This window comes from Arthrobacter sp. BPSS-3 (assembly GCF_044628475.1).
In the GTDB taxonomy this organism is placed as follows: domain Bacteria; phylum Actinomycetota; class Actinomycetes; order Actinomycetales; family Micrococcaceae; genus Arthrobacter.
In genome coordinates this window covers 1-57,671 of sequence record NZ_JBIMMV010000010.1, presented here as the reverse complement: position 1 = coordinate 57,671, position 57,671 = coordinate 1, and the positions used below count along the sequence as shown (strand labels likewise).

General features: G+C 65.4%; 44 protein-coding genes (1 of these 44 running past the window's edge). 30 read left to right on the top strand and 14 right to left on the bottom strand.

Annotated features, from left to right (window positions below):
- The 8 genes from ACFVY3_RS15160 to ACFVY3_RS15125 all read left to right on the top strand — a co-directional run.
- A protein-coding gene (locus ACFVY3_RS15160; RefSeq protein WP_400160336.1) for a cysteine desulfurase family protein crosses the window boundary here: on the top strand, nucleotides 1-563 show its end. 664 nt of this gene lie to the left of the window's left edge; 563 of the gene's 1,227 nt are visible here — the last part of the coding sequence; its start codon lies off the left edge, out of view; its stop codon occupies nucleotides 561-563.
- A 143-nt stretch (nucleotides 564-706) separates the two neighbouring features.
- Nucleotides 707-1,831 (top strand): tRNA 2-thiouridine(34) synthase MnmA, encoded by a 1,125-nt coding sequence (gene mnmA, locus ACFVY3_RS15155; protein ID WP_400160335.1) that lies wholly within the window; start codon nucleotides 707-709, stop codon nucleotides 1,829-1,831.
- Between the two features lie 215 nt (nucleotides 1,832-2,046).
- Nucleotides 2,047-3,681: an ABC transporter substrate-binding protein gene (locus tag ACFVY3_RS15150; RefSeq protein WP_290255697.1), complete on the top strand. Its 1,635-nt coding sequence runs from the start codon at nucleotides 2,047-2,049 to the stop codon at nucleotides 3,679-3,681.
- 131 nt (nucleotides 3,682-3,812) lie between these two features.
- Nucleotides 3,813-4,904: an ABC transporter permease gene (locus tag ACFVY3_RS15145; protein WP_290255696.1), complete on the top strand. Its 1,092-nt coding sequence runs from the start codon at nucleotides 3,813-3,815 to the stop codon at nucleotides 4,902-4,904.
- Between the two features lies 1 nt (nucleotide 4,905).
- Nucleotides 4,906-5,946: an ABC transporter permease gene (locus ACFVY3_RS15140; protein WP_364132888.1), complete on the top strand. Its 1,041-nt coding sequence runs from the start codon at nucleotides 4,906-4,908 to the stop codon at nucleotides 5,944-5,946.
- Nucleotides 5,943-7,655, top strand: a complete 1,713-nt coding sequence (locus tag ACFVY3_RS15135) for an ABC transporter ATP-binding protein (RefSeq protein WP_400160334.1) — start codon at nucleotides 5,943-5,945, stop codon at nucleotides 7,653-7,655. Before ACFVY3_RS15140 ends, ACFVY3_RS15135 begins: the two co-directional genes overlap by 4 nt.
- Nucleotides 7,656-7,765: 110 nt before the next feature.
- Nucleotides 7,766-8,188, top strand: a complete 423-nt coding sequence (locus tag ACFVY3_RS15130; protein ID WP_377972111.1) for a chorismate mutase — start codon at nucleotides 7,766-7,768, stop codon at nucleotides 8,186-8,188.
- Nucleotides 8,185-9,225 (top strand): hypothetical protein, encoded by a 1,041-nt coding sequence (locus tag ACFVY3_RS15125; protein ID WP_400160333.1) that lies wholly within the window; start codon nucleotides 8,185-8,187, stop codon nucleotides 9,223-9,225. Before ACFVY3_RS15130 ends, ACFVY3_RS15125 begins: the two co-directional genes overlap by 4 nt.
- A gap of 18 nt (nucleotides 9,226-9,243) precedes the next feature.
- On the opposite strand, the gene ACFVY3_RS15120 is transcribed toward ACFVY3_RS15125, so the two are convergent.
- Complete coding sequence (locus ACFVY3_RS15120) at nucleotides 9,244-9,954, bottom strand: DUF4166 domain-containing protein (RefSeq protein WP_400160332.1); 711 nt, start codon at nucleotides 9,952-9,954, stop codon at nucleotides 9,244-9,246.
- 130 nt (nucleotides 9,955-10,084) lie between these two features.
- Between ACFVY3_RS15120 and mtrA the strand changes: the two genes are divergently transcribed.
- The 7 genes from mtrA to secA all read left to right on the top strand — a co-directional run bounded on the left by mtrA (nucleotide 10,085) and on the right by secA (nucleotide 20,635).
- On the top strand, nucleotides 10,085-10,759 hold the full coding sequence (gene mtrA / locus ACFVY3_RS15115; RefSeq protein ID WP_290255690.1) for an MtrAB system response regulator MtrA: 675 nt from the start codon (nucleotides 10,085-10,087) through the stop codon (nucleotides 10,757-10,759).
- A gap of 157 nt (nucleotides 10,760-10,916) precedes the next feature.
- On the top strand, nucleotides 10,917-12,785 hold the full coding sequence (mtrB, locus tag ACFVY3_RS15110; RefSeq protein WP_400160370.1) for an MtrAB system histidine kinase MtrB: 1,869 nt from the start codon (nucleotides 10,917-10,919) through the stop codon (nucleotides 12,783-12,785).
- Complete coding sequence (locus ACFVY3_RS15105) at nucleotides 12,782-14,524, top strand: LpqB family beta-propeller domain-containing protein (RefSeq protein WP_400160331.1); 1,743 nt, start codon at nucleotides 12,782-12,784, stop codon at nucleotides 14,522-14,524. The genes mtrB and ACFVY3_RS15105 overlap by 4 nt, the downstream gene beginning before the upstream one ends.
- Nucleotides 14,525-14,607: 83 nt before the next feature.
- Nucleotides 14,608-15,621, top strand: a complete 1,014-nt coding sequence (locus ACFVY3_RS15100) for a ComF family protein (protein WP_400160330.1) — start codon at nucleotides 14,608-14,610, stop codon at nucleotides 15,619-15,621.
- Between the two features lie 124 nt (nucleotides 15,622-15,745).
- The gene (gene hpf / locus ACFVY3_RS15095) at nucleotides 15,746-16,465 is read left to right on the top strand and encodes a ribosome hibernation-promoting factor, HPF/YfiA family (RefSeq protein WP_290255687.1); all 720 of its coding nucleotides are present in this window, start codon (nucleotides 15,746-15,748) and stop codon (nucleotides 16,463-16,465) included.
- A 27-nt stretch (nucleotides 16,466-16,492) separates the two neighbouring features.
- Nucleotides 16,493-17,812 (top strand): winged helix-turn-helix domain-containing protein, encoded by a 1,320-nt coding sequence (locus ACFVY3_RS15090; protein WP_400160329.1) that lies wholly within the window; start codon nucleotides 16,493-16,495, stop codon nucleotides 17,810-17,812.
- An 84-nt stretch (nucleotides 17,813-17,896) separates the two neighbouring features.
- Nucleotides 17,897-20,635, top strand: coding sequence for a preprotein translocase subunit SecA (gene secA / locus ACFVY3_RS15085; RefSeq protein WP_377972124.1), 2,739 nt, complete (start codon nucleotides 17,897-17,899; stop codon nucleotides 20,633-20,635).
- Nucleotides 20,636-20,724: 89 nt separating this feature from the next.
- Here the strand turns inward: secA and ACFVY3_RS15080 are convergent, their stop codons facing one another.
- Together ACFVY3_RS15080 and ACFVY3_RS15075 are read right to left on the bottom strand one after the other, a co-directional pair.
- Nucleotides 20,725-21,144: an Rv3235 family protein gene (locus ACFVY3_RS15080; RefSeq protein WP_400160328.1), complete on the bottom strand. Its 420-nt coding sequence runs from the start codon at nucleotides 21,142-21,144 to the stop codon at nucleotides 20,725-20,727.
- Complete coding sequence (locus ACFVY3_RS15075) at nucleotides 21,141-21,953, bottom strand: LysM peptidoglycan-binding domain-containing protein (protein ID WP_400160327.1); 813 nt, start codon at nucleotides 21,951-21,953, stop codon at nucleotides 21,141-21,143. Before ACFVY3_RS15075 ends, ACFVY3_RS15080 begins: the two co-directional genes overlap by 4 nt.
- A 212-nt stretch (nucleotides 21,954-22,165) precedes the next feature.
- Between ACFVY3_RS15075 and ACFVY3_RS15070 the strand changes: the two genes are divergently transcribed.
- A complete protein-coding gene (locus ACFVY3_RS15070; protein ID WP_400160326.1) occupies nucleotides 22,166-22,729 on the top strand; it encodes a hypothetical protein in 564 nt (187 codons plus the stop codon).
- A gap of 10 nt (nucleotides 22,730-22,739) precedes the next feature.
- On the opposite strand, the gene ACFVY3_RS15065 is transcribed toward ACFVY3_RS15070, so the two are convergent.
- The gene (locus ACFVY3_RS15065) at nucleotides 22,740-22,955 is read right to left on the bottom strand and encodes a helix-turn-helix domain-containing protein (protein ID WP_290255681.1); all 216 of its coding nucleotides are present in this window, start codon (nucleotides 22,953-22,955) and stop codon (nucleotides 22,740-22,742) included.
- Between the two features lie 148 nt (nucleotides 22,956-23,103).
- Between ACFVY3_RS15065 and ACFVY3_RS15060 the strand changes: the two genes are divergently transcribed.
- Genes ACFVY3_RS15060 through ACFVY3_RS15045 form a run of 4 tightly spaced genes read left to right on the top strand, consistent with a single transcriptional unit; the run spans nucleotide 23,104 to nucleotide 31,489 of the window.
- Nucleotides 23,104-23,745 (top strand): hypothetical protein, encoded by a 642-nt coding sequence (locus ACFVY3_RS15060; protein WP_400160325.1) that lies wholly within the window; start codon nucleotides 23,104-23,106, stop codon nucleotides 23,743-23,745.
- Nucleotides 23,742-25,058, top strand: a complete 1,317-nt coding sequence (locus tag ACFVY3_RS15055) for a CpaE family protein (protein WP_400160324.1) — start codon at nucleotides 23,742-23,744, stop codon at nucleotides 25,056-25,058. Before ACFVY3_RS15060 ends, ACFVY3_RS15055 begins: the two co-directional genes overlap by 4 nt.
- Before the next feature lie 59 nt (nucleotides 25,059-25,117).
- Entirely contained in the window at nucleotides 25,118-29,983 is a 4,866-nt protein-coding gene (locus ACFVY3_RS15050; RefSeq protein WP_400160323.1) for an NAD-glutamate dehydrogenase, read from the top strand.
- Nucleotides 29,984-30,019: 36 nt separating this feature from the next.
- Nucleotides 30,020-31,489, top strand: coding sequence for a sensor histidine kinase (locus ACFVY3_RS15045; protein WP_290255677.1), 1,470 nt, complete (start codon nucleotides 30,020-30,022; stop codon nucleotides 31,487-31,489).
- An 88-nt stretch (nucleotides 31,490-31,577) separates the two neighbouring features.
- Here ACFVY3_RS15045 and ACFVY3_RS15040 read toward each other — a convergent pair whose 3' ends face one another.
- On the bottom strand, nucleotides 31,578-31,826 hold the full coding sequence (locus ACFVY3_RS15040; protein ID WP_003804966.1) for a WhiB family transcriptional regulator: 249 nt from the start codon (nucleotides 31,824-31,826) through the stop codon (nucleotides 31,578-31,580).
- A gap of 341 nt (nucleotides 31,827-32,167) precedes the next feature.
- Between ACFVY3_RS15040 and ACFVY3_RS15035 the strand changes: the two genes are divergently transcribed.
- Nucleotides 32,168-32,548 carry a hypothetical protein gene (locus tag ACFVY3_RS15035; protein ID WP_400160369.1) on the top strand — a complete coding sequence of 127 codons (381 nt, stop codon included), beginning with the start codon at nucleotides 32,168-32,170 and terminating at the stop codon, nucleotides 32,546-32,548.
- Nucleotides 32,549-32,603: 55 nt separating this feature from the next.
- On the opposite strand, the gene ACFVY3_RS15030 is transcribed toward ACFVY3_RS15035, so the two are convergent.
- Nucleotides 32,604-36,875, bottom strand: coding sequence for an FtsK/SpoIIIE domain-containing protein (locus ACFVY3_RS15030; RefSeq protein WP_400160322.1), 4,272 nt, complete (start codon nucleotides 36,873-36,875; stop codon nucleotides 32,604-32,606).
- Between the two features lie 211 nt (nucleotides 36,876-37,086).
- Here ACFVY3_RS15030 and glf point away from each other — a divergent pair, with 211 nt between their 5' ends.
- The 7 genes from glf to wecB all read left to right on the top strand — a co-directional run bounded on the left by glf (nucleotide 37,087) and on the right by wecB (nucleotide 46,406).
- A complete protein-coding gene (gene glf / locus ACFVY3_RS15025) occupies nucleotides 37,087-38,274 on the top strand; it encodes a UDP-galactopyranose mutase (RefSeq protein WP_400160321.1) in 1,188 nt (395 codons plus the stop codon).
- On the top strand, nucleotides 38,271-40,292 hold the full coding sequence (locus ACFVY3_RS15020; RefSeq protein ID WP_400160320.1) for a glycosyltransferase: 2,022 nt from the start codon (nucleotides 38,271-38,273) through the stop codon (nucleotides 40,290-40,292). The genes glf and ACFVY3_RS15020 overlap by 4 nt, the downstream gene beginning before the upstream one ends.
- Entirely contained in the window at nucleotides 40,289-41,170 is an 882-nt protein-coding gene (locus ACFVY3_RS15015) for an ABC transporter permease (protein ID WP_290255670.1), read from the top strand. The genes ACFVY3_RS15020 and ACFVY3_RS15015 overlap by 4 nt, the downstream gene beginning before the upstream one ends.
- A complete protein-coding gene (locus ACFVY3_RS15010) occupies nucleotides 41,171-41,896 on the top strand; it encodes an ABC transporter ATP-binding protein (protein WP_400160319.1) in 726 nt (241 codons plus the stop codon).
- A 255-nt stretch (nucleotides 41,897-42,151) separates the two neighbouring features.
- The gene (locus ACFVY3_RS15005; protein WP_400160318.1) at nucleotides 42,152-44,134 is read left to right on the top strand and encodes a DUF6541 family protein; all 1,983 of its coding nucleotides are present in this window, start codon (nucleotides 42,152-42,154) and stop codon (nucleotides 44,132-44,134) included.
- A 26-nt stretch (nucleotides 44,135-44,160) separates the two neighbouring features.
- Entirely contained in the window at nucleotides 44,161-45,252 is a 1,092-nt protein-coding gene (locus ACFVY3_RS15000; protein WP_400160317.1) for an NAD-dependent epimerase/dehydratase family protein, read from the top strand.
- A complete protein-coding gene (gene wecB / locus ACFVY3_RS14995; protein ID WP_400160316.1) occupies nucleotides 45,249-46,406 on the top strand; it encodes a non-hydrolyzing UDP-N-acetylglucosamine 2-epimerase in 1,158 nt (385 codons plus the stop codon). Before ACFVY3_RS15000 ends, wecB begins: the two co-directional genes overlap by 4 nt.
- 177 nt (nucleotides 46,407-46,583) lie before the next feature.
- On the opposite strand, the gene ACFVY3_RS14990 is transcribed toward wecB, so the two are convergent.
- The 3 genes from ACFVY3_RS14990 to ACFVY3_RS14980 form a co-directional block, all read right to left on the bottom strand.
- Entirely contained in the window at nucleotides 46,584-48,602 is a 2,019-nt protein-coding gene (locus tag ACFVY3_RS14990) for a hypothetical protein (RefSeq protein ID WP_400160315.1), read from the bottom strand.
- A 150-nt stretch (nucleotides 48,603-48,752) separates the two neighbouring features.
- Nucleotides 48,753-49,172 carry a DUF2304 domain-containing protein gene (locus ACFVY3_RS14985; protein WP_290255665.1) on the bottom strand — a complete coding sequence of 140 codons (420 nt, stop codon included), beginning with the start codon at nucleotides 49,170-49,172 and terminating at the stop codon, nucleotides 48,753-48,755.
- A complete protein-coding gene (locus ACFVY3_RS14980; protein WP_290255664.1) occupies nucleotides 49,172-49,912 on the bottom strand; it encodes a glycosyltransferase family 2 protein in 741 nt (246 codons plus the stop codon). The genes ACFVY3_RS14985 and ACFVY3_RS14980 overlap by 1 nt, the downstream gene beginning before the upstream one ends.
- A 153-nt stretch (nucleotides 49,913-50,065) precedes the next feature.
- Here ACFVY3_RS14980 and ACFVY3_RS14975 point away from each other — a divergent pair, with 153 nt between their 5' ends.
- On the top strand, nucleotides 50,066-51,091 hold the full coding sequence (locus ACFVY3_RS14975; RefSeq protein WP_290255663.1) for a polysaccharide biosynthesis protein: 1,026 nt from the start codon (nucleotides 50,066-50,068) through the stop codon (nucleotides 51,089-51,091).
- A 2-nt stretch (nucleotides 51,092-51,093) separates the two neighbouring features.
- A complete protein-coding gene (locus ACFVY3_RS14970) occupies nucleotides 51,094-52,329 on the top strand; it encodes a glycosyltransferase family 4 protein (RefSeq protein ID WP_364132824.1) in 1,236 nt (411 codons plus the stop codon).
- 196 nt (nucleotides 52,330-52,525) lie between these two features.
- Here ACFVY3_RS14970 and ACFVY3_RS14965 read toward each other — a convergent pair whose 3' ends face one another.
- From ACFVY3_RS14965 to ACFVY3_RS14945, 5 genes are all read right to left on the bottom strand, one after another.
- Nucleotides 52,526-53,827, bottom strand: coding sequence for a hypothetical protein (locus ACFVY3_RS14965; RefSeq protein WP_400160314.1), 1,302 nt, complete (start codon nucleotides 53,825-53,827; stop codon nucleotides 52,526-52,528).
- A gap of 54 nt (nucleotides 53,828-53,881) precedes the next feature.
- Nucleotides 53,882-54,907, bottom strand: a complete 1,026-nt coding sequence (locus tag ACFVY3_RS14960) for a GDP-mannose 4,6-dehydratase (RefSeq protein ID WP_400160313.1) — start codon at nucleotides 54,905-54,907, stop codon at nucleotides 53,882-53,884.
- Nucleotides 54,904-55,887, bottom strand: coding sequence for a GDP-mannose 4,6-dehydratase (locus tag ACFVY3_RS14955; RefSeq protein ID WP_400160312.1), 984 nt, complete (start codon nucleotides 55,885-55,887; stop codon nucleotides 54,904-54,906). Before ACFVY3_RS14955 ends, ACFVY3_RS14960 begins: the two co-directional genes overlap by 4 nt.
- A gap of 71 nt (nucleotides 55,888-55,958) precedes the next feature.
- On the bottom strand, nucleotides 55,959-57,005 hold the full coding sequence (locus ACFVY3_RS14950) for a glycosyltransferase family 1 protein (protein WP_364134607.1): 1,047 nt from the start codon (nucleotides 57,003-57,005) through the stop codon (nucleotides 55,959-55,961).
- A gap of 196 nt (nucleotides 57,006-57,201) precedes the next feature.
- Nucleotides 57,202-57,671: LGFP repeat-containing protein (locus ACFVY3_RS14945; RefSeq protein ID WP_400160311.1), on the bottom strand; the 470-nt coding region annotated here is incomplete at its 5' end.

The window sequence follows — 57,671 nt, the reverse complement described above, 5'->3', positions numbered from 1 at the left end:
CCGTCACCCTCACCCCGGTCCAGCACGGCGGCGGGCAGGAGCGTGACGTGCGCTCCGGCACGCTGGACACGGCCTCGATCGCGGCCTTCGCCGCCGCCGCGGAGGCGGCCACGGCCCGGCTGGGGGAGGAGACCGCCCGGATCACGGCGCTCCGGGACCGGCTGATCGACGGCGTCCGCGCCGCCGTGCCGGAGGCGGTGCTGCGCGGCGCCCCGGGGGAGGGCCGGCTGCCCGGCAACGCCCACTTCACCTTCCCCGGCTGCGAGGGCGACTCGCTGCTGTTCCTCCTCGACCTCGCCGGGGTGGAGTCCTCCACCGGCTCCGCCTGCACCGCCGGGGTCCCGCGTCCCTCCCACGTGCTGCTGGCCATGGGGCTGGACGAGGACACCGCCCGCGGCGCGCAGCGCTTCAGCCTGGGCCACGCCTCCACCGACGCCGACGTCGACGCGCTGCTGGCCGCGCTGCCCGGCGCGTACGCCCGGGCCCGGCAGGCCGGCATGGCCGGCCACGAATCCAGCATCCAGACCGCGGGCACCCTGGCCCGCCGGAACGCCCTGGGCTAGGCTTCCCGACGGCGCCGCCGGCCGGGCCAGCGCCGACGGCGGTCCGGGGCGGTTTTTGGGGCAGCCTCCGGCGCGGCGGTAGAATCGGGGCTGGGCGGTGTGTTATTCCGGCGCCCTTCTCCCACTCCCCAGAGAAAGCCAGTATGCGAGTTCTTGCAGCCATGAGCGGCGGCGTCGATTCGGCCGTCGCAGCAGCCCGCGCCGTAGAAGCCGGGCACGACGTCGTCGGGGTCCACCTGGCGCTCTCCCGCATGCCGGGAACGCTGCGCACCGGCAGCCGCGGCTGCTGCACCATCGAGGACTCCCGGGACGCGTGGCGGGCCTGCGACGTGCTGGGCATCCCGTACTACGTCTGGGACTTCTCCGAGCGGTTCAAGGAGGACGTGGTCCAGGACTTCATCGACGAATACGCCGCCGGCCGCACGCCCAACCCGTGCATGCGCTGCAACGAGCGGATCAAGTTCGCGGCGCTGTTGGAGAAGGCGATCGCTCTGGGCTTCGACGCCGTCTGCACCGGCCACTACGCCAAGGTCATCACCGACGCCGATGGCAACCCCGAGCTGCACCGTGCCGCTGACTGGGCCAAGGACCAGAGCTACGTCCTGGGCGTGCTCACCCACGAACAGCTCAAGCATTCGATGTTCCCGCTCGCGGACACCCCCTCCAAGGCCGAGGTCCGCGCCGAGGCCGAACGCCGCGGCCTGTCCGTGGCGAACAAGCCCGACAGCCACGACATCTGCTTCATCCCCGACGGCGACACCGCCGGCTGGCTCGCCGAGAAGATCGAGATGACCGGCGGCGACATCGTGGACGAGACCGGCGCCAAGGTGGGCGAACATCCCGGTGCGAACGCATTCACGGTCGGCCAGCGGCGGGGCCTCAAGCTCGGCACGCCCGCCGCCGACGGCAAGCCCCGCTTCGTCCTGGAGATCCGCCCGAAGGAGAACAAGGTGGTGGTAGGCCCCGAGGCGCTGCTGGCCATCGACGAGATCCGCGGCATCAAGGTCTCCTGGGCCGGCCTGCCGATCGCCGAGATCGCCACCGGCGACGACTTCGACTGCCACGCCCAGGTCCGCGCCCACGGCGACCCCGTGCCCGCGTCGGCACGGATGGAGCACGACGCCGGTTCCGGCGAGCTGGTGGTCACCCTCGCGGAGCCGCTGCGCGGCGTTGCCCCGGGCCAGACCGTGGTGCTCTACCAGGGCAGCCGGGTCCTCGGGCAGGCGACGATCGACGCCGCCCGCTCCCTGCAGAGGGCGGCCCTCTAGCCGCTGCAGCCTTCCTTCTGGAGGGCCGGTAACCGGCCCGAAACCTGAAGGAAACGATGAGATGCCCCGCGTGGTGTAAATTTTGTGTCTCAACTCACAAGATTTAGCGGTACACCCTGCGGTGTTCTGGTTGAATCAGAAAATCAGGACCGTGCGCCGCCCCGAGTCGAGCTTTTCGGCGGTCCACGAGCACTCATCGAACAGAAAGTTCACAGATGGCAATGAACAAAAAGGCCCTGCAGAGCGCCATCGCGCTGGCCGGGGTTTCCGCCTTTGCATTGACGGCCTGCACCGGCCCCTCCGGCGGCGGAACGTCCTCCGGTGGCTCGGCCTCCGGTGGCGCCATTACGTACGGCACCACCGACAAGGTGGTCACCCTCGACCCGGCCGGCTCCTACGACGCCGGTTCGTTCATGGTGATGAACCAGATCTACCCGTTCCTGCTCAACTCCAAGCCGGGCACGGCCGACTCCAGCCCGGACATTGCCGAGTCTGCCTCCTTCACCACCCCCACCGAGTACACCGTCAAGCTCAAGTCCGGACTCAAGTTCGCCAACGGCCACGCCCTGACCTCCTCGGACGTGAAGTTCTCGATCGACCGCGTCGTCAAGATCAACGATGACAACGGCCCCGCATCGCTGCTGGGCAACCTGGACTCGGTCACCGCCAAGGACGACACCACCGTCGTCTTCAAGCTCAAGGAAGGCAACGACCAGGTCTTCCCGGGCGTGCTCGCCGCCAACGCCGGCCCGATCGTGGACGAAGAAGTCTTCCCGGCCGACAAGCTGATGAGCGACGACGACATCGTCAAGGCCAAGCCCTTCGCCGGCCAGTACACGATCGAGAGCTACAAGAAGAACGAGCTGATCAGCCTCAAGGCCAACCCCGACTACAAGGGCCTCCTGGGCAAGCCGGCGAACGACAGCGCCACCATCAAGTACTACGCCGACTCCAACAACCTCAAGCTCGATGTCCAGCAGGGCAACATCGACGTCGCCGGCCGCAGCCTGACCGCGACCGACGCCGCCGACCTCGAGAAGGACTCCAAGGTCAAGGTCCACAAGGGCCCGGGCGGCGAGCTGCGCTACATCGTCTTCAACTTCGACACCATGCCCTTCGGCGCCAAGACCCCCGAGGCCGACCCGAAGAAGGCCCTGGCTGTCCGCCAGGCCATGGCCGACATCGTCGACCGCGACGCGATCGCCACCCAGGTCTACAAGGGCACCTACCTGCCCGCATACTCCGTCGTTCCGGACGGCTTCGTCGGCGCCATCAAGCCGATGAAGGACATGTACGGCGACGGCAGCGGCAAGCCCAGCCTGGACAAGGCCAAGCAGGCCTTCAGCGACGCCGGCGTCACCGGCCCGGTCACGCTGAAGCTGCAGTACAACCCGGACCACTACGGCAAGTCCTCCGGCGACGAGTACGCCATGATCAAGGAGCAGCTGGAGAAGTCCGGCCTCTTCAAGGTCGACCTGCAGTCCACCGAGTGGGTCACCTACTCCAAGGACCGCACCAAGGACGTCTACCCCGTCTACCAGCTCGGCTGGTTCCCGGACTACTCCGACGCCGACAACTACCTGACCCCGTTCTTCATCCCGGGCAACTTCCTCAAGAACCACTACGAGAACCCGGCCGTGACGGACCTGATCAAGAAGCAGCTCACCACCGTTGACAAGGGTGAGCGCGAAAAGGTCCTCGGTGACGCCCAGACGGCCGTCGCCAAGGACCTGCCCTCCCTGCCGCTGCTCCAGGGCGCCCAGCTCATGGTTGCCGGCAAGGACGTCCAGGGCGTCGACAAGACCCTCGACGCATCCTTCAAGACCCGGCTTGGCGTAATTTCCAAGTAGGTCCCATCCCCATCCGGTCCTGACCAGCCACAGAGGCGGGGCGCCCGCGCGGCGTCCCGCCTCCGTGCTGAGGGCAGGACAACCGATTCCCAAGGCCCACGAAGCCGACGGAAACACACATTTAGGTACCAATGACAACACTTATCGAGGCACCGCCCAGCGATGCCGACGGCCTGATGCCGACCAAGAAGAAGTCGTCCGGCGGGGGACTGGGCCAATACATCCTGATCAGGTTCCTGCTGATCTTTCCGACCATCCTTATCCTCGTGACGCTCGTGTTCTTCCTGATGCGGATCACGGGCGACCCGATCACTGCGGCCCTCGGCGGCCGGCTCCCTCCCGAGCAGCTCGCCGAGCGGATCCACTCCGCCGGCTATGACCGGCCCATCTTCGTCCAGTACTTCGAGTACCTGGGCCAGCTGATCACCGGCAACTTCGGCACCACGCTCTCGGACAACCGCCAGGTCTCCGAGATGCTCACCACCTACGGCGCCGCGACCCTTGAGCTGTCCATCAACGCCCTTCTGGTGGCCCTGGTGGTAGGCATCCCGCTGGGCATGGTGGCCGCGCACCGCCGCGACAAGGCCCCCGACGCCGTGCTGCGCATCTTCGCGATCCTCTGCTACGCCACCCCGGTGTTCTTCGCCGGCATGCTGCTGAAGCTGACCTTCTCCGTGTGGCTGGGCTGGCTGCCGGTCGCCGGACGGGCGAAGACCTCCACGGAACTGGCCCTCACCGCGCTGTCCGCGCCGACCGGGATCTACTGGCTGGACTCGCTTCGCAGCGGCAACATGGCCGCGCTCGGCGACGTCACCGCGCACGCGGTGCTGCCCGCCGTCGCCCTCGGCCTGCTCACCGCCGGCATCTTCCTGCGCCTGGTGCGCACCAACGTCATCGGCACCCTCGGCAAGGACTACGTCGAGGCCGGGCGTTCCCGCGGCGTCAGCGAATACCGCCTGGTGACCAAGCACGCCTACAAGCCCGCGCTGATCCCGATCATCACGGTCATGGGCCTGCAGATCGCCGTCATGCTCGGCGGTGCCGTGCTGACCGAGACCACCTTCGAATGGAAAGGCCTGGGCTTCCAGCTCGCTACCTACCTGACGGCCCGCGACTTTGTGGCCGTCCAGGGCATCGTGGTGCTGCTGGCCGTAATCGTGGCCGTAACCAACTTCATCGTGGACATCGTCGCCGCGCTGATCGACCCCCGCGTGAGGTACTGACATGAGCACTGAATCCACCATCGCCGCGGAAAACCGCAGGGAACCGTGGTTCCGGCGCCTGCCGGTCGTGTCCCACTTCAACAAGAGCGTCGGCCTGCAGCGCGGCATGCTGGTCACGGGCCTCATCCTGACCGCCATCTTCCTCCTTACCGCCGTTTTCGCCCCGCTGATCGCGCCCTACGGCTTCGCCCAGATCTCCGACGCCGACGGCGGGTTCCCCGCCCAGCAGGCGCCGGGCGGCAAGCACCTGCTCGGCACCACCGTGGGCGGCTATGACGTGTTCTCCCGCGTCGTCTGGGGCGCCCAGACCGCCGCCATGGTGATCGTCGTCGCGGTCATCATGTCGATCTTCATCGGCGTGATCCTCGGCCTGGTCAGCGGCTACATCGGCGGCTGGCTGGACCGGATCCTGGTGGTCATCGCCGACGCCGTCTATGCCTTCCCGTCCCTGCTGGTGGCCATCGTCATGGCGATCGTGATCAGCGGCGGCCGGTCCAGCCTCTGGGGCGGCATCCTCGCCGCGGCGATCTCCATCACCGTGGTCTTCATCCCGCAGTACTTCCGGGTCATCCGCGCCGAGACCATCCGGCTCAAGGCCGAACCGTTCGTCGAGTCGGCCAAGGTGGTGGGCGCCTCCAACGTGCGCATCATGACCCGGCACATCTACCGCAACGCCACCCGGACCCTGCCGCTGATCTTCACACTGAACGCCTCGGAGGCCATCCTGACCCTCGCGGGCCTGGGCTTCCTGGGCTTCGGCATCGAACCGACGTCGGCCGCCGAGTGGGGCTTCGACCTGAACAAGGCCCTCTCCGACACCACCTCCGGGATCTGGTGGACCGGCGTCTTCCCCGGCCTGGCCATCGTCCTGACCGTCGTCGGCCTGACCCTGGTGGGCGAGAGCATCAACGACCTCAACGACCCCCGGCTGCGCGGCCGCAAGAAGGCTTCCGGCAAGGCCGGAACCAACATTGCCGGATCCAATGCCGCCGGCCCCGGCCCGGCCACGGCAGCACCAACAGCAGAAGTGAGCACGTCATGACCACCAATATCGGCCACGCAGCCGACCAGCACGGCCGCGGCGCCGGCCCCGTGCTGGACATCGACCACCTCAAGGTCACCTTCGCCACGGACGCCGGGGATGTCTACGCCGTGAAGGACGTCAGCCTGGAGGTCAACCCGGGGGAGGTCGTCGCGATCGTCGGCGAATCCGGCTCCGGCAAGACCGTCACCGCCAAGACCATCCTGGGCCTGCTGCCGGAGACGGCCATCAGCTCCGGGGCGGTGCTGATCAACGGCAACAACGTCATCAGCGTCGGCGCCTCCAAGCTGCGGGAAATCCGCGGCCGCGACGTCGCGATGGTCTTCCAGGAACCCTCCACCGCATTGAACCCGGTGTTCACCGTGGGCTGGCAGATCGCCGAAGGCATCCGCGCGCACGCCGGCCGCAACGGCGGCAAGGTCAGCGCCAAGGACGCCAAGGCCCGCGCCGTCGAAGCCCTCCGCAAGGTGGGCATCCCGGACCCGGAGACGCGGGTCAACTACTACCCGCACCAGTTCTCCGGCGGCCAGAAGCAGCGCGTCGTCATCGCCGCCGCGCTGGCCCTGAACCCGGGACTGATCGTCGCGGACGAGCCGACCACCGCCCTGGACGTGACCGTGCAGGCCGAGATCCTCGAGCTGCTCCGCGACCTCCGGGACCAGTACGGCACCTCGATCGTGCTCATCACCCACAACATGGGCGTCGTCGCCGACCTCGCCGACCGCGTCGTCGTGATGTACCAGGGCGACGTCGTCGAGGAGGCCACCTCCCGGGTGCTGTTCGCGGAGCCGAAGCAGGACTACACGAAGAAGCTCCTCGCCGCCGTCCCCCACCTGGGCCGCAACTCCGCCTCGGCGGGGATGACCGAACGCGCCCACCAGGGCGGGAAGGTGCTGGTCGAGGCCAGGGACCTCACCATCGAATACCCTGGCCGCCTCGGCAGCCCGGCGTTCAAGGCCGTCGACCGGGTGAACTTCACCCTCTCGGAGGGCGAGGTCTTTGGCCTGGTCGGCGAGTCCGGCTCCGGCAAGACCACCATCGGCCGGGCCATCGCGGGGCTGAACAAGACCACCGGCGGCAGCCTCAAGGTTCTCGACTACGAGATGCTCAACCTCAAGGAGCGCAGCTTCAAGCCGCTGCGCAAGCAGATCGGCTTCGTGTTCCAGGACCCGGCGGCGTCGTTCAACCCGCAGCTGACCATCGGGGAGTGCATCGCCGAACCCCTGGTCATCCACGGCAAGCCGACACCGGCGCAGGCCCGGCAGCGGACCCGCGAGCTGCTGGAGTCCGTGCAGCTGCCCGCGGCCTACGCGGACCGGTACCCGCACGAACTCTCCGGCGGCCAGCGGCAGCGCGCCTCCCTGGCACGGGCCCTGATCCTGAACCCGAAGCTGCTGATCGCCGACGAACCGACGTCGGCGCTGGACGTGTCGGTGCAGGCCAAGGTCCTGGAGCTGTTCAAAGACATCCAGGCCGAGTTCGGCTTCGCCTGCCTGTTCATCAGCCACGACCTCGCCGTGGTGGACATCCTCTCGCACTGGGTGGGCGTCCTCTACAAGGGCCGGATGGTCGAGCAGGGGCTGGGCAGCCAGGTCATGGGCAACCCGCAGCACGACTACACGAAGAAGCTCATCGCCTCCCTCCCGGTCCCCGACCCGGAGGAGCAGGCCCGGCGCCGGGAGCAGTTCCGCGCCGTCCTGGGCAGCTGACGCCCAACGCCGGCACCCGCCACCGCAGCGGGGCCCGCCGTCCACACCGGACGGCGGGCAGCGCCGCTTAACACCCGGTTCATCGGGCGCCCAGCCCCTAGACTGGAGCAATGACCGAGCAGAGCCACAGCCTCCACCACGACGCCGATGACGACTACGACCCCGCCGCCAGTTCCCTGGCCGGCCAGGTCGATCCCGCGGTGATGGCGGAGCTGCTCTCCATCCGTTCCAGCATCGACAACATCGACGCGACCCTGGTCTACCTCCTGGCCGAACGGTTCAAGGCCACGCAGAAGGTGGGCCACCTCAAGGCCAAGCACCAGTTGCCGGCGGGGGATCCGGGCCGCGAAACCGCCCAGATCGCCCGGCTCCGCCGGCTCGCCGCCGAGGCGCACCTTGACCCCGCCTTCGCGGAAAAGTTCCTGAACTTCATCATCGGCGAGGTCATCCGCCACCACGAGGCCATCGCCGAGGACCACCAGGCCGCGGGCCGGGCGGACGCCGCCGGGACCGCCGTCTCCGCCCAGGCGTGAGCGGCACCGACACCGGGGCCGCCCAGGTCACCGCCACCGCCCACGGGCCCTGGCCGGGGACGGACCCGCTGGAAGCCGCCCGCATCATCCGCGGTGAACTCGGCGCCCCGCACCTGCCCTTCCTGGCCGAACTGCCCTCCCGCGGCGTCGGCTCCGACGCCCTTGGCCGGACCGCCGCGCTCCTGGAGGGCCTCGCCGTCGACGTGCAGCCGCACGGCTGGCGCCTGGTGGACCGCCCCGGCCGGGACGCCCGCCGCGCCCGGTCCGCACTGGCCACCGACATCAACGTCCTCGCCGACGTCGCCGGCACCGAGACGGTGTCCGCCGACGCCCTAAAGATCCAGCTCCGCGGGCCGCTCAGCCTCGCCGCCGGCCTGCACCTGCACAGCGGGGAACGGGCACTGCTGGACCACGGGGCGCGGCGGGACCTCGCCGAGTCCCTCGCCGCCGGCGTCGGCGCCCACCTGCGCGCCGTGGCCGCCGCCGTGCCGGGCGCCCGGCTGGTGGTCCAGCTGGAGGAACCCGACGCCGCCGCCGTCCTGGCCGGGACGATTCCCACCGCCAGCGGCTACCGGACCCTGCGGGCCGTGGCCGGCTCCGAGGTCACCGAATCCTGGCGCCTGGTGGTGGACGCCCTGCACGCCGCCGGCGCGGAGGAGGTCGTCATCGCGGTCCCCGAGGTGGAAGCACCCATCGAGAGGATCCTCGGCGCCGGCGCCGATGGCATCGCCGTGCCGCTGCGTGCCCTGACCTCCCGCCAGTGGGAACACCTCGCCGGCGCGGTGGAGTCCGGGCGAAAGATCTGGGCCGGGGTGCTGCCGGTGGAGGACCCCGCGGCGGAACCAGCGTCCGCCCGGACCCTGGCCGAGGCGCTGTGGCGGCCCTGGCGCCAGCTCGGGTTGCCGGCCTCCTCGCTCGGCGCGGTCCGGCTCACCCCCGCCGGGGGACTGGCCGGCCACTCGCCGGCGTCGGCCACCAGGGTGCTGGCACGGCTGACGCACGCGGCCGACGCGCTGAACCAGATCGCCCTGGGCTAGCGGCCCGGCGCCCCCGCCTCAGACCCGGGACTCCCAACGGTCCGGCCGGGCATTCGCGGGCAGGTATCCGGGGGCCCCTGTGCCGTCCGGGTACGGTTCCAGCCGGTAGTCGAAGCGGCCGGCGTACACCAGCACCAGGCCGACCTGCGGCTGGATGGCCTTGACCTGGATCCGGTGCTTGCCCTCCGCGGCGTCCCACCACTGTTCGGCGTAGGCCTTGGCGTCCAGCGGGCCCGGCAGCGGCAGCCGCAGCGGACCCAGCAGCAACCGGGAGGCTTCCGAGATGCCGCGGAGCCGGCCTTCCGGGGTGACGCTGAGATTCAGGTCCGTGGCCAGCCGGCGGTACCGGCCCACGTAGTCCACCAGCCGGTGCCGGCCGCCGGTCGTGTCCCAGCTGGTGGTGTCGGAGAAGAACCGGGTGACGCCGGGGAAGAAGATTTCGCGCCGTGCCGTCAGGCTGGGCCGGCCGAAGGGGTCCAGGTGGGCGTGGTTTTCGATCCGGAACCGGATGCCCTCGCCGTACTCGGGGAAGAACGCCTGCTCCCCGGTGACGGCCCGCATGAAGGGGCGCAGCCAGCGCTGCCGGCAGCCCACGACGTCGAACACGCCCTCGCCCACCCCGTAGTGGCCGGAGCCCTGGACGAGGGAGAAGTAGTCCTGGAGTTCGGGCTGCAGCCGGGCGAAGTCCCCGCCCAGGCCCAGCCGGTAGATGGGGTCCACACGGTTCACGGCATCCTCCTCGGACTGCGGGCCGCCCGCCGGCCCTGGGACGAATCTACCTGCCCCGGCCGGCGGTCCGCGCCATGCCGGGAGCCGCACGAATACGACAAAGCCATTTCAATAAGGGAATATATAACGTATGAAGGCACGGATTTTGGTAGTGGACGACGACGAGGCCCTGGCCGAGATGATCGGCATTGTGCTGCGCAACGACGGCTTCGACCCCGTCTTCTGCGCGGACGGCGGGCAGGCCCTCGAGGTCTTCCGCTCCGCCAAGCCGGATCTGGTCCTGCTGGACCTGATGCTGCCGGGGATCGACGGGATCGAGGTCTGCCGCCAGATCCGCGCCGAGTCCGACGTGCCGATCGTGATGCTCACCGCGAAGGCGGACACCTCCGACGTGGTCCGGGGCCTGGAATCCGGCGCCGACGACTACGTCCCCAAACCGTTCAAGCCCGCCGAGCTCGTGGCCCGCGTCCGCGCCCGCCTCCGCCCGGGCGACCAGAAGGCCCCCGAGACCCTGCGCATCGCCGACGTCACGATCGACGTCGCCGGCCACGTGGTCAGCCGCAACAGCGAGCGGATCTCGCTGACGCCGCTGGAGTTCGACCTGCTGGTGGCCCTGGCCCGCAAGCCGTGGCAGGTCTTCACCCGGGAACTGCTGCTGGAGCAGGTCTGGGGCTACCGCCACGCGGCGGACACCCGCCTGGTGAACGTCCACGTCCAGCGGCTGCGCTCGAAGATCGAACGCGACCCCGAAGCCCCCGAAGTTGTCTTGACGGTCCGTGGTGTCGGCTACAAAGCGGGGTCGTGAGCCCGGCAGCGGCACCCCCGCACCGGCCGATCCCGTACCGGCCACTTCCGGGCCGGAGAGTACCGGACCGGAGGCCCCGTCGCCGGTGACTTCCGGGCCGGTAACCCCGTCGCCGGCGTCCTCCGAGCCCGCTTCGGAGCGGCCGGAGAATGAAGCCCTGACCACCCGCCACGGCCGGTCCGTGCTGTTCCGCGCCGGGATCTGGGCCCGCCGCGCCCGGATCGTCGCCGTCCGCGTGCTCCGCCTGGTGCTCATCGGCGCCTCCCGCACCCTGCCCGCCACCCGCTACCTGCTGCGCGCCCTGCAGCGCCGCTGGCGCCGGTCGCTGCAGTTCCGGACCGTGCTGACCACGCTGCTGCTGGCCATCGGGTCCTTCGCCGTCGTGGGCGCCTATCTCTCCAACCAGATCGCCAACAACCTCTTCCAGGAGCGGCTGGCGCAGGCCGAATCGGAGACCCGCTACAACGTCAAGCAGGTCCAGGACACCTTCGACGGCGCCCAGGTCACGGACCAGTCCAGCGTCATCACCCTGGTCTATGACACCCTGAACGCCGTCGAGGGCCGCGGCTCGGTCATCCAGCGCCGCTACGTCTTCGAGGCGATGCCGGAGCAGACCAAGCCGCGCAACCGCTGGGTGGAATCCCGGGCCTCGGACCAGCTCACCATCGCCGTGATCCCGCCGGACCTGCGCAAGGCGGTGCAGCAATCGGGCAAGGACCAGTTCTGGGCCTCCACCGAGTTCCCGGTGGGTACCGAGGACCGGCCAGGCATCGCCGTCGGCAACAAGGTGACCTTCAACGGCACCGTGTACGAGCTCTACCTCATCTACGACCTGAACACGGCGCAGAAGACCCTGGACGAGATCCAGAACGTCCTGCTGGTCGGCGCGGCCGTGCTGGTGCTGCTGATCGGCGCCGTCGCCTGGTACGTCACGCGCAACGTGGTCAGCCCGGTCAGCCACGCCGCCGTCGTCTCCGAAAAGCTCGCCGCCGGCCAGCTGCAGGAACGCATGGTGGTCAAGGGCGAGGACGAGGTGGCCCGCCTGGGCGCCTCCTTCAACCACATGGCCGCCAGCCTGCAGGAACAGATCACCCAGCTGGCCACCCTGTCCCAGATGCAGCAGCGTTTCGTCTCGGACGTCTCGCACGAGCTCCGGACCCCGCTGACCACCGTCCGGATGGCCGCTGAGGTCCTCTACGACGCCCGCGAGGACTTCGACCCGATCAACAAGCGGTCCGCCGAGCTGCTCTACCACCAGGTGGAACGCTTCCAGTCGCTGCTGGCGGACCTGCTGGAAATCTCCCGCTTCGACGCCGGTGTGGCCATGCTCGACGCCGAACCCACGGACATCCTGCAGCTGGTGGACCATGTCCTCGAGGGCGTCGCCCCGGTGGCCGCCGAATACGGCTCCGAGGTGACCCTGCACGCGCCCGAGGGCAGTATCATCGTCGAGATGGACGACCGGCGGATCGACCGGATCCTGCGCAACCTCATCCTCAACGCGCTCGAACACGGCGAAGGCCGGCCCGTCAACGTCTCCGTCGCCGCGAACGACACCGCCGTCGCCGTCGCCGTCCGGGACCACGGCATCGGCATGACCCAGGCAGAGGCAGCCCGCGTCTTCGACCGGTTCTGGCGTGCCGACCCCGCTCGGGCCCGCACCACCGGCGGCAGCGGCCTGGGCCTGTCGATCGCCACCGAGGACACCAAGCTGCACAACGGCTGGCTGCAGGCCTGGGGCAAGAAGGGCAGCGGCTCCAACTTCCGGCTCACCCTCCCGCTGCGCCAGGGCGAGAGCATCGGGCGGTCGCCGCTGCAGCTCGAGCCGGCCGACGTCGGACTCGACGGCGGCGCCGGCAACCAGATGGTGCTGCTGAACCACGCCGCCCCGGGCGCCGCCCCCGGCACGGTACCCGGCCCGGTCCCTGTCCCGGGCACGGGCAGCGGTCCGGTTCCGGGCACGGGTGCGGGCGGGACATCAGGCGGCCCGGCGAACGGCCCGGCCGCAGGGGAGGACCAGGCATGAGGACCACCACGGGACGCACGGCCGGCACGCGCGCCGGAAAGCTGGTCCGCTTCGCAGCGGCCCTGCTGGCAATGGTGCTGCTGCTGGGCGCCTGCGCGCAGATTCCGCGCTCCGGGCCGGTAGGCAAGAGCAGCGACGAGAGCGCCGGCAAGCCGAACAACGCCCCGGTGTTCTTCCCGGTCGCCCCGCGCCCCGGCGCCGGACCCGAATCCGTGATCGAGGACTTCTACCTGGCCGGCAGCGGCTACGAGGACGACTACGCGGTGGCGCGGCAGTACCTCACCCAGGCGTCCTCGGTGAAGTGGAAACCGGACCAGCGGGTGCTGGTCTACCGCTCCGCGCAGGTCGTGCCCACCGCCGTCGAGAACGTCTACAACTACCGGCTGGACCTGGCGTACACGGTCGACGCCGACGGGATCGCCACCCAGTTGCCGGAGGGCACCACCGAGAACGTCCCCGCGACGCTGACCAAGGTCGACGGCGAGTGGCGGATCGCGGACATTCCCGACGGCACTGCGATCCCGGAGGAGACCTTCAAGGTCATCTACGGCGCGTACCCGATCTACTTCTACGACCCGACATTCACGTATGCGGTCCCGGACGTGCGCTGGTTCATCAAGAAGAAGACCGTCAAGGCCATGACGAGCGCCCTGCTGGGCGGCCCCGCCCCCTACCTGAAGGGCGCGGCGGTCAGTGCCTTCCCGGCCGGCATCAAACTGGCCCGCGAATCCGTGCCCGTGGTCTCCGGCGCCGCCCAGGTGGACCTGACGGCCAAGGACCTCACCGACGCCTCCAACGAGGACCGGCTCAGGATGCAGACCCAGCTGGCCCTGACCTTCCGTAGCCAGCCCGACGTGATCAACGTCGAGCTGCGCGCCAACCAGGACCTGGTCCGGGTGGACGACAACGGCTCCGTCCTGCCCCCGATTCGCGACAAGGACGTGCCGGCGCGGCAGATCGCCGTCAGCAACAACGACCTGGTCCGGGTGGAGAACAACAAGATCGGACCCCTCCCGGATATCGCGTCGGTCAGCGCCCTGGGACCGCGGTTCCCCGCCGAGTCGCCGGCCAGCCAGGCCGCCGCGTTCCTGAACGCCGGCCGCACCACGCTGTACTCGATCATTCCCGGGCAGCCCGCCCGGGCCCTGGCGACCCGGGGCACGCTGTCCCGGCCCTCGTTCGACCGTTTCGACTGGGTCTGGAGCGCCGGTCCCGGGGCGAACGGTGCCACCGAAGTCGCCGCCTACCGCCCTACAGGGGTGGCCGGGGGCGCTACCGTGCCGACGGTGACGCTCACCGGCGCTTGGCTCGCCGGAGCCGTGGTGAAGGAATTCCGGGTGGCCCGGGACGGGACACGCGCGATGGTGATTTCGTCGCTGAACGGCAAAACCCGCGTGCAGCTCACCGGCATCATCCGCAACGCGGACGGCACGCCCAAGGACCTCACCGCTCCGGTGACGCTGCTGACCGCGCACGACCCGGACCAGGGCGTGTGGGTCAACGACCTGACGGTGGCCGTGATGAAGGGGGCCGCGACGGAAAACGTCACCCCGGAGCTGCTGTCGATGACCGGCACCGCCCCGCAGGAGCTGGCCCCGTGGGCCGGCCTCACCGGGCTCAGCGCCGGCAACGGCACGGCGGAGATCTACGGCCAGTCGGCTGACGGCATCTTCCAGCGGCTCGGCAACGGCTGGTCCCTGCAGCTCAAGGGCGCCATCGACCCGGCCTTCCCGGGGTAGGGCCCGTGGGCAGTCCCGGCCGGTTGTCCACATAGCCGCATCCTGACCCGGGCGCGGCCACCGAGACGGTGCAGGCTGGAGCCATGACCCAGCTTCCCACCGCGCACCCGCAGCCGCAGCGCCGCCGCCCTGAGCGGGGCACGGACCCGGACCTCCTCCCGGCGCCCGAGGCCGCCCGGCACCGCGGCGGCTACCGATCGTGGCTGGCCCGCCTGGCCGACACCGTGGCAGCCGCCGCAGGCGAACTGCTGACGCTCGTCCTCCCCGCGGAATGCGCCTGCTGCGGGGCGGAGGACCGGGTCCTGTGCCCGGCCTGCGGCCGCAGGCTCCGGCAGCTGACCCGCAGGCCGTTCCGTGCCGAGGCCCGCGCCCCCGCCCTGATGGACATGGACGGTTCGGTCCTGCTGCCGGTGGTGGCGGCCGGGGTCTACCGCGCCGAGCTCTCCCAGGCCCTGCTGTCATTCAAGAAACACGGCCCGCGGGCGGTGGCCGAGGACCTCGCCCGGGGTCTGGGCGCCGCGCTCGTGGCCGCCGGAACGCCCCCGGGAACCCTGCTCGTCCCGGTGCCCACGACGTCCGCCGCCTTCCGACGTCGGGGATTCAGCCCGGTGCACCTGGTTCTCTCCCGTGCCCCGGCCCTCGGGCGCCTGCCGCCCGGGACGGAAACCGCCGACATCCTGCGCAAGACCCGAAGCCTGGCGGCGGTGTGGAACGGGGCCACCCGGAAGGGCGGGACTGCTCAGGAAGGCGGGATGACTCGGAAGGGCGGGACTTCTCAGAAGGGTTTGGACCGCGCCGGGCGCACCCGGAGGCTGCGCGGGTCGATGCGGATCCGCCGCGGGATGACCAGGCCGGCGCTGGCCGGACGCCCCTGCATCCTCATCGATGACGTCCTCACCACCGGCGCCACACTGGCGGAAGCGGCCCGGGTTCTCCGCTCCGCGGGAGCCGACGTCAGGGGAGCGGTCGTGCTCGCCGCGACACGCCCGCCCGCCTCCCACGTGTCGGAACCCAAGACCCGCGGCAGGGCGCCGGACGGGGTCGCAATGGAAAAAAATAAACCGCAAAAGGGTGAAGAACAGGTGGCGATGAACTAACGTCGAACATGGGTACCAAGAACAGATGTACCTGTCGATAGCGGCTCGGAAAGGGGCTCGACTGTCCGTCAGATGAGCCCCCGAAGTGCCGCCGTCGTGTCACCGAAGTCATTTGGAGGGCACCATGGAGTTCATGATCAGCGGTCGCAATTTGACGGTCTCCGACCGGTTCCGCGAGTACGCCGAGGAGAAGATCTCGAAGATCAATTCCCTCGGCGACAAGGTCCAGAGGGTGGATGCAAAGGTCACCAAGGAAACCAAAGTCCGGCAGATTGCAGAGCTGCTCACGGTTGAGCTGACAGTCCTGGGCCGCGGCCCAGTGATCCGTGCCGAAGCCAGCGCGGCGGATAAATTCGCCGCCTTCGATCTGGCCTATAACAAGCTTCTGGAGCGGCTGCGCCGGGCCAAGGACCGCAAGAAGGTCCACCACGGCCGGCACACCCCCAAATCCGTGACCGAGGCGACGGCCTCCCTGGAACCGGCGAGCACCCGCGAACCGATCTACGAGGAGGCGGCCCACTGGTCCGAGGCGAAGCCGGAGGAGAAATCCCCCTACGAGGTGGAGAACGATCTCCCCGCCGGGGACTCGCCGGTCCTCATCCGCCGTAAGGTCTTCCCCGCGGCCTCCCTCACGCTCGACGAAGCCGTCGACAACATGGAACTGGTTGGCCACGATTTCTACCTGTTCGTGGACAAGGAAACGAAGGCTCCCTCCGTCGTGTACCGCCGCGAAGGCTGGACCTACGGCGTGATCAGCCTCGACCAGACCTGCGCCCCGGGCGAGGCTCCCCTGGAGGAAAAGATCATCGCCTATCGTTCTGAAGGAGAGCCTGCCACCGCATAGGCGGGGACAACCGACGAAGGGAAAGATGTGGCCGCAACGCTGAGCCTGAAGCAGGCACGGCGGATCGCACTGGCAGCCCAGGGATTGGACAAGGTCCGGCCCGCCGCCCCGGTAAGTTCACGGGCGGTGGGCCGGACCTTTGCCCGCCTGCAGCTGGTCCAGATCGATTCGGTCAACGTGCTGGCACGCAGCCACTACCTGCCGTTCTTCTCCCGGCTCGGGAATTACGACCGGAGCATCCTGGAACGTCTGTCCGGGGTGCACCCGCGCCGGATGATGGAGTACTGGGCGCACGAGGCCAGCTTCATCCGCCCAGAGCACTTCGAGGACCTGAGGCTGTGGCAGAACCGAAAGTGGGTCGGCGCCCACGCCATGGACCCGGAGGAACGCGGCGACGTTGCCGGCCGGATCCTGTCCGAGCTGGCCGCGGGGCCGCCGCTGACCGCCGCCGAACTCACCGCCCGGCTGGGTCACGTGGAAACCCGGAGCACGGACAACTGGGGCTGGAACTGGAACACCATTAAGCGGGTCCTCGAGCATCTCTTCGAGGAGGGGACGGTGACGGCGGCGTCGCGGACGGGCAGCTTCGAACGCCGCTACACCCTCACCTCCCGGGTCCTGCCGTCCACCGCAGCGGCCGCGGCCGCCTCCGGGAGACCGGCAATCCCAGGACCGGAGAGCGGGAAACCGGTAAGCATGCAACCGGAGGGCGCGGGACCGGAAAACAGCGAGCAGGGCGGCGGCCGGCCCGACGCCGGTGCGGCGATGCTCCGCCTGATCGACGCCGCGGCGCAGGCCCACGGGATCGGAACCCTGCGCTGCTTCGCCGACTACTTCCGCACCCCGCAGCGGGCCGCCGCGGAGGCGCTCGCCGAACTCGTCGACGCCGGACGATTGGAACCGGTGACCGTCGCCGGATGGGACCGGCCGGTATACCGGCACGTCGAAGCGCGGCTGCCCCGCACCGCCACCGGCCGTGCACTGCTGAGCCCGTTCGACTCCCTGGTTTTCGAACGGCGGCGGCTCGAGGAACTCTTCGGCTTCCACTACCGGCTGGAGATCTATACGCCGGAGCCCAAGCGCCGCTTCGGCTACTACGTCCTGCCCTTCCTGCTCCGCGACGGCATCGTCGCCCGCGTCGACCTCAAAGCGGACCGTGCCGGCGGCAGCCTGCTGGTCCGCGGCACTTTCGCGGAACCGGACGCGCCGGGTGACACCGCCGTCGAACTCGCGGCAGAACTGCAGCTCATGGCAGAGTGGTTGGAGCTGGACCGGATTATCGTGGCCCCCGTGGGCGATCTGGCGCCGGCGCTCGCACAGGCGGTGGCTGGCCTGCATCCGCTTTGAGGGAACAGGCGCGGTCAGCGCTGTGTCCCTCCCGTAGACTAAACACGCCGGAATTCGGCAGCTTGAGACTGGGAGCAATTTCACGTGGCATCACTGATCGAAAAACTTCTCCGCACGGGTGACAAAAAGACCCTGCGGCAACTTCGGAACTACGCCGACTCCATCAATGCCCTGGAAAGCTCCTTCCAGACCTTCACCGACGCCGAGCTGCGCGAAGAGACCGACCGGCTGCGGGCCCGGCACGCCGACGGCGAGAAGCTCGACGACCTGCTGCCCGAGGCCTTCGCCGCCGTCCGCGAGGCCTCCTCACGCACCCTCGGCATGCGCCACTTCGACGTCCAGCTGATGGGCGGCGCCGCCCTGCACCTGGGTAACATCGCCGAAATGAAGACCGGTGAAGGCAAGACCCTGGTGGCCACCGCTCCGGCCTACCTGAACGCCCTCGCCGGCAAGGGCGTCCACGTGGTCACGGTCAACGACTACCTCGCCGAGTACCAGTCCGACCTGATGGGCCGCGTGTATCGCTTCCTCGGCCTGACCAGCGGCTGCATCCTGGCCAACCAGGACCCCGCCCACCGCCGCGAGCAGTACGCCGCGGACATCACCTACGGCACGAACAATGAATTCGGCTTCGACTACCTGCGCGACAACATGGCCTGGGACAAGTCCGAGCTGGTCCAGCGCGGCCACAACTTCGCGATCGTCGATGAGGTGGACTCCATCCTCATCGACGAGGCCCGTACCCCGCTGATCATCTCCGGCCCCGCCCAGGGCGACACGAACCGCTGGTACAGCGAGTTCGCCAAGGTGGTCCTGCGCCTCCAGCCCGACACCGACTACGAGGTCGACGAGAAAAAGCGCACCGTCGGTGTCCTCGAGGCCGGCATCGAAAAGGTCGAGGACTACCTCGGCATCCACAACCTCTACGAGTCCGCCAACACCCCGCTGATCGGCTTCCTGAACAACGCCATCAAGGCCAAGGAACTGTTCAAGCGCGACAAGGACTACGTCATCCTCGACGGCGAGGTCCTCATCGTCGACGAGCACACCGGCCGTATCCTCGCCGGCCGCCGCTACAACGAGGGCATGCACCAGGCGATCGAGGCCAAGGAAGGCGTCGAGATCAAGGCCGAGAACCAGACTCTCGCCACGGTCACGCTCCAGAACTACTTCCGCATGTACGACAAGCTCGCGGGCATGACCGGTACCGCCGAGACCGAAGCCGCCGAGTTCATGAGCACCTACAAGCTCGGCGTCGTCGCCATCCCGACCAACCGGGACATGCAGCGCATCGACCAGCCGGACCTCGTCTACAAGAACGAGACAGTGAAGTTCGACGCCGTCGTCAAGGACATCGCCGAGCGGCACGAGAAGGGCCAGCCGGTCCTGGTCGGCACCACCAGCGTCGAGAAGAGCGAATACCTCTCCCGCCTCCTGGCCAAGGAGGGCGTCCGGCACGAGGTCCTCAACGCCAAGAACCACGCCCGTGAGGCCTCGATCGTCGCGCAGGCCGGCCGCAAGGGCGCCGTTACTGTGGCTACCAACATGGCCGGCCGCGGCACCGACATCATGCTCGGCGGTAACGCCGAGTTCACCGCCGTCGCCGAGCTCGCCAAGCGCGGTCTTGACCCGCAGGAGAACTCGGAGGAGTACGAGGCTGCCTGGCCCGCCGCCCTCGAGGCCGCCAAGCAGTCCGTCAAGGACGAGCACGAGGAGGTCCTGAACCTGGGAGGCCTCTACGTGCTGGGCACCGAGCGGCACGAATCCCGCCGCATCGACAACCAGCTCCGCGGCCGCTCCGGCCGCCAGGGCGACCCGGGCGAGTCCCGCTTCTACCTGTCGCTGACCGATGACCTGATGCGGCTCTTCAACTCCGGCGCCGCCGAGCGCCTGATGAGCAGCTCCGTTCCGGACGACGTCGCCCTTGAGTCGAAGCTCGTCTCCCGCGCCATCGCCTCCGCCCAGGGCCAGGTGGAAGGCCGCAACGCCGAGCAGCGCAAGAACGTCCTCAAGTACGACGACGTCCTGAACCGCCAGCGCGAGGCCATCTACGGCGACCGCCGCCGCATCCTCGAGGGCGATGACCTGCACGAGAAGGTCCAGTACTTCATCGAGGACACCATCAACGCGTTCATCGACGCCGCCACGGCCGAAGGCACCGGCGACGACTGGGACTTCAACCTGCTCTGGTCCAACCTCAAGACCCTGTACCCGGTTAGCTTCACGCCCCGCGACGTCATTGACGAGGCCGGCGGGAAGTCCCGGATCACGGTCGAATTCCTCAAGGAGGAGATCCTCTCCGACGCGCGCCTGGTCTACCAGGCCCGCGAGGAGCAGATCGGTTCCGAGAGCATGCGCGAACTCGAGCGCCGCGTGGTCCTCTCGGTGATCGGCCGCAAGTGGCAGGAACACCTCTACGAGATGGACTACCTCAAGGAGGGCATCGGCCTGCGGGCGATGGCCCAGCGTGACCCGCTCGTGGAGTACCAGCGCGAGGGCTTCACCATGTTCCAGGCCATGATGGAGGCCATCCGCGAGGAGAGCGTCGGCTTCCTCTACAACCTCGAGGTCGAGGTCACCCCGGCCCAGGACGTGGTGGTTGCCGACGAGTCGGGCCAGCACACCGAACACCAGGAACCGCACATCCACGCCGCCGGTCTGGAGGCTCCGGAGAAGCCGGCGCAGCTGCAGTACACGGCTCCGAGCGAGGACGGCACGGCTCAGACCCGCGTCGAGGCCAAGTCCTCCGGGCGCTCCGGCAACCCGGCGAAGGCTGCGGCCCAGGAGTCCCCGCGCCGCGCCAGCAAGAAGAAGCGCCGCTAGGCAACGGGTCCAGCCACCTGCACCGCGGGTCCGGAACGCAATGTTCCGGACCCGCGGTGTTTTTTGTGCCGTCAGCCTGGGCTCCGGGTTCAGCCGATTTCGAGTACGGTGACCCGCCAGACGAGTCTGCTCCGCTCCAGCCGCAAGGCCACCGCCCGGACCCGGAGTTCGTCGGACACCACGGCGCTGGCCTCGTAGACATCCTCGGAGATCCGGCAGGCATGGACCGACCGCACGCACGGGTTGCGGTGCAGGCGACCCGCCGTCGGCGACGTACCGGAAGCGACCCGGCGGGTCAGGGCGGCGCGGTGCTGCAAAGCGGTCAGACACCGTTCATCCAACCGCCGGGCGAGCTGCTGCGCCGGCCGGGTTCCGGCCAGGACTTCGATGGCCGCCTGCACCGTCGAGCGGCAGAGCGCCTCGATGTCACGGTCCGGGTCGACCGGGCGAAGGGCAGCGGGGGACTGCAGGGCGGCGTAACCGGGACGGGGTTCAGCGAGCGGGCTCATGGGGTTCCTTCTGCGGAGGGTGAGCTGGATGAAAGCGCGGGCGGGATGACCAACACCTGGCCCGGCCGAAGCAGCCCGGGGTCGGGGCCGATGACGGATCGGTTGGTCCGGTAAAGCTCCGGCCATGCAGTTGCGATGTGGACGTCGGAGGCCAGCGGCCCAAGCTCCGCGGCGCAGAGACTCCACAGCGAGTCCCCGGCTCTGACCGTCACCTGCCGTCCGCCCGCGTCCGGCTGATCCGGCCGCAGCTGTGGCTGGACCAGGGCGCCCGGCGGAGCGGGGACAGGGGAGGGCAGCCACCGTGGGTCCGGCCGGGGTGGCGACGGGGCACGTGGGCCGACCGTTGCGGTGTTTCCTTGCGGCGCCCAGGCGGCCGTCACGGCCGCCGGCAGGGAAGTGCCGGTGCCCCCGACGTCGGGGACGGTGGCCGCCCGGGCCAGGGGAGCCGTGACCAGCTGAAGACCGATGGCGGCCAGGGCCAGCCGGCGCATGAACACCGGGCTGAATTTCCCCGTGGCGGCGGCAGCCCGGGCGCGGCCGCTGCGCTCCAGCAACGCCGAGCTAAAGGCGATGAGAAACGAGAGCACCCACCAGACGACCACGATCAGCCCGGCCGTGGTGGCCGCGACGCCCAGGCTGGTGTCGAAACCCACGGCCTGCCTGCGTACCGCGGCGGTCCGCAGGTGGGCGGCCAGGATCATTCCCGACCCCGTGAGCAGCCCACCTGAGAGCAGGATGAGCGCCGCCACCACTGCATCGCCGGAGCGGCCGCTGGAAATGCCGGCTGGTGGATGCTGCCGAATCGTCATCCCGGCCTCCCAGGGATCTAAGCGAATTATCTATTGTTTGATGCTTTTTGATGTCATTTGATGCACTTTTCACAGTTTGACCCCGTATGCGATCGGGTGTCTAGGGCTAGCGACGGGTTGTGCATAACCTGCCGATACCGCCCGGAGGCGGGCGAATGCACGCGAAGACAGCCCATTGACCCTGTCCGGAGGACGTGCCTACGCTGGCCCGCATGCGGTGGGACGCCCTTTTCTCGGACCTCGAAGCGCAACTCGCCGCCGAACGACGGCTCGATTTAGACGCCGAGGTGGACGAACGCGCCCGGATCGACGCCACCGGCGTGGAACTGGCCGACCGGCTTCGCGGCACGGCGGGTCAGGAGATCGCGGTCCACCTCACAACGGGTGACATCTGCGAAGGGCGGCTCGAGCATGTGGGCCTGGGCTGGCTGGTGCTGGCGTCGGGCTGGCAGCAAGTGCTGATTCCGCACGCTGCCGCCATCCGCTTCACCGGGCTGGCGCTCCAGGCGGTTCCGGCGGGGCCGCCGTCGGGCCGCCTTGGCCTGGCGAGTGCACTGCGGGAACTGGCCAGGGATCGATCGCGGCTCACCGTTCAGCTGATCGGAGCGGCGGGCTGCCCGGCCTTGCATGGGGTTATCGACCGGGTGGGAAGGGATTTCCTGGACCTGGCGGAGACGGAACCCGGTGAAGAACGCCGCGCCGCCAATGTCCGGGCCGTGTCAACGGTGCCGTTCGGCGCCCTCGCGGCCATCCGGTCGGGGCGCGGAGGGACCTAAGTCGACGGGATCAGGAGCCTTTGGCCTTGGCTTCCTCGATCATCCGGCTGGCCTCGGCGTACCGCTCCTGGATGTATTGCTCCAGCATGGCTTCCTCCACCCGCCACTGCCCGCGGCCGCCGACCTGGATGGCCTTGAGCTGACCGCTCCGCACCAGCGCATAGGCGGCGGGGGAGTTGATCTGCAGCTGTTCGGCGACATCCGCGAGGGTGAGGAATCGGGGCATGCTCCCATTTTGCCACCGGGCGTCGACATTGACGCGGTTATCCACACTTTGCAGTTCCCTGGTTCCCGGTCTTCCCGCAGGGCCCACAATTCGTGACAATGGGGAAACCGGCGCCGGCGGCGCGGACGCACAGATGGGGGAACTGCGCATGGCAGTGACAGAGGGCGGCGGGGCCAGGCTGAAGAAGCCGTCGTGGAAAGACCCGAGGCTGCTGGTCGGCGTCCTGCTCGTGCTGGCGTCAACGGCCGGGGTCGTGTCGTTGGTCGCTGCCGCGGACCGGACCACCGAGGCCTTCGCGGCCAGTGAGCCGATCGCCGTCGGGGAGAAACTGACCCCCGAGAAGCTGCACCGGGTCAACGTCCGCCTCGGAGACGTCGAGGGGAATTACCTGACCCCCGAGGAGGGACTCTCCGAGGGCCTGGTCGCCATACAGCGGATCGGCAAGGACCAGCTGTTGCCGCGGGAGAGCTTCGGCCAGCCCGATGCCCTGGCCCGCAAACCCGTGGCCGTTACCGTGGACGAGGCCCTGCCGCCGCAGGCCGTGGCCGGCTCCCGCGTCGACGTGTGGGTCGCCCTGCCGGACAACGGTAACGGCTTCAGCGAACCCGCCCTGCTGCTCCGCGGGGCCGAGATCGCGCAACTGACCCCGGGCAGCAACGCCCTCGGCGCGCAGCGCTCCACCGTCGTCATGGTGCTGGTCCCTGACGGCCAGATGCCCAGGCTGCTGGGCGCCCAGGCCAACAAGGCCAGGATTTCGGTGGTGTGGAATCCGGGCGGATCCGGCCAATGAGCATTCCCGTCGTCACGGTGGGGCAGGGCACCGAAACCCTGGTCGGCAGCCTGGAGCGGCTCCACGGCCCCGTCTCGGTGGTCCGGCGCTGCGAGGAACTGGCCGAACTCCTTGCCGCCTGCCAGAGCGGCCTGGCCCGGGCCGCCGTCGTCGCCGGGGAGGCGGGGGAGCTCACAGCCTCGCTGGTGGACCGGCTCTCCGCCGTCGGGGTGGCCGTCGTCGCCCTGACCGACAGCCCGGACGAGGCGGCGCGGCTGCGTGGCATCGGCGTGACGGCGCGTCCCGCCGATGTGGCGGCCGAAGAACTGGCGGCGGTCATCGCCGCCGCGGTGGCAGGGCTCTCCGCGGCCGCGCCGGAGGCCGGCAGTGACGCCTTTACCGGCGCCGCCGCGCCGCGTACCCCAGGGCAGGTGCCAGGTTCCGACGGCGGGGAGCCCTCCGGGACGCAGCCGGCCACGGGAGAGATCATCGCAGTCTGGGGGCCGGCGGGGGCACCCGGGAGGACCACGCTCGCGGTCAACATGGCAGGCGAACTGGCGGCGGACGGCCGGTCGGTCCTGCTGGTCGATGCCGACAGCTACGGGGCCAGCGTCGCCGCGGCGCTGGGCCTGCTCGACGAGGCGGCCGGTCTGGCCCAGGCGTGCCGTCTCGCGGACCAGGGTTCCCTCGATGCGGATGCCCTCCTCCGTCTGGCCCTGCCGGTGGCCACGAAGGCGGGCAGCTTCCGGGTCCTCACCGGAATCACCCGTGCGGACCGCTGGACCGAACTCCGCGCCGCGGCCCTGGCCCTGGTGTATCGCCGCGCGCGCGAGATCGCCGATGTCACCGTCATCGACACCGGGTTCTGCCTCGAGGCCGACGAGGAGCTGAGTTTCGACTCGATGGCACCGCGCCGCAACGCCGCCACCCTGCGCAGCCTGCAGCTGGCCGACACCGTCTACGCCGTCGGCTCCGCAGACCCCGTCGGTGTTCCGAGGCTGGTCCGCGGCCTGGCGGAGCTCTCGGCCGCCGTACCCGAGGCGCTGCCGCGGGTCATCCTCAACAAGGTCCGCCCCGCCGCCGTCGGGCGGGCGCCGGAGCGGCAACTGAAGGAGGCGTGGGCCCGCTACGGGCCGGCGGCGCCGATCAGCGCCTTCCTGCCCTCCGACGCCGCGGCGTGCGACGCCGCCCTGCTGGCCGGCTCGCTGTTGCACGAAACGGCCCCCGACTCGCCTCTCCGCAGGGCCATCGCGCACTTGGTTTGTGCACCTGCCCAGCAAAAAACGAAAAGCTCTGTCTTTTCTTCCACAGCAAGCCGGTGGGCTAAAGACTAGGCTCCTGATGAGGGCTGCAACGGTGCGGCCGCGAACTTTCTTAGTGGAGGCGTTTGTCGATGTCGTCTGGGTCCAGCGTGGAGGATCAACCCGTTTCGATCGGAGCCGATGAGAGGTTCTTCGCGGACTACTATGAGCACCTCGCCGAGGAGGATGCCAAGGGCTACGGCCAGGAAACGCTCTCGGCCCGCGCGCAGGCCCACCTGCGGACCGCCGGCGCCCGGCAGCCCGGCCACGCCAACATCGAGATCATCGATGAGGCGGATGCCAGCGTCGTCTACATCGTCACCGACGACATGCCCTTCCTCGTCGACTCGGTCAACGCCGAACTGGTCCGGCAGAAGTCCCCGATCCACCTGGTGATGCACCCGCTCTTCGTCGTCACCCGCAACCGGGAAACCGGACGGCTGGTCAAGGTGGCACGGGTCCCCTCCCACCTCGGCATCTCCAGCGGCGACACGGCCGCGATGCCCAACCTCTCGCACCTCATCGCCGAGGGCGACAACGCCTCCCACATGGAATCCTGGATCGCCGTCGAAATCGACCGCGTCGACGACGCCCGCCGGGCGGAACTGATTGAGGGCCTGAACCGGGTGCTCGGCGACGTGCGCGCCGCCGTCGAGGACTGGCCGAAGATGCGCAACAAGGCCCACGAGGTCTCCGACGGCCTCGAAAAGGTCACCAACGCCGCCGACGTGGCCGGCTTGCGGCAGGCGCAGGAACTCCTGCGCTGGCTCGACGACGGCAACTTCACCTTCCTGGGCTACCGCGAATACGACCTGCGGAACGAATCCGGCGAGGACGTCCTCGAACTGCGCGAGGAGAGCGGCCTCGGGCTGCTGCGCGACAGCAGCGACACCCGCCACCAGATCCAGCACCTGACCGAAACCGGCCGCAAAAAGGCCCGCGAGAAGAGCGCCCTGGTCATCACCAAGGCGAACTCCCGCTCCACCGTGCACCGGTCGGCCTACCTGGACTACATCGGCGTCAAGAGCTTCGACGCCGCCGGCAACGTCGACGGCGAACGCCGCTTCATCGGCCTGTTCGCCACCACCGCCTACGCGGGTTCCGTCCGCGACATCCCGGTGGTGCGGGAAAAGGTCGACGCCGTCCTGCGCGACGCCGGCTTCCCGCCGGACTCGCACTCCGGCAAGGATCTGCTCGGCATCCTCGAGACCTACCCGCGCGACGAGCTCTTCCAGATCGAGATCCCGGACCTCGCCGCCATCGCCACCGGCATCCAGCGGCTGCAGGAACGCCGCCGGACGCGGTTGTTCCTCCGCCCGGACGTGTACGGCCGCTTCATGTCGGCGCTGGTCTACCTGCCCCGCGACCGGTACACCACCAACGTCCGCCTGCGGATCGAGAAGGAACTGCGCGAGACCTTCGACGCCGTCTCCATCGACTATGAGGCCCGGATGACCGAATCCGCGCTGGCGCGGTTGTTCTTCCGGATCCGGCTCCCCAAGGACGCCGACACCACCAACGTGAACACCGAGGAACTGGAGAAGCGGCTGGTGCTCGCAGCACGGTCCTGGAGCGAAGGTATCTCCGAGGTCCTCCGCGCCCGGGCAGAGGCCGACGGCGACAACGGTTCCAAGGAACTCGCCACGGTCTGGGCCGAGGCCTTCCCGGCCAGTTACCGGGTCGACTACGAGGTCGAGGACGCGCTCGAGGACATCGCCCGGTTCGAGAAGTACGGTGCCGCCGCCGAACGCGAGGGCGGCCACGCCGCTGAGCAGCCCGGCGTCCACGTGTACCTGCCCGAGGGCGCCGGAGCAATCCTGGAGGAAGACGCCCGCGTCAAGCTGTACATGCTCGAGCCCAAGAGCCTCAGCCAGATCCTGCCGTTCTTCCACAACCTCGGCCTCGAGGTCCTGGACGAGCGACCCTTCGAAATCGAGACCGCGGACCACCGCGACTTCTTCCTCTACGACCTCGGCCTGAAGTACCCGGCCGGCGTCGACCCGGTGACGACCGGCACCCTGCTCGCGGAATCCTTCGGCGCCGCCGTCTCCGGCGCCGTCGAATCGGACAGCTTCGACCGGCTTGTGCTCCGCGAGGGAATGCACCCCCGCCAGGTCGTGGTACTCCGCGCCTACGCCAAGTACATGCGCCAGATGGGCAACACCAACTCCTTCGAGTTCATGGCCGACACCCTCCTGGCCAACCCGGAGGTCGCCCGCGGCCTGAACGCCCTCTTCGCCGCCAGGTTCGATCCGGCCGTAAACGACGGCGACCGTGAGGCCCGGCAGGCCGAGGTCCGCGCCGCGCTCGACACGGCGATCGAACAGGTCGCCACCCTCGACGCCGACCGCGTGCTCCGCACCTTCACCAACCTGATCCAGGCCACGCTGCGGACCAACTTCTACCAAAACAAGACCCACGTCAGCTTCAAGCTCGACCCGGCCGGGATCGACGGACTGCCGTTCCCGCGCCCGATGTTCGAGATCTGGGTGTACTCACCCCGCGTCGAGGGCGTCCACCTGCGGTTCGGCAAGGTCGCCCGCGGCGGCCTGCGCTGGTCCGACCGCCGCGAGGACTTCCGCACCGAGATCCTGGGCCTGGTCAAGGCGCAGACGGTCAAGAACGCCGTCATCGTGCCCACCGGCGCCAAGGGAGGCTTCTACGCCAAGCAGCTCCCGGATCCGGCCGCCGACCGTGGCGCCTGGATGGCCGAAGGGATCGAGAGTTACAAGACGTTCATCCGCGGCCTGCTCGACATCACCGACAACGTCGTGACCACCCCCGAGGGAGAGGCCCTCGTGCCGCCAGCCGACGTCGTCCGGCACGACGGCGACGACTCCTACCTTGTCGTCGCGGCGGACAAGGGCACCGCGTCCTTCTCCGACATCGCCAACGGCCTCGCCGCCGAGTATGGCTTCTGGCTCGGCGACGCCTTCGCCTCCGGCGGCTCTGTGGGCTATGACCACAAGGCCATGGGCATTACAGCCCGCGGCGCCTGGGAGTCGGTCAAGCGCCACTTCAGCGAGCTGGATCTCGACACCCAGTCCGAGCCGTTCACCGTCGTCGGCGTCGGCGACATGTCCGGCGATGTCTTCGGCAACGGCATGCTGCTCTCGAAGCATATTCGGCTGCTCGCCGCGTTTGACCACCGGCACATCTTCCTCGACCCGAACCCCGACGAGACATCATCCTTCGAGGAACGGCAGCGGCTCTTCGACCTGCCCCGCTCCTCCTGGGACGACTACAACAAGTCGCTGATCAGCGAGGGCGGCGGGGTCTACCCGCGCCAGGCCAAGTCCATCCCCGTCTCCCCGCAGGTCCGCGCGGCCCTGGGGCTGCCGGACGGCACCACCCGGCTCAGCCCGCCGGAACTGCTCCGGGCCATCCTGCTGGCGCCCGCCGACCTGCTCTACAACGGCGGCATCGGCACCTACGTCAAGGCCAGCACCGAAACCAACGCCGAAGTCGGCGACAAGGCCAACGACTCCATCCGGGTTGACGGCCGCGAGCTGCGCGTGAAGGTGGTCGGCGAGGGCGGCAACCTGGGCATGACACAGCGCGGCCGGATCGAGGCGGCCCTGCAGGGCGTCATCCTGAACACCGATGCGATCGACAACTCCGCAGGCGTTGACTGCTCCGACCACGAGGTCAACATCAAGATCTTCGTCGACCGGATGGTGGCCGCGGGCAAGCTCGACCCGGAAGAGCGGGCCGAGTTCCTCGGCTCGATGACCGACGAGGTCGGCCGCCTGGTGCTCGAGGACAACATCGACCAGAACATCCTGCTGCTCAACGACCGGATGCGCGTGGCCGAATGGAGCCCCAGCTACGAGCGGCTGATGGACTGGCTGGAGAAGTCGGCGGACCTGAAGCGTGACCTGGAGGCCCTGCCCACCACCGCCACGCTGCGCGAACGCCTGGACCAGGGCCAGGGCCTGACCTCCCCGGAACTTTCCGTGCTGGCCGCCTACGCCAAGATCGAGCTCGCCACGGCACTGCGGGAGAGCAACCTCGCCGAGGACCCGTGGTTCCGCCGGACGCTGCGTTCCTACTTCCCGAAGCAGCTGCGCGAACGGTTCGACGCCGAGCTGGACACCCACCCGCTGCGCCGGGAGATCATCGCGACCGTCGTCGCCAACGACATGATCAACATGGGCGGCATCACCTTTGCGTTCCGGGCCATGGAGGAAACCTCGGCCACGGAAGCAGCGGTCGCCAAGGCGTTCGTGGCCCTCCGGGAGGTCTACGAACTCGACGTCATGGTCGGCGAGCTCAACGAACTGCCGGCGTCGTTCCCGACCGAACACTGGAGCACCGTCCACCTGGACATCCGCCGGCTCCTGGACCGGGCCGTGCGCTGGGTCCTCAGCCAGGGCAACGCGGCGCGGCCGATCGAGGAGATCGTCGCCGACTTCAAGCCGCTGCTGGACCCGATGCGTGCCCGCCTGCTGGAGTACCTGCGCGGCGGTGACCGCGAGCGGGTGCAGCAGTGGCTGGAGAAGGCCCGCGGCTGGGAGCTTCCGGAGGACCTGGCGCACCGCTGGGCGGAGCTGTTCGAGAGCTTCGTGCTGCTGGACATCGCCAAGATCGTGCACGCCAGCCCGGAACCGGTGGAGAACATCGCGCACGTGTACTACACGGTCTTCGACCGGTTCCACGCCGACTCCCTGCTCGAGCGGATCACCAAGCTGCCGCGCAAGGACCGCTGGCAGGCGCTGGCCCGTGCGGCCCTCCGCGACGACCTCTACTCGACGGTGTCGGACATGACGACCGCGGTCCTAGAGGCGACGCCGGCCGAGATGCCAGCCGAGGAACGCCTGGTGGCGTGGGAGAGCAAGAACGTCGAGCAACTCGAGCGTGCCAAGAGCATGTTTGACGAGGTCAACGCGCTCGAGGCCGATGACATGGCGTCGCTGTCGGTAGCATTGAGGCTCTTGAGGTCAATCGTTCGACGCTAGGATCCTGCCGGTCCCCGCGTCGCAAATGGAGGTGCTGTGGCAATCTTTACCGACCCCATCAGGGAACACGCTGATTTCGGGCCGGGGGACGCCGAGTGGCTTCATCTGCTCGTGGGGGACTGGCAGATGGTCGCCGACCTGGCCTTCGCCGACCTGGCGCTGTGGTTCCCACACCCCGAACTGGGGTACGTGGCGCTGGCGCACGTGCGGCCCTCCACCTCGCACACGGTGTTCCACACCGACTTCGTGGGGGAGGGCATCCGCTCGGACCTGAAACGCCTGGTCGACAAGGCATGGGAAAGCCGCGTCATTGAGCGCTCCAATGAGACCAATTGGAGCAGCGACATGGCGATGCGGGTGGAGGCCGTGCCGATGGTGCGCAACGGCCGGACGCTCGCGGTGGTCACCTCGCACATGGACTTGTCCAGCTCGCGGATGCCGTCCCGGCTCGAGTTGACCTACCGGCAGTGCGCCTACGACCTGCTGCGGATGGGCACGCTCGGCCTCTGGCCGGACTTCGCCTCGCCAACCGGATCCCGGCGCGGTGCGCCGCGAGTCGGCGACGGCCTGATCCGGCTGGATGCCGAGGGGATCGTGCAGTACGCCAGCCCCAACGGGGTCTCGGCGTTCCGCCGGCTCGGCGACGGGGAATCCCTGGAGGGACGTTCCCTGGCCGAGGTCACCGCCGGGCTGCTCAAAGATCGTCGGATGGTGGACGAGACGCTGCCGCTCGTGGTCACCGGCCGGATGCCGTGGCGGAGCGAAATCGAATCGCGCGGCGTCAGCCTGTCCCTGCGTGCGATCCCGCTGCGGGATGAGCAGCAGCGGTTCGGCGCCCTGGTGCTCTGCCGCGACGTGTCCGAGCTTCGCCGGCGGGAAATGGAGCTCGTCACCAAGGACGCCACCATCCGCGAGATCCACCACAGGGTGAAGAACAACCTGCAGACGGTGGCGGCGCTGCTGCGGATGCAGTCGCGCCGGATGGTCAGCGACGAGGCCAAGCAGGGCCTGGAACAGGCGATGCGGCGGGTGGCCACAATTGCCCTGGTGCACGAGACGCTGTCGCAGGGCCTGACCCAGAGCGTGGACTTCGACGAGCTCATCGGGCGGCAGTTCCGGCTTTCCGCAGAGGTCGCGTCGCCGTCCCAGCAGGTGAGCACCCAGCGCTCCGGCATGTTCGGCGAGCTGCCGAGTGACTTCGCGACCCCGCTGGCCCTTGTCATCAACGAACTGGTCACCAACGCCGTCGAGCACGGGCTCGAGGGACGGGCCGGGACGGTATGGCTGCTCGCGGACCGCTCGGAGAGCGAGGACGGCGATGAGCTGCTGACCGTGACGGTGGCGGACGACGGCGTCGGGCTGCCTGCGGGGTCCTACACCGAGGGGCTGGGACTGCAGATTGTCCGTACCCTCGTGACGTCCGAGCTGGGCGGCAGCATCCAGTGGAAACCGCGCGAGGGCGGGGGCACGGCCGTGCAGGTGGTGCTGAGCCTGGCCTCGCGGTGATTCTTAGCTGATAACGACAGAAGCCCCGGACCCTTCGGTCCGGGGCTTCCGTTGTGCTTTTGTGCGCCGGGGGAGCCCGGCGTCCGAGCTAGGAGGCGCGGCGGGCGCGGGCGGCGCGGCGCTTGAGGGCCCGGCGCTCGTCCTCGCTCATGCCGCCCCAGACGCCGGCGTCCTGGCCGGACTCCAAGGCCCACTGCAGGCAGGTGTCCACGACGGGGCAGCGGCGGCAGACGCTCTTGGCTTCCTCAATCTGCAGGAGGGCAGGTCCGGTGTTTCCTACCGGGAAGAACAGCTCCGGGTCCTTGTCGAGGCACGCTGCGCGGTTACGCCAATCCATGCTGATCAGTAACTCCATTCCTGGGAATTCGTTCGGCCTCTTGTGAAATTATTCACTAGAGGCTTCATAAGAAAGGGGCCCAGTGGGCCCCCTCGGTCATCTGGATTAAGCGTGTCATGTTAACGCTGCGTAAACAAGGGGTTTTAGCGGTCCATATGCCGCCGATTCGTGAGCGATGCATCACATGCATCGGCGGTCCCCCAAGTGTTTTTGACTATGTCGGGTATGGTGCCAGTGTGTCAAGACCCGCAGAGAATCCCCAGGGCCCGGTTGAGCCCGACAACACTGGCGGTTCGCCCGCCGGCGCACCGGACCCGGCCCGGCCTTCCCGTCCCGCCGGCATCGTCGTGATTTCGGCCGTTGCTGCCCTCGAGGCAGCGGCCCTCCTGGTGGCGGCCGGCTGGTATGCGCTGCAGTTGCTGACCGGAGCGCCGGTGCTTTCCTTCTGGGGTGCGGTCTTCACCCTCGGCTTGTTGCTGGCCTTCTCGGCCTGGCTGTTCGCGGTGGGCCACTTCCTATTCCGCGGCTACCGTTGGCCGCGCGCGGGCGCGCTGGTGGCCCAGCTGTTTGCGCTCACGATCGGGTTCCCCACGCTGATGGGCGGGTACCCGCTGGCCGGGCTTGCGATGCTGGTGCCGGCCGCCGTCGCGATCGTGCTGTTGTTCGACAAACGCGTCATCGCCTACGCCTCACGGGTCGGTGGGTCCCCGCCGGCCCTGTAGGCACCACTCCCGGGTTCGTCGCGGGGGCGTCATCCCCGTTCGCCTGATCCGGGCTTCATCCCTGCCCCTCCTCCGGCGTTACCTCGGGGGCATTTCCTTTGGCATCTTTCCTGGACAGCGCTGATGGCTCCGGAACGGCGAGCTGAACCCACGTCGCCGTACCGTCGCCGATGAGGACCGCCCGTCCGGCGGGCTGATGCGACTCGGGGTCGAACCGTATACCGAAGAGGTCGCCGTCCATCTGGCTGCGGGGCCGAAGCAGGACGCCCTTGCCGTAAACGCGGGCCTGCAGCGCCAGTGGCACCCGTTGCTGCAGGAGGGGACCGTAGCTTGCGGTGAAAATCACCCGCCAACCCCGGCCGTTGAGGTCCCGCAGCGCGGCGTTGACCTCCGAGGTGGAGAGGTCGAGGTCGTCGGCGAGCGCCACCGCCTGCCGGTCCAACGTTCCCGCTTCGGCTTCTCGACAGATGCCCGTCCAGTAGTCCTGCGGAGTTTGCTTGTCCGGCTTCAGCCAGCTCATCGAGGGGTTGAGAGTGACCAGGGTTACCATGAGCATGCTTTTGCCCGTCCCGGGTGCCCCCAACACGGCGGCGACACCGGAGGAAGGCAGCGTGATGCCCACGGGCGCCGGTTCGTCGCCTGCGAGGCCGATCCAGAATCGGCCATCGTCCCTGCCGTTTCTCTCCGTCGGGCCCACCTCCGTCGCGTTCGTGAAAAGGAGGGAAGCCACGTCCCGCACCGTGACACGGTCGGGGAGTGCCTCCACTCGGAAGGGAAGGGCCCGCCGAGCTTCAGTGTCGACGAGGTCACCGGTTATTGCCGGTCCGGCCCACGACGGCGGTTCGAAGAGTTGAACCACCCGGAGCGTGTCGCCGTCTGTGGCGTCGTCGGCCGGACCGTCGTCGTAATCGCTTCCGGTCGATCCCCGGTAGCGCGTCTGTCCCGTCACAACCCCGTCGTCTCGATCCTTAGGTGCCGTGAAGTCCGGCACGGGACGCTCGGCATCGGGACGCGAGCTTGCCGCGAACGGCCCGGAGAGGACGACCCGGCCCGGGATAGCCGGAACTTTCGGTAGGGCCGGCCAGAGCAGGCGACCCTCCGGGGTCGCGGTGGAGGGGAAGTAGATCCGGTTGGGCAGCGACCCGAAGAACCTGGCGGTCACCAGCTCCCGCTCCCCGGTGACGCTGACGGTGATCCCTGCTCCGGGTCCGCCCCGGATCAGGTCCTGAAAGAGGTCCTCGGCCCATGAGTACGGGCCTGAACGAAACGCAGATACCCAGGTTCCCCAGCCGTGGACGACCAACAACAACGCCGCGGTCGGAGCGGACGATGCAGCGAGCCGGCGGCCCATTTCCTCGCTCAACCTGGCCAGGAGTCGGGCGGCGCGTCGCGTTTCCCCGGGTCCCACGACTGCTCCCGCCAGCGGGTGGCTGGCCGCGCTTGCCAGGGTACCGTCGGCGTCGAGGATGTATGCGGGCATGATTGCATCCGCAGCCCACTGGGCAAGCAGCAGCCTCAGGCCTGCGGAGAGCGTGCCCCGCCCTTGGGTAGGTCCGCCAATCAAGGCCAGATGCCCGTCATCAGGAGGTGACCATCCGACGGTGCTCTGACTCTGCTGCTCAGGCAGGTCGGCGATTCCCAAACGGAAGCCAGACCCCCGAGTCGGGCCCGGATCACCGGAGGAGCGACTGAGGGACGCCGGACCCGGGAAGGAAACGTTTGTCGGCAGGGGTGGCGCGATGGGCCGGTGCGGAGGTTCGCCGCCGTCGTCCAGCCACAGTATGCGCGTCAGTTCGATAAAAGATGCTGCAACGTCAGCCGTATCAACCGGTGCTCCGTCGCCATGGGCTTCCGGCAGCGGGCGAGCAATAAGGAACTCTTCGGCGGTCATCACGGTGACGTGGCCCGCCTCGGTGTCGTGCGCCGTCCCGCCGAGGGTTGCCGTCTGGAACTCTTCGGGCGCCGCATTGCCCCGAATGAGATAAGCCCGGCCGGGAACATCGGCGGGGATGGCCGCGGCCAGTTTCACACTCATGACGTCCAGCGACTCGGCCTCCGACTGGACCCGCAGGACGACAGAACTGGTGACGTTGGCGCGGATGTCTGCGTTGAGCGCTCCCTGGGGACGCTGGGTGGCCATGACGAGGTGGATGCCCAGGGAGCGGCCGATGGCGGCGATGCGCATGAGTTCGGACAGTGCGGCCGGTGCCTCATCGACCAGCATTCGGAATTCGTCGATCACGAGAATGAGATGTGGGAGTGCTGTCGGCCTGTCGCCGCCGAACCTGTAGCTGGCGAGATCGGGAACGGCCGCCCGGGCGAGGAGTCGCTCGCGGCGGCGTACCTCCGCCCGGAGCGAGACAAGTACACGGTCAATTTCGTGGCCGTCCAGGTCGGTGAGAACGCCGACGCAGTGAGGTAGCTCGGCCAGCGGGCCCAAACCGGAGCCACCCTTGAAATCAATGAGGAGGAAGTTGACCTGGCTCGGGGCGTGGGAGGCTGCGAGGGCGAGCACGAGGGTCCGGAGGAACTCCGATTTTCCGGAGCCGGTCGTACCGGCAACGAGCAGATGTGGCCCATCACGCTGCAAATCAATCAACACTGGCCCGGCGGCACCCTGGCCCATTGGCACGGAAAGCCCTCTTCGGTGTGCGGCGGGCACTGCAGTAGAGGCCCATCGGCGGGTCATCGCCTCCTTGGTGAGCGGCAACGTTTCCTGCAGCTCGCAGCGTGCAGGTATGCCGCCGGACGCCGGCGGTGCGACCGGTAGCCCGCCCCGGCGACGACAGAAACTATCGAAGACTGCCTCCGAGACGAGGTCGGGCACGAACTCTGTCACCCCCGAGGCCGTGGTCAGCTGGCCGGCGGTGGTCGTGAGGCTCACCTTCTGTCCCAACCGTGCCGCGGGAGGACCCCCTGGGTCGCAGGTGATGAGTTGCCAGCCCAACCCAGCCGTCTCCGCGCTCAGCACCTTTGAGGCGGGGGAGCCGGGTAGACAGATTACGACGCCGGGCGGACCTGGCACTGAAAGCACTGTTCGCCTGAGCGAGTCAAGGGCGTCTGCTTCCACGGTGGTCGCAAAAATCCTCGGAAGGAACCGCGCGGAAAGAAGAAGTGTCCCGGGTGGGCCGATGAGATATATCGGGGTCTGCGCGGTCCGGGGATAGGCGGCGAGTTGGATGACGAAGGAGCGAATGAGGCCTCCCATCGCCTGAGAAGGACCCGAGAGCCATGTCTCGATCCCGGGATCTAGGGTGACCGGCAACCTTCCGTTGACCGGCAGCCGGAAATTGCCTATGTCTGATACCGGCCGCACGTTGGCCAGTTGCTCGGCCAATCCCAGACGCAGCCACACCTGCCCTACCGCCGGTGTGCGACCGGGAAGACCCTCGGCGATATAGAGGCCATCACCGGCTGATTCCCGGGAATTGTCCTGGCGCAAAGCTGCGGAGGCGGTCACCAGGGCGCCAATCGACGGCGCGGCGCGACGACGTCGATCGGCGTCAGCCAGCGCGGCGGCTGCGACTTCGGAGCGCCACTGCCGGCGGCGCCGTCGTCCGCTAAACCCCGAGACCAGCACCGGAAGGGCAGAAAAGGCGGTGAAGGCAAGGAACATCCACGTCCCAGTGACAAGGGTCAGGATGATTCCGGCGAGTAGCGGAAGCAAGGACGTTATGAGGAGCGTGGAAATGTGACCCGTGGAGGGCGGAGCGGGGAGCGGAATGGGCGCGGAGATGTCCGCCCCCGCGTCGTCGGCAACCGCAGGTTGACCGCTGCCAGTGCCCCCAAGGAGACTAAATACCGAGTTACCGCACCGGATCTCCGCGCCTGTGATGAGCGGAACTTTCGATATTCTCCGGCCGTCTACCCACGTACCGTTAGCGCTTCCAAGATCCTCAAGAGTGGCGGACGCAGGCGTGATCTCAAGCTTCGCGTGCTCGCGGGAGAGCCCCGGATCCGGAATGACGAGGTCGACGCCGCTTCGGCCAAGCCGGTAGGTGCCGCGTCGTAGGGGTAGGAGCGTTCCCGCGGCTGGACCGCCGATGACGGCCAGTGTCAGCGTCGGCTCGGCGCCGTCGGGAAGCGCGGTTTCAGCCGAAGGCATCAGTCCGTCGACAAACACCGCGCCGTTGACCAGCGGGGGAGTTCCCGCCGACAAGTCGGATAAGGGCACCCCGGCCACCCGCAGGAGCGACGTCGCGAACTTCCTCCTGAGGGCCTCTTCGAGCCGGCTGCCCGCACAGCCATCGGGCAGTTCGACGGTCAGTTCAACCGGCGAAAGGATCGCCGACCGCGGCCCGCCCGCCAGGGTGCACTGCAAGATCATCGCAAGGATTCTTTCGCTCCTTCCTCCGCGATCCAGAGTAGGGTTTGTCGACTGCGCGGGGCGGGCGAACAAGCGGTATGTGGACAACCCAGGGTCACTGCGGAGGCCCCCGTCGCGGTGCTCGGACGCAGTTTCAGGGCCTGACTCGGGTACGCTAGAGCAGCAGACATTGCCTAACGCTGTGCTGCCCGCATTCAAACCAGGAGATTTTGTGACCGCTGACCTCGTCATCGTAGGGTCGGGCTTTTTCGGCCTGACAATCGCAGAACAGGCCGCCTCTGAGCTGGGCTTGAAGGTCGTCGTCATCGACCGCCGCCATCACATCGGCGGCAATGCCTACAGCGAAAAGGAGGAGCAGACCGGAATCGAAGTTCACCGCTACGGTGCCCACCTCTTCCACACCTCCAACGATCGTGTGTGGGAGTACGTGAACCGGTTCACGACGTTCACCAATTACGTGCACAAGGTCTACGGCGTCCACAAGGGCGAGGTTTACTCCCTGCCGATTAACCTGGCGACGATCAACCAGTTCTTCCGTGCAAACATGACCCCGGGCCAGGCCCAGGATCTGATCAAGGAACAGGCCGGCGAGCTCGCGGGCACCGATCCGCAGAACCTCAACGACAAGGGGATCCAGCTGATCGGCCGCCCGCTGTACGAGGCGTTCATCAAGCACTACACCGGCAAGCAGTGGCAGACGGACCCCAAGGACCTGCCCGCGGGCATCATTTCCCGGCTTCCGGTACGGTACAACTACGACAACCGGTACTTCAATGACAAGTACGAGGGCCTTCCGACCAACGGGTACACCGCATGGATCGAGAAGATGGCAGAGCACCCGAACATAGAAGTCCGGCTGAACACGGACTTCTTCGACGAATCGCACGAATACTCCAAGAACAAGGTCGTCGGGAACATTCCGGTCGTCTACACCGGCCCGGTGGACCGTTACTTCGACTACGACGAAGGCGATCTTTCCTGGCGCACCATCGACTTCGAGGAAGAAGTCCTCGACGTCGGCGACTTCCAGGGCACCTCTGTAGTCAACTACAATGACGACGACGTCCCCTACACCCGCATTATCGAGCCGCGCCACTTCCACCCGGAACGCGACTATCAGACGGAGAAGACCGTCATCATGCGCGAGTTCTCCCGCGCTGCCGAAAAGGGCGACGAGCCGTACTACCCGATCAACACGCCCACGGACCGGGACCGCCTCCTGAAGTACCGCGACCTTGCCGCCGCAGAAAAGGACGTCCTCTTCGGTGGGCGCCTCGGCACGTACAAGTACCTGGACATGCACATGGCCATCGGTTCAGCCCTGACGATGTTCGAGAACAAGATCCGCCCGCACTTCGAGGCCGGCGCCACGATTGAAAGCGGAGGAGTGGACGCATGAGCATGTCAACGGCCAACCAAAAGGAATCGGCAAACGAGGCAACCGAAGACGTGAGCGCTCAGTGGAGTGTTCTCCAGCGCGTCATTTTGCCCAGCGCGAGCCAGATGGACACGGCGCCCCTGTACATGGACATGGGCACCGCCACCGGAATTCAGCTCCCGACGATCGGCGACGGAGACGGCAAGGCCGCCAAGCCGCGAACCATTAGCAGCCCCACAAAGGAAGCTCACGTCGAGGACTTCCTTTCCCGGCATTCCACCTCCGTCCGGTCGGGCGAGCGAGTCTCCTTCGGAACCTACTTCAACGCCTTCCCGGCCAGTTACTGGCGTCGGTGGACCACTGTGGACAAGGTACGCCTGCAGGTCCGGACCGAGGGGACCGGTTCCGTCATCGTCTACAAGTCGAATGCTCGAGGGTCTTTGCAGCGCGTCGACACCCGGCGTGTTGAAGGGAGCACGGAGAGCCACTTTGAACTCTCATTGGCTCCTTTCGGAGACGGTGGATGGTACTGGTTTGACCTGTTGGCCGGCACAGAGCCTCTTGTGATGCGCGACGCTGAATGGCAAGGGGCCAAGGCCGAGAAGACTCCTGGCTCGGTAACGCTGCAGATTACGACCCTTAACAAGACTGATTTCTGTCTGAACAACCTGCGTCTGCTGGCCGACAGTGCAGAAGCCCTCGCTCACGTACAAGAGATTCTCATTGTCGACCAAGGGACACAGAAGCTTTCGGATGCTCCCGGCTTCGAGGCTGTCAAAGAGTCTCTAACGGGCAAGCTCCGCATCATTAACCAGTCCAACCTGGGCGGCTCCGGCGGATTTGCCCGAGGGATGTTTGAGGCCGTCGAAAACGGCAGTGACTATGTTCTGCTTATGGACGACGACATCGTTGTCGAACCCGAAAGCATTGTCCGGCTTCTGACCTTCGCCGACCGGTGCAAGACGCCCACCCTCGTCGGCGGACACATGTTCGATCTCTACAACCGGACGGTGTTGCACACGTTCGGTGAAGTGGTGAATCCCTACCGGTTCCAGCCTGCTCTCCCCAGCGAGGACATGATCCTGGGTCATGATTTCCTCTCATCGAACCTGCGCCAGACGTCCTGGCTGCACCGTCGTTGCGACGTCGACTACAACGGGTGGTGGATGTGCCTCATTCCCACTCAGGTCATCAAGGAAATCGGTCTCTCACTTCCACTCTTTATCAAGTGGGACGACGCCGAATACGGGTTGCGGGCGAAGGCACACGGATACCCGACCGTGTCGCTGCCGGGCTCTGCCGTCTGGCACGTGTCCTGGATCGACAAGGATGACCTCGTGGGCTGGCAAGCCTATTTCCACGCTCGGAACCGGGTCGTGGCAGCCCTTCTTCACAGCCCCTACGAGTTCGGTGGCGACGTCGTCCGGGCGTCGCAGTTCGGCGACGTAAAGCACATGGTGTCGATGCAGTACGCGACCGCACAAGGTAGGCAGTGGGCGCTCCAGGACGTATTGAAGGGCCCGGATGCCTTGCCGGACCTGCTGTCCACCAAGCTTCCCGAGATCCGCTCCATGATGTCCGGTCACTCTGACGCCGTCTTCCGCCCCAATCCCGAGGACTTCCCCGCACCGAAGATGGACAAGCCGCCGCGGCGCGGCCACGGCCCCTCGCAGCCGTCCCGGATCACCCTCTTGCCCTGGGCCGCCAAAACAATCGCCCGGCAGCTGGTGAAGCCCGTCACGGGTACCAGTTCCGAACGTCCGCAGACGACGATTGCCCACCAAGACAACCGCTGGTGGCGCATGGCCCAGTATGACAGTGCGGTCGTGACCAATGCAGAGGGAACTGGTGCCTCCTGGTACCGCCGCGACCCCAAGCAGCTCCGCACGATGCTCACCGAGAGCGGTCGTCTTCACGCGGCCCTGCTCCGGGAATGGGGGGCCCTGAGCCAGAAGTACAAGGCCTCCATGAATGAGCTGACGTCGATCGAGTCGTGGCGGAAAACGTTCGAGCAGCACACCCAGAATGAGATCAAGTGAGCGTAATTTCTACCGGGGAGTTGACGACCCCAGGATTAGGCGGCGGACTGCGTGATATCAAGCAGTCCGGCTTCCTGCTCAAGTTGTTGGTACGGAAAGAACTAAAGGTTCGTTACCGCGGCTCTGTCCTTGGTCTTCTATGGTCCTATGTGAAGCCGGGCGTACAGTTCGTCGTATTTTATGTAGCCTTGGGTATCTTCCTCGGATTGGAGCGGAGTGCCAGGAATCCGGAGGGATTGGCCAACTACGCCGTCTACCTGTTTTCCGGCATCGTACTAATCAACTTCTTCTCAGAAGCGCTGGGCAACGCAGCACGGTCCATCGTGATGAATGGCAATTTGATCAAGAAAATCTACCTTCCACGCGAGCTGTTCCCGGTGGCATCCGTGTGGGTCTCGGCAGTTCACTTCTTCCCTCAACTCGTAGTCCTCGTAGTGGGGTGCGTCTTTGCGGGATGGCACCCGAATCTGATCCAGCTTCTTGCTGCGCTGGCCGGGTTCATCATTGTGGGAATGCTGGCGACTGGGCTGGGTCTGCTTTTCGGTGCGGCCAATGTTTACTTCCGCGACTCAGAGAACCTCGTCGACATGCTACTGATGGTTGCAACCTGGGCGTCCCCGGTCATGTACGCGTGGTCCATGGTCGAGCAAAAGCTTGGAAGCACCGCTTTCGCCATCTATCAAGCGAACCCAATCACCATAGGGGTGGAGCTTTTCCACTACGCGTTCTGGTTTCCGACGACGGACGGTTCGGCAGCGATGCCCCCGAATCTTTTCGGCCTGTGGCTGCCGGTCGGCCTCGTCGTTGCGGTAGTCATCGTTGCGTTGGGTCAATTCACCTTTCGGCGCCTTGAGGGCCGTTTCGCACAGGAGCTTTGAGTGGTCACGGCGATCGAAGTATCTAACATCAGCAAACAGTTCGTACTACGCCACACGAGGTCTCTGAAGGAGGCGGTGGTGTGGTTGGCGAAGGGGCGGAAAGGCGACCTTTCCGAAAAGTTCCATGCGTTGAAGAACGTGTCCGTGGAAGTCCAGGCGGGCGAAACAGTGGCGTTGCTGGGTCTGAACGGCTCGGGAAAGTCGACCCTGTTGAAGCACATCTCGGGAGTCATGCTGCCCGACTCGGGCACGGTCAAGACCCGGGGGCGCGTTGCTGGCCTGATTGAGGTTGGCGCCGGCTTCCACCCCGATCTGTCGGGCAGGGACAACGTCTTCCTCAACGGGGCTATCCTCGGCATGACCGAGCAGCAGGTCAAGGACCGGTTCGACGACATCGTCGAATTCTCTGAGATCGGCCAGTTCATCGATACCGAGGTCAAGTTCTACTCGTCCGGCATGTACCTGCGCCTCGCCTTCTCCGTGGCTGTACATACCGATCCCGAGGTCTTCCTTATCGATGAGATTCTCGCCGTCGGCGATGAACCTTTTCAGCGAAAGTGCATCGGCAAAATCCAGGAACTCGCCCGCGACGGAAAAACCCTGGTTGTCGTTAGTCACGATCTCGATCTGATCTCCCGAATTTGTGAGCGTGGAGTCGTCCTCGAGCATGGGAAGCTCATGTTCGACGGTCCAATCGAAGAGGCCGTGGCCCTGCTGCGTTCGTAGTTGCTAAGACCTCAGGGACCTGAGGGGACGAAGTGCGACGTTGTCAGGACGTGTGCTTTGCCGGCCGCCGCCCTTGGACAGGGGAGAGGCTTGACCAGACTGAGAACGACTTCCTGCATGGTGACAGTCACCTCAAAAACGCTTTGGCCTCTGCCACGGCGGAGCGGAAACCGTTCGGACTCAGTCACGTAGTATTCGGGAGGTGCGACGGCGATCCATTTCTCGCCCGCGCCAGACAATTTATGGAGGAATTTCGTGTCATGGTGGTCGATAGTCCCGCATCTTTGCCTGGGGATCGGGGTGCTGTTTGTACCGGGACTCTGCGTGGGCTGGGTCAGTAGGCTACGGGGGATCGCACTGCTGGCTGTCGCGCCGGCCATTACAGTCTCAATTGTTGCGGTAGCTGCGTTGATCGCTCCCTTGATCAACATGCGGTGGTCGATTGTCCCGGTTGGGATATTCGCACTGATAGTTGCCGCTATCGCGTGGGTGGCTACGAAACTGCTCTCTCCAGCTGGGGCGGCTGAACGTCCCCGAACCCAAACCCCGATCAAGTGGCTGAATGTGGGGGGACACACGCTGGCCTTGGTTGCAGCGGCATTCCTCATATCACGTCGTCTCGTCGTCGCCTTCGGTCGCCCGGAAGCTTTTTCGCAGACCTTCGACAATGTCTTCCACCTCAACGCCGTGCGTTACATCCTTGATACAGGGTCCGGTTCATCGATCACCGTTAGCGGCATGACCGGCGGAGGCTTCTACCCCGCGGCCTGGCACGATCTCGTAGCTTTGATTGCCGTCACCACAGGTGCATCGATCCCTGTTTCAGTGAACGTCATCAATTTGATTGTCGGTTCAATCGTTTGGCCTCTCGGGTGCATTCTCCTCGCGCACAAGGTCCTCGGTGAACGCGTAGCCGTTAGCGTCGCGGCGGGAATTCTCTCTGCAGCTTTCGGCGCTTTTCCGCTCCTGCTCTTGGACTTCGGGGTCCTTTACCCGAACTTCTTAGGGAACGCCCTTCTACCGATAGCCGTAGCATTGGGAATTCAAGCCCTGGGACTGGGCTGGTCGCGTTCTGGGTCGGCGGCCGTCTCATGGCTCCTCTTCGCCGCGGTGCTTCCCGGCCTCACCTTGGCCCACCCGAGCAGCACGATGGCACTCCTGGCCATGTTGCTGCCCCCTCTCCTGATCTTATGGTTCAGGGGAGTTGTCGCTATTCGACGCCGCTCGCAGCATGTAGCCCTCCGCCTTGGTGGAATGGCACTACTGCTGCTGCTCGGCCTGGGCGCCGTCGTTGTCCTCTGGAAGGCCATACGACCTCCCGAGGTTGCCGCCTTTTGGCCCCCCATTGAAACTACCGGACGCGCGATCGGCGAGGTGCTGACAAGTTCGGCTATCGGTCGGTCAGTGTCATGGGCGGTGGCGTTGCTGGCGGTTGCGGGGCTTATCTCAGTAATTCGACGACGCCAGCAGTACTGGCTCATTGGCATGTTCGTGGTGATCGCGTCGTTGTTCGTGATCGTGGCGTCATTTCCGTTCGGTAGCCTTCGGACATTTTTCACTGGCGTCTGGTACAACGACCCTCCCCGGTTGGCCTCGCTGTTGCCGATGGTGCTCGTGCCCTTCGCTGTCGTTGGCGCGGTGCGAGGGTGGGACCGTTGGCTGGAGCCCCAGCTTCGTGGGCTGGCCTCTAGGAGCCGCCGTAAGACTCCGCTGGCGGCCTCTAAGCCTCTAGCGGCCGTGGGTGCAGTGGCGGTCATCTGTCTGTTGACGCTCGCAACTCAGCAGGCCAACGTCCGTGAAGCAACGAACTCGGCAGCGGCCGGTTACCGACTGGCCAACGATTCTCCGCTTGTCTCTTCGGACGAAATGACCCTCATGAATCGACTACCCGCCGAGGTACCCCAAGACGCCGTCCTGGTAGGTAACCCTTGGAATGGCAGCGCTCTGGCTTATGCATTCACCGGGAGGAAACTGGTTCAACTCCACATGCTAAGCGAACTTCCCTCGGGAGCCGTGGAGCTATTCACGCGCCTCAACACGGCAAAAACAGATCCGACGATCTGTCCAATCGTTCAAAAGTTGCACGTTGGCTACGTACTCGACTTCGGCCATCAAGAGGTCCACGGGGGAGACAACGGGTTCCGTGGGCTGGATAACCTTGTGGCCTCCGGAGTAGCGAGTCTTGTTGACTCCCAAGGTCAAGCAAAAATCTATAAGTTGACTGCCTGCGGGCAGTGACACATCAACGTGGTAGGAGTGTCGGCATGACAATCGCCCTAACCGGAAGCAACGGCTTCCTCGGATGGCACACCCGTGTCCTTGCGCATAGCCTGGACAGGACGACGGAGCCTCTGCCTCTCGGAGACAAGTTCGACATCGGCTCGGCTACAGGGCTCATGGAGAGGGCTACAACCCTTGTCCACATAGCAGGCGTCAACCGCGGTGACGACGACGCCGTCCGAGAGGGCAACGTGAGATTCGCCCAGCAACTCGCCAAGGCACTGGGCGAGGCGACATCGGTTCCAGCCACGGTGGTCTACGCCAACTCCATCCAGGCCGGCAACCAGAGTCCCTACGGTCAGGGAAAGCAAGAAGCCGGCCGGATTCTTAGGAAGGCAGCCGAAGATGCCGGCGCGACTTTCGTCGACGTAAAGCTTCCGAATCTCTTCGGTGAGCACGGGAAGCCCTTCTACAACTCGGTCGTCGCAACCTTCTGCCAGCTCGCTTCGGAAGGCAAGCCTCTGGAGGTGAAGGACGATAAAGAACTGCGGCTTTTGCACGTGCAAACGGCTGCAGAAGTTCTGCTCGGAATTCATGCGCCCGACGATGCCCACAATTTGGCAACAGTCAGGAAAGTGAGCGAAGTTGCGGAACTGATAGGGTCCATGGCCCATTCGTACACTGACGGCACTATTCCGGATATTGCAAATACATTTGAACGTGATCTGTTTAATACCTATAGGTCATTTTTGGTCGGCGAGCGGCTTCCCATCATGCTGAATCGGAAGGAAGACGCCCGAGGTGCCTTTTTTGAAGTCATCCGCAGCGCTGGCGGGGAGGGGCAGGCCTCTTTCTCTACCACGGAGCCAGGCGTGACGCGGGGGCAGCACTACCACCGGCGTAAAATCGAGCGATTTACCGTTCTTTCAGGTACCGCCGAAATCGCCATGCGAAAAATGTTCTCTAACGAGGTTCTGACGTTTCCTGTGACCGGTGAAAATCCAGTTGCTATCGATATGCCGACAATGTGGTCCCATAGCATCACCAATGTTGGATCGGATAAGCTTTATACCATGTTCTGGATCAATGAAATATTTGACCCAGCCTCTCCCGACACCTTCCCGGAGGAAGTATGACCGACGCTGGCCGCAGGCTAAAAGTACTGACCATAGTAGGAACGCGACCCGAGATCATCCGCTTGGCGGCTACGATCCGACGGCTTGATCGCAGCACCGACCATGTGCTGGTCCACACGGGGCAGAATTACGATTATGAACTCAATGAGGTTTTTTTCGAGGACCTCGGGCTGAGGAAGCCCGACCACTTCCTTGAAGCCGACACGTCGTCCCTCGGCGCGGTATTGGGTTCGATACTGGCCAAGACCGAGGAAGTGCTGCTGGCCGAAAAACCTGACGCCATGGTTGTTTTGGGTGACACCAACAGTTGCATCTCTGCCCTCATGGCCAAGCGTATGAGAATCCCCGTCTACCACATGGAAGCAGGGAACCGTTGCTTCGATGAGAACGTGCCGGAGGAGACCAACCGCCGCCTGGTCGATCACGTAGCAGATTACAACCTCGTCTACACCGAACACGCCCGCCGCAATCTCCTGGCGGAAGGGCTCCACCCCTCAAGGATCCTCCTGACAGGTTCTCCGATGAAGGAGGTGCTGCAGAGTAATGCCGACGCCATTTCCAGCAGCGACGTTCTTGAGAAGCAGAACCTCACCTCAGGCGGCTACTTCATGGTGAGCGTTCACCGCGAAGAGAATGTGGACAGCCCGGAACGTCTGGCAGAGATCCTTAAAGCCCTCCAGACGCTCAGCCGCCGGTACGAAGTTCCGGTCCTGGTGTCGACCCACCCGCGTACTCGCAAAAGGCTCGAAAGCCAGCCGGAAGAGCTGAAGGAGGGACTGCGCTTCCACCCCCCGTTCGGCTTCAACGACTACGTGAAGCTCCAGCAGGAAGCAAAGCTGGTCCTCTCCGACAGCGGGACCATCAGCGAAGAATCCTCACTGCTCGGCTTCCCCGCCGTCACGCTGAGGGACGCTATTGAGCGGCCTGAATCGCTCGACACTGCGGCCATCATCACGACGGGTGTCACCGCTGATGCGATCGTGGACGCAATTGAGATTGTCTTGGATCAGTTCCAGAACGATGGACCGCCGGTCGTTCCCGCTGATTACCAGATCAGCGATACGTCGCGCCGGACGGTGAACTTCATTCGGTCGACTGCCCACACGCACCACCAGCGGACGGGAATTTTCGTCAACATTGACAGGAACCGCTGACCATCGCTGAGGACGACTGCGTCATGGTTCGCCAAGCCGCAGTCTGATCGGCTCGTCGAAGACTTTCGTCGCGAACACAGACGCCCCGCTGGATAATCCGGCGGGGCGTTTGCTGTTATTGGGACGGGGCGGACCCGTCTGTTGGAGACTAGTAGGTTACTTCGGTCCCCGCGCTCTTTAGTAAGTTATGATCCGGGAGGCATATTCCGGGAATGCAGCCCGCAGTTCGGGCAGGAGCTCTGGATCGACCATGACATCGAGTTCCGGCATTTTCTCCAATATGGCAATCATTGCGTTGGGCACCTTGGAAGGACCTTTATATAGCGGGCTTACCAGGGGAATGGCAGGTTCGACCTTGTTCGTCCACTTGCCTTGAAGCGTCAGGGACCACTGCGCCGCTAGGAGGGGGTCAAAGAAATCGTTGAAGCCGGCGTAGATGAAGGTTCGTTCCTGCTTGACCCGGGATATGGCGAGAAGCTTGGGAATCAGGGGCGGCATTGGTCCCGAAAGTGCGGTCGTTTGCTGAAGGAGTGCGGTGGCGCCACTTGCGGTGGGCTTGAGCCCTTGCTCGCTCATTCCGGTAAAGGGCAGTCCAAAAAACTGAGTCGCCCCCAGGGTCGTCAGTAACGACGCTGCCACGAAGGTCTTACGGCCGCTTTTCTTGAGAAGGATCGGCGACCAGAGTTCCGCAACACCAATCACGGTGCAGACGATGGCGACAATTTCCACTGCCAGGAACGACTTGTGGAAGTAGTAGGTCACAGATCCCGACTGCACAAGTTGGAAGATGCCAAGCGCCAGCAGGAGGGCCGCCCCGAAGAGCGGTGTAGCCAGGACATGTAAAGAAGTGAGCGTCCCGTGTCTGTGCTCCTCGCTTCCGGCCTTGCGCCGCGAGAAGAAGGCGAGGGCAACAAAAGCGTTAGCGATGACGCAGAGGACAGCGACGCCGGTGTCAGCCAAAGCGATACCGCCGTTCGTCGTGAGCACGTCGCCAGCGGAGAGCGCGTGGAGCTGCCAGACAGCAGCGCCCAGTGCAGCCACGCCGACGACCGCTATGGCGGACTGTACGGTGACGTCCCAACTCCTTAGCTGCGTACGGTGTCGAATCAAGTGCCATCCGTAAACGGCGACGCTGGGGAGGCAGAGGACGAGGAGGAGAATCCAGCCGTGGGCCACTCCCACCAGAGCCATCGTAAGGGCAGCTGAAGCGAGCGACGGCGGGATGACCCGCCTCAGTTGAACTATGGCGATGCACGCCACGCAGAAAGCCACACCCAGCCCGAAGTTGGGGAACGCACCGAACACCGGAATCGACCCGGGACCCACAATCCAGGCCGTTGCGACGATCGTGACAAGCGGCAGCGTGACGAGGAAATTCCGCCGTAGTACCGGGAGCGAAGTCAATCCAGCGATGACCATCACTGTGCCGAGAATCGTAACCGCCCCGATCAGCCGGCAAAAGAGCACAAGCTCCTCGCCCGGATCGCCTGGTCTGCTACCGGCGACAACTTCCGCCAATGTCGCTAACAGCGAGTGGAACCCTTGAGGGTAGGTTGCGGCGGACCAGGGGCTGCCGTCCGCGGAGGCCGGGAGGACGGCCAGGACCGCCCCATGGTTTCGAATCATGTCGTACATGTTGAAGTGGGGTGCAAAGTCCCAAGACCTGGTGAGAAGCAGAAGTGCTTCCTCAGGGGAGCGGACCGAAATGAATCCCTGAACCACCCAAAGAGAAGCGAGGGCCGCTACGACAGGCAGAATGTCAACAACGTTTGCATACGGCAAAAACGATCGGAGAGGCCGCCGTGTCACGATCCAGAAAGCTGCTGACGCCGTAAGACCGGCAGCCGCTAACGCCAGAACGAAGGAGCCGCGGTCAAGCCCCGGCACTGGACCGGAGTACCACCAGATAATCGGTGCCAAGCCAGCGATGCCGACACTGGCAACAAGAATGCGCTGGGAGAAGCTCCGCGACGTCGGAATGAGGAGCAGGACGAAACCCAGGAGAATTCCAAAGCGCCAACCCGTCAGTGCTCCAGAGTTTCGCACGGCTACAACGGCAAGAAACGCGAGAAAAGAAATGACCAGGAGCAGCAGTATCTGGGAAAGGGAGATTTTTGGTCCGCCGGTGGGCCGGTTGCGCGGGCGCGCACTCCGGGTTGGTGCTGATGAAACTGAGTGCAGATCCGGGCTGAGCATGATTCCTTAGCGGTCGTGGTCAGCCGGCATTTCCCCCGATGTCACGACCTTCGTTAATTCAGGGCACCTCGAAAGGCGCGGAAAAGGTACAGAGTAGACACCTATGAGTCTACGTCGTTCGCGATGGGCGTCCTTACGTGGTGCGAGGCCCTAGTCCTTGGGTGATTGCGGACCAGTCTCCAGTCGCGGCGTTTCGCCCTGCGGACCTGCGGTAGAAAACGCGTGGAAATCGTGCTCCAGCCGCTCTACCGCGGTGCGCATGATGGCGACTTCCTCCGCAAGGGTGCGGTTCTCGTCCTCCACGACGGAGAGTTCCCACGAAAGATGCAGACAGACGCCCAGCAGCAGAACAATGCACAGGGCAAAGAGCAAGTTCGATGCGACTTGGATACCGACAATCTTGCTGACGCCAGTGAGGAGGTCGGGCCAACCGGCCAGGACCAGGGCACTGGCTCCGATGATAAGCCACAGCGCGGCGTATTTTTCACGGAACACCTTGCGGCGGACCAGTTCAAGAACGATCGCAACCATGACGAGGGCGAAGATGAATGGAGGCAGTGTGTTTCCCATCAGGCGTTGCTTTCCCCTACGGCTATCTGTGATCGGCTGCGTGTCATTGCAAAAAGTAAGGCAAATACGGACCTAAGCAGGTAGATGGCAGATTTTGCCGGATTATGGCTGGGCGTCCCGCCCTGGCGCGGCCGCATGGCCACGGGGATCTGGGTCACCCTGCACCCCGATTTGATCGCAACTACCAACGAATCAATGGTGTCGCCAAGATACTCGGCCGGATAGTGATCCAAGTACTGTGCGATGGCTCTCTTATTCCCGGCACGGAACCCCGACGTGACGTCGGTAAGCTTCGTCCGAGCAAGACGCGAGATCACAGCCGCCAAAAACACCATCGCCCACTGCCGGGGACCGGAAACTCTATAGTCGCCCTTGGAGGCGAAGCGGGCGCCGATGGCGATGTCTGCCGACTCCAGCCCCTCCAAGACGGAGGAGATCTCCCGCGGATCGTGTTGACCGTCGGCATCCACCTGGATGACGGCGTCGTAGTTGTGGCGGTCCGCATACTTGAACCCGGCGCGCATCGCGCCTCCCACACCCATGTTGAAGGGGAGGCGGAGGACGGTCGCGCCGGCGGCCGCTGCCACATCGGCCGTTCGGTCCGTTGAGCCATCATCAACAACCAGAACGTCGTAGCCTTCGTTCAGATTGATCACTTCGGCGACCGTGTTTCCAACGGTTTCGCCTTCGTTCCAAGCTGGCATGATCACTAACACATGGCGGGCGTCTGGGCTAAGCATGATGCAGATTCTACGCTGAAACGTATCTGCGCCGAATTCGTGTCCCGCCTCCGGAGGGCTTTCCGGCCGCCCCCATCCCCGGGGCGCTGGTATTATCTAACGGTTGCAGCCCATGTTCGTTGCCGCAGCCACCCTGCAGACCAAGGAGACAAGTTGTTCAAGAACAAGACACTTTTGATTACCGGGGGCACTGGCTCGTTTGGGAACACTGTACTGAAGCACTTCCTGCACACCGATATCGGCGAGATCAGGATCTTCTCGCGGGACGAGAAGAAGCAAGACGATATGCGGAAGGCTTACAACAACGACAAATTGAAGTTTTACATCGGGGATGTGCGGAACATCGAGAGTGTCCGCGAAGCAGTCCGCGGCGTCGACTTCATTTTTCATGCGGCAGCTCTGAAGCAGGTTCCATCGTGCGAGTTCTTCCCGATGGAAGCCGTTCGCACCAATGTCCTGGGGACCGACAACGTGCTCACCGCCGCCATCGACGCCGGCGTCAAGAAGGTTGTCTGCCTGTCCACCGACAAGGCCGCCTACCCGATCAACGCTATGGGTACGTCCAAGGCGATGATGGAGAAGGTTGTCATCGCGAAGTCGCGCAACGTGGATCCGGCGGACACCCTCATCTCCTGTACGCGCTACGGCAACGTCATGGCTTCACGCGGCTCGGTGATCCCGTTGTTCGCGGATCAGATACGAGCAGGGAAGCCCCTGACCGTAACGGATCCACACATGACGCGCTTCCTGATGAATCTCGATGAAGCCGTTGAGCTCGTTCTTTTTGCGTTTGAAAATGCCAACCAAGGTGATCTCTTCGTTCAGAAGGCGGATGCCTCATCCGTCGGTGACTTGGCGACGGCCATGAAGCGTCTCTTTAACTCCGACGTCGACATCAACGTCATTGGCACCCGCCACGGCGAGAAGGCCCACGAGACCCTGCTGACGCGCGAAGAGCGGGCTAAATCCGAGGACCTTGGCGGCTACTTCCGCGTTCCCGCCGACACCAGGGATCTCAATTACGAGAAGTTTGTGGATTCTGGTGACATTGTCAACGAAGAACTCGAGGAATACACCTCACACAACACGCAGCAGTTGACCGTCGATGAAATCATCGAAAAGATCAAGACGACGGATTATGTACAGGAACTCCTGCCGTCCATCACTCCGGTCCCCTAAGAATGACATCTCGCCCCAAGGTACTTGTAGTCGGGCAGCACTTCTGGCCTGAAGGTTTTCGCATCAATGATATTTGCGATTTTCTGGTCGAGTCAGATGTGGATGTGGAGGTACTCTGCGGATTGCCTAACTATCCGCAGGGATCGCTCTTCCCAGGCTACACGTGGCGGGGACCCTACAAAGAGAATCACAAGGGCCTCAAGATTTACCGGGCCCCGGAAATTCCGCGGGGCGATAATTCCAGCCTGCGTATTTTCTTGAATTACGTATCCTTTCCGCTGGGCAGCCTTTTGCATCTGCCACGGTTGCTCTTCGGAAGATACGACAAGATCTTCCTTTATCAGCTTTCGCCGGTAATGATGTCAATCACGGGTATACTTTTGTCGAAGCTTCGCGGTATCGAGTCGACAATGTATGTGCTCGACCTTTGGCCGGAAAATCTTTTCTCTGTTCTGGACATTAAGAACCGTTTCTTGCGCCGCCTGGTCGAGCGAGTCTCCCACTGGCACTACCGCCAGCCCGACAAAATCATTGTCTTGTCTGAACAGATGCGAGCAAAGATTCAGAGTATTAGCGGTCTGCCGGACGATCGTCTGGCGGTCGTTCCGCAGGCATGCGAAAGCCTGTACGAACGGGAAATCATTGACGAGGATTTGGCCTCACGACTCGGCGACGGGTTCAAAGTTGTCTTTACGGGGAACATCAGCCCGGCTCAGTCATTCGAAACCATGATCGAGGCGGCTGCACTTCTCAAAAGGGAAGGCCTCACCGGTATCTCTTGGATCATCGTCGGGGACGGCATGAGCCGAAACGACGTCGAGCAACAGGTCAAGGATCGCGGTCTCGAGGACGTTTTTCGGTTTGAGGGTCATCACCCCGTCACCGATGTTCCCAAGTACACCACACTCGCGGACGTCCTGGTTGGTTGCCTGGTGAAGAGCGACCTGCTGGAGGCGACCATACCGGCAAAGGTCATGTCATACATTGCGTCCGGACGGCCGCTCGCTCTCGCCATGGATGGCGAAGTTCGCTCTCTCGTGGAAGACCAGGCTCAATGCGGCCTCGTTGGACCGGCCGGCGACAGCGAAGCTTTGGCGGACAATATCCGACGGCTTTACGAACTGTCAGCCGAGGACCGTCGGCGTCTTGGCGAAAGTGGTAAGGCCTACCACTTTGCCAACCTAGAGCGGAGCATTGTCCTGGGCCGGCTGAAGAAATTTCTCCTCTCACCGGCTTGATTAGTTGCACTGGCAGCTTTTCAGCATGCCGCAGCGCCGGTCTCAGCAGTGTTCCTGCGGGCCCGCCTTTCACGGCTGTGGCTCGGCTCGGTTTCTCCTGCGGGCTTTCGGCGGGTTCGGTTCTATTGGCGGGGAAGTGCGCTGGACGGTCCTATGCCGCAGATGTGCCGAACGTTATTGGCACCTCGGCGACGTTTCAGGACGCCGACTCGGTTCTTCTGGCGCGAATCATCCGGGCAATGGCCAGGGAGTGGACCAGAATCCCGGCGATAGGCCCGAGCGACAGGCTCAAGATACTCCTGACCTCCACCCCAGCTGGGAGCAACAAGATTACAACTGCAACCACAGTGGCCGTCAGCCAACCTGCGGAGTACGCGCGGTGTTGACCCAAACCGATCACGATCGTGCCGAGAAGGGTAAGGACTGCCATCAGTACTGCTGCAAGCGTCAGTGCCGCCAGCGCCCATCCTGCTACCGCGTAGCTGGGGCCGAAAATGAGCATCAACCACGGCCCCACGAGCCAAGCAGCGATGGCTCCTACGACTCCCATCGCAAGGAGGATACCCAGCGGCTTCCGGAGGGTCCTCCATCCGTTGTGTGGGTTCTTCACAACTTCGGATAATGCCACGCCTTGAAACGCCTGCAAAGGGACCATGATGGGTGCCCTTGTGAGCGAGATGGCCAAAAGTATGGGTGCGGAGAGGGCGTAGTCGGCCGGGGAAGTCGTCAGCTTCAACAAAATTGGAAAGGCAACGATAAGGGCGGCGGAGGATGCCGCCGACAGTAGGGCATGGCCGGTGTTTTGTAGCAACCGGGGGAGGGCGACGTCGCCTTTGGCCGCTAGAGCGCTCCGGGCGCCGGGTGAGACCAGCAAGACCAGCAACCACGCAGCAAGCGCGGCTAGACAGGCCATTTCGATGCCAACAAGGGAGGCAGTGGCCACGGCTGCCAGGGCGATGGCGCCCAGGCGCAAGAGTGCTTCAAGGGACACCAGACCGGCAAACAGCGTCCATTGATCGCTACCTTGGGCGGCACCTGCCAATGTGGCGTGGCAGGAAAAAAGAACGGCTGTCAGGACAAGGGCCGCAACAACCAGGGCGGCGTCTTGATGGAACACGAAGGTGGTTAGCAGTGGCGATAGCGCCGCGATCACAACTGCCGCAGCGAGGCCAACGATCAACCCGGACGTGAAGACCCTCGCGCCCTTGGCGGTCGCAGAGTCAGTCTTGAGCCGTGCCGCCCCAACAGCTCTCGTTGTCTCGGCCTGGACACCACCCAGGACACCGCAGACGAAGAACAACGCCGCCCAAAAGGAGAGGAATTCCGCGTTATCGGCGGGCGATAAAGCGTGGCTTGTGAGAAACAGGATAACTATTCCGGCCGCGGCCGCCGTAATTGATGCCGCTCCTACGCGGGCTGCGGATTTGGCCGAAATTCTTCCACCATCGCCGGGGGAGTCATCCGGGACGAACTCGGAGGATTGGGTAATATCCGTCAAATCAGGTCTTTCACGTAGTTATGAAGCGGCTCTGCTGCCGGCATCGCTAAACAGTCAATCTCCGGGTAGCGACGACAGACCATGTTCTCGAACAACGCCAAGGTCGTGCTGGACCATAGCCGCCACAATGTCTTCAAAAGTCGCGGTCGCCCGCCAACCCAGGGTGTCGGATATTTTTGTGGCGTCACCCCGCATTTCGGGGGCATCCACTGGACGACGGAATTTCGGGTTAACGTCGATCAGAGACAGTCCCTCCGAAACGCCTGCCGCGAGGAACGCGGCCTCGGCAAAGTCCCGTACGCTGCGTGAGACTCCCGTGGCCACCACAAAGTCCTCCGGCTCTTCGGCAGAAGCAATGCGAACCATGGCGTCGACGTAGTCCGGGGCCCATCCGAAGTCTCGGACTGCGTCAAGATTTCCAAGGCTCAGGCGTTCCTTGAGTCCAAGCGCGATGGCGGCCACACCTAGAGTGATCCGACGAGTAACGAAGCTCGACGGCCGGCGAAGTGACTCGTGGTTATAAAGGACGGCAGAACTGGCGAAGAGTCCCCGGGCCCGGTACGTGCCCACGGCATGATGGGCCAGCGCCTTGGCCGCACCATAGGGCGTGATCGGCCTCAGGGGGGTGCCCTCATTTTGGGGCACTTCTTTGGCTTGACCGAAAATCTCGGCACTCGATGCCTGAAGGAACCTGATCTCGCGCCCCGTGCGCTGTTGAAGTTGCCAAGCAGCTTCGAGCATTGCCACTGCAGCGGCGCCGGTGCTGACAACTGTCTCATAGGGTCGTTCCCATGACGCGGCCACGGAACTGATTCCACCAAGGTTGAAAATAGTGTCCGGGGCAAGGCCGCCAATTAGCTCGGCGAGGCGTAACGGGTCCGAAAGATCTCCTTCGTGGAGCGTCACGCCGCCGGCCTCGTGCTGCCGAGGATTGGCATCCTCGGCTCGAACCATCCCGTGGACGTCCCAGCCGGCTTCGACCAGCTGCTCGGCCAAGTAGGACCCGTCCTGGCCCGAGATCCCAGTCACCAGTGCTCTCTGGGGGTGGCCGGACCCGCCACGGGATGACTTCAGCGTCATTTGGCGAGCAACCGCTGTTCCACAAGGTCGCTCTCGACCATCATGGTTACCAGCTCATTGAAGGAAACCTTTGGCTTCCAGCCCAGAACGCGCTGTGCTTTCGTTGCATCGCCAATGAGCAGGTCAACTTCGGCAGGGCGCATGAACCTGGGGTCTTGGCGGACGTAACGACGCCAGTCTTCCAGCCCGGCTGCAGCGAATGCGGCCTCGAGGAGCTCTTCAATGGAGTGGGTTTCGCCTGTAGAGATGACGTAGTCATCTGCTTCCGGCTGCTGCAGCATCAGCCACATAGCCTCGACATAGTCGCCCGCGAAGCCCCAGTCCCGCTTGGCATCCAAGTTCCCCAGGACGATCTTATCCTGCAGGCCGAGTTTGATGCGCGCAACAGCCTGGGACACTTTGCGGGTAACGAACTCAGGGCCGCGCCGGGGAGACTCGTGGTTGAACAGGATGCCACTGGATGCGTGCATTCCGTAGGACTCGCGGTAGTTGATCGTCATGTAGTGACCGAAGACCTTCGCAACGCCGTAGGGGGAGCGCGGCCAAAGGAGGGTCTCCTCCTTCTGCGGAACTTGCTGGACCTTGCCGAACATCTCCGAAGAGGAGGCCTGATAGAACCGGACCTTGCTCACATCGTCACCAGCGTACAAGCGGGTGGCCTCGAGAATGTTCAGGACGCCCTTTCCAGTGACGTCCGACGTCATGGACGCGTTTTCCCACGAGTACGCTACGAAGGAAATGGCGCCCAGGTTGTAGATTTCGTCGGGCTGGGCGATGCCTAGGACGCGGACCAGCGAGGAGACGTCGGTGAGGTCCCCGGTCAGGAGCTTCACGCCGGGAACAGTCTTGCTAACGAGCTCGTATTTCGGGTTGTTCTGTCCCCGGATGAGGCCGAAAACTTCGTATCCCTTGGAGAGCAGGAGCTCCGCAAGATAGAGACCGTCCTGACCGGTGATGCCGGTAATGAGCGCACGAGGCATGGGGGAATTTCCTTTAAGTCGAAGAGTCACGCACAGCCACTATATAGGGTGACCACCGGAGACCTGTTGAGTTAAACCTTTGTGAGAGCGCGCTGCTGCACAGCGTAGCGATAGGCCGCTTCGTGAGCTTCGGCGCATTTTTCCCACGTAAACCTCCGAACTTGCTCAAACCCCTTGGCTTGAAGCTCGGAGGTCCGCCCAATGGCTTCGACGATTGCGTCGGCGATGGCCCGGGGCGAGTGAGGATCGAACATCACGGCCGCGTCGCCACACACTTCCGGGAGTGAACCCGCAGTGGATGAGGCCACCGGGCAACCGGATGCCATGGCTTCCAAAGGAGGAAGGCCGAACCCTTCGTAGAGGCTCGGAAAAACGAGGCATTTAGCCTTTCGGTAGAGCTCAAGAAGCTCCTGAAACGGAACCAGACCCTTGACGTCGACGTTCGCGGGAACATTGGTGAGGCCTTCCAAGCCCCCTCCCGTCAGCACGAGCGTGAGTTCCGGCCGCTCCGTCATCAAGAGTCTCATTGCTTCAAAGAGCACCGTGTGGTTCTTATGCGCCCACCCCCGGGCCGGATAAAAGATGAAATTTTCTCTTTCGCCGATATTGGGGGTGAACTGTTCCGAGTCGACGGCCAAGTGTGCGGTGAAGACCTTCTCGGGTGCAATTCCCAGGTGTTCGACGATCGTGCGTTTGGCGAAATCGCTGATGGTCACGACGGCGTCGGCCTTTCGCGCCGCGCGCTCATAGAAGAAACTCCGGTAGATCCGCTCCACGCGGCTGAAGAGGTGCGGAAGGTCACGGTGCTGGACGTCGCAAAGAGACTGCACAGTCGCCATGGACCGCGGCGGAGAGGGAAGATTGACGGCGAAAGGAACGTGGAAAACGTCGTTGCCTTCCATTCTCGCCACGAGTCCTTTGCGATGTAGGAAGCCCTGGAGGAGTGTCTTGATCCTCTCCGTGGACGACGGCCCGCCCGAAACTTCCGGGCACACCACTTCGGGTATCTCACCGGAGAAACCCTTCCCTACTCCGCTAACGAAGGTCGTCGCGGCGACTCCCTTGGTGCTGGCCAGCCCGCGGAGCAACCCGCGAGCGTAAGTTTCGCCACCACCCATCGCCCCGGGGACCAACGTCAACATCGCGATTGCGACTCGGAGAGGTCGGTTAGTGGGAGTGGGCCCGTCGGTCATTTGATCTTCGCGCATCAGTCAAGCTTAGCCTGCGGTGTATGAGGCCCGCCGCAGTGCACGTTCGTTGGGAGCGGCACTTGCTGGGGCCGGCGATGGGGCGTGAATTTGTGTTGTGGGTGGGTCATCGGGTGAGGGTGGTTTTGGTGCCGGTGGTGGGGGACGAGTCGATGCGGCCGCCTTGGAAGTTTTGTGCGGTGTTTCCGTTTGCGGTGGGGTATTGGCCGCTGGTGGGGTAGCCGAGGGGCCCGGTTTCCCAGCCTTGTGCGGCCCAGGCGTTGCGGATGGGGCCGTTGGGGCTTAGTTGCGCGCCGGTCGTGGAGGTCCAGTAGATCGCACCGTTTTGGTAGCCCTGGGACTGGGCGCCGTTGGCTGCGGTCCGGACGTCGGTGGTGGGGTAGCCCAGGGGGCCTGTTTCCCAGCCTTGGGCGGCCCAGGCGTCACGGATCGGGCCGGAAGAGACCCGGGCGCCGGTCGTGGAGGTCCAGTAGATCGCACCGTTTTGGTAGCCCTGGGACTGGGCGCCGTTGGCTGCGGTCCGGACGTCGGTGGTGGGGTAGCCGAGGGGGCCTGTTTCCCAGCCTTGGGCGGCCC

Bases quoted from the DNA above. Each gene is read 5' to 3' on its own strand.
- mnmA (WP_400160335.1), top strand. From the start codon at position 707: ATGCGAGTTCTTGCAGCCATGAGCGGCGGCGTCGATTCGGCCGTCGCA.
- ACFVY3_RS15150 (WP_290255697.1), top strand. From the start codon at position 2,047: ATGGCAATGAACAAAAAGGCCCTGCAGAGCGCCATCGCGCTGGCCGGG.
- ACFVY3_RS15145 (WP_290255696.1), top strand. From the start codon at position 3,813: ATGACAACACTTATCGAGGCACCGCCCAGCGATGCCGACGGCCTGATG.
- ACFVY3_RS15140 (WP_364132888.1), top strand. From the start codon at position 4,906: ATGAGCACTGAATCCACCATCGCCGCGGAAAACCGCAGGGAACCGTGG.
- ACFVY3_RS15135 (WP_400160334.1), top strand. From the start codon at position 5,943: ATGACCACCAATATCGGCCACGCAGCCGACCAGCACGGCCGCGGCGCC.
- ACFVY3_RS15130 (WP_377972111.1), top strand. From the start codon at position 7,766: ATGACCGAGCAGAGCCACAGCCTCCACCACGACGCCGATGACGACTAC.
- mtrA (WP_290255690.1), top strand. From the start codon at position 10,085: ATGAAGGCACGGATTTTGGTAGTGGACGACGACGAGGCCCTGGCCGAG.
- ACFVY3_RS15105 (WP_400160331.1), top strand. From the start codon at position 12,782: ATGAGGACCACCACGGGACGCACGGCCGGCACGCGCGCCGGAAAGCTG.
- ACFVY3_RS15100 (WP_400160330.1), top strand. From the start codon at position 14,608: ATGACCCAGCTTCCCACCGCGCACCCGCAGCCGCAGCGCCGCCGCCCT.
- hpf (WP_290255687.1), top strand. From the start codon at position 15,746: ATGGAGTTCATGATCAGCGGTCGCAATTTGACGGTCTCCGACCGGTTC.
- ACFVY3_RS15080 (WP_400160328.1), bottom strand. From the start codon at position 21,144: ATGAGCCCGCTCGCTGAACCCCGTCCCGGTTACGCCGCCCTGCAGTCC.
- ACFVY3_RS15075 (WP_400160327.1), bottom strand. From the start codon at position 21,953: ATGACGATTCGGCAGCATCCACCAGCCGGCATTTCCAGCGGCCGCTCC.
- ACFVY3_RS15070 (WP_400160326.1), top strand. From the start codon at position 22,166: ATGCGGTGGGACGCCCTTTTCTCGGACCTCGAAGCGCAACTCGCCGCC.
- ACFVY3_RS15065 (WP_290255681.1), bottom strand. From the start codon at position 22,955: ATGCCCCGATTCCTCACCCTCGCGGATGTCGCCGAACAGCTGCAGATC.
- ACFVY3_RS15060 (WP_400160325.1), top strand. From the start codon at position 23,104: ATGGCAGTGACAGAGGGCGGCGGGGCCAGGCTGAAGAAGCCGTCGTGG.
- ACFVY3_RS15055 (WP_400160324.1), top strand. From the start codon at position 23,742: ATGAGCATTCCCGTCGTCACGGTGGGGCAGGGCACCGAAACCCTGGTC.
- ACFVY3_RS15050 (WP_400160323.1), top strand. From the start codon at position 25,118: ATGTCGTCTGGGTCCAGCGTGGAGGATCAACCCGTTTCGATCGGAGCC.
- ACFVY3_RS15040 (WP_003804966.1), bottom strand. From the start codon at position 31,826: ATGGATTGGCGTAACCGCGCAGCGTGCCTCGACAAGGACCCGGAGCTG.
- ACFVY3_RS15030 (WP_400160322.1), bottom strand. From the start codon at position 36,875: ATGATCTTGCAGTGCACCCTGGCGGGCGGGCCGCGGTCGGCGATCCTT.
- ACFVY3_RS15020 (WP_400160320.1), top strand. From the start codon at position 38,271: ATGAGCATGTCAACGGCCAACCAAAAGGAATCGGCAAACGAGGCAACC.
- ACFVY3_RS15000 (WP_400160317.1), top strand. From the start codon at position 44,161: ATGACAATCGCCCTAACCGGAAGCAACGGCTTCCTCGGATGGCACACC.
- wecB (WP_400160316.1), top strand. From the start codon at position 45,249: ATGACCGACGCTGGCCGCAGGCTAAAAGTACTGACCATAGTAGGAACG.
- ACFVY3_RS14990 (WP_400160315.1), bottom strand. From the start codon at position 48,602: ATGCTCAGCCCGGATCTGCACTCAGTTTCATCAGCACCAACCCGGAGT.
- ACFVY3_RS14985 (WP_290255665.1), bottom strand. From the start codon at position 49,172: ATGGGAAACACACTGCCTCCATTCATCTTCGCCCTCGTCATGGTTGCG.
- ACFVY3_RS14980 (WP_290255664.1), bottom strand. From the start codon at position 49,912: ATGCTTAGCCCAGACGCCCGCCATGTGTTAGTGATCATGCCAGCTTGG.
- ACFVY3_RS14970 (WP_364132824.1), top strand. From the start codon at position 51,094: ATGACATCTCGCCCCAAGGTACTTGTAGTCGGGCAGCACTTCTGGCCT.
- ACFVY3_RS14960 (WP_400160313.1), bottom strand. From the start codon at position 54,907: ATGACGCTGAAGTCATCCCGTGGCGGGTCCGGCCACCCCCAGAGAGCA.
- ACFVY3_RS14955 (WP_400160312.1), bottom strand. From the start codon at position 55,887: ATGCCTCGTGCGCTCATTACCGGCATCACCGGTCAGGACGGTCTCTAT.
- ACFVY3_RS14950 (WP_364134607.1), bottom strand. From the start codon at position 57,005: ATGGGTGGTGGCGAAACTTACGCTCGCGGGTTGCTCCGCGGGCTGGCC.